Source organism: Saccharospirillum sp. MSK14-1, from assembly GCF_003054965.1.
Taxonomy (GTDB): domain Bacteria; phylum Pseudomonadota; class Gammaproteobacteria; order Pseudomonadales; family Natronospirillaceae; genus Saccharospirillum.
The window spans coordinates 568,355-626,025 of sequence record NZ_MIES01000026.1; the positions used below are offsets into that span (position 1 = coordinate 568,355).

Annotated in this window: 50 protein-coding genes (2 of these 50 running past the window's edge); 25 read left to right on the top strand and 25 right to left on the bottom strand. The window is 57.1% G+C overall.

Translation table 11 applies throughout. The annotated features are described in order from the left end of the window. Both BGP77_RS06620 and BGP77_RS06625 read left to right on the top strand, forming a co-directional pair. Positions 1–6: the end of an AzlD domain-containing protein gene (locus BGP77_RS06620; RefSeq protein WP_108163924.1), read on the top strand. The gene continues 318 nt to the left of window position 1, outside the view; the window shows 6 of its 324 coding nt (coding positions 319–324); its start codon lies beyond the left edge, outside the window; it ends in the stop codon at positions 4–6. A 52-nt stretch (positions 7–58) separates the two neighbouring features. Beyond that, on the top strand, positions 59–529 hold the full coding sequence (locus BGP77_RS06625) for an ion channel (RefSeq protein WP_158269295.1): 471 nt from the start codon (positions 59–61) through the stop codon (positions 527–529). A gap of 37 nt (positions 530–566) precedes the next feature. Here BGP77_RS06625 and BGP77_RS06630 read toward each other — a convergent pair whose 3' ends face one another. From BGP77_RS06630 to BGP77_RS06650, 5 genes are all read right to left on the bottom strand, one after another. Beyond that, complete coding sequence (locus BGP77_RS06630; protein WP_108163926.1) at positions 567–1,145, bottom strand: NnrU family protein; 579 nt, start codon at positions 1,143–1,145, stop codon at positions 567–569. Positions 1,146–1,245: 100 nt separating this feature from the next. Continuing rightward, a complete protein-coding gene (locus tag BGP77_RS06635; protein WP_108163927.1) occupies positions 1,246–1,695 on the bottom strand; it encodes a MarR family winged helix-turn-helix transcriptional regulator in 450 nt (149 codons plus the stop codon). An 88-nt stretch (positions 1,696–1,783) separates the two neighbouring features. Then, on the bottom strand, positions 1,784–3,079 hold the full coding sequence (locus BGP77_RS06640; protein ID WP_108163928.1) for a TRAP transporter large permease: 1,296 nt from the start codon (positions 3,077–3,079) through the stop codon (positions 1,784–1,786). A gap of 8 nt (positions 3,080–3,087) precedes the next feature. Then, positions 3,088–3,594: a TRAP transporter small permease gene (locus BGP77_RS06645; protein ID WP_108163929.1), complete on the bottom strand. Its 507-nt coding sequence runs from the start codon at positions 3,592–3,594 to the stop codon at positions 3,088–3,090. A 64-nt stretch (positions 3,595–3,658) separates the two neighbouring features. Then, positions 3,659–4,789, bottom strand: a complete 1,131-nt coding sequence (locus tag BGP77_RS06650) for a C4-dicarboxylate TRAP transporter substrate-binding protein (RefSeq protein ID WP_108163930.1) — start codon at positions 4,787–4,789, stop codon at positions 3,659–3,661. 435 nt (positions 4,790–5,224) lie between these two features. Here BGP77_RS06650 and BGP77_RS06655 point away from each other — a divergent pair, with 435 nt between their 5' ends. From BGP77_RS06655 to BGP77_RS06685, 7 genes are all read left to right on the top strand, one after another. After that, complete coding sequence (locus BGP77_RS06655) at positions 5,225–5,983, top strand: crotonase/enoyl-CoA hydratase family protein (RefSeq protein WP_108163931.1); 759 nt, start codon at positions 5,225–5,227, stop codon at positions 5,981–5,983. A 1-nt stretch (position 5,984) separates the two neighbouring features. Continuing rightward, complete coding sequence (locus BGP77_RS06660; RefSeq protein ID WP_108163932.1) at positions 5,985–7,241, top strand: thiolase family protein; 1,257 nt, start codon at positions 5,985–5,987, stop codon at positions 7,239–7,241. A 24-nt stretch (positions 7,242–7,265) separates the two neighbouring features. After that, positions 7,266–8,033 (top strand): 3-hydroxyacyl-CoA dehydrogenase, encoded by a 768-nt coding sequence (locus BGP77_RS06665; protein WP_108163933.1) that lies wholly within the window; start codon positions 7,266–7,268, stop codon positions 8,031–8,033. A gap of 6 nt (positions 8,034–8,039) precedes the next feature. Further along, a complete protein-coding gene (locus BGP77_RS06670; protein ID WP_108163934.1) occupies positions 8,040–9,722 on the top strand; it encodes an acyl-CoA dehydrogenase family protein in 1,683 nt (560 codons plus the stop codon). Positions 9,723–9,793: 71 nt separating this feature from the next. After that, the gene (locus BGP77_RS06675) at positions 9,794–11,626 is read left to right on the top strand and encodes a feruloyl-CoA synthase (protein WP_108163935.1); all 1,833 of its coding nucleotides are present in this window, start codon (positions 9,794–9,796) and stop codon (positions 11,624–11,626) included. 13 nt (positions 11,627–11,639) lie between these two features. Further along, positions 11,640–12,059 carry a thioesterase family protein gene (locus tag BGP77_RS06680; protein ID WP_108163936.1) on the top strand — a complete coding sequence of 140 codons (420 nt, stop codon included), beginning with the start codon at positions 11,640–11,642 and terminating at the stop codon, positions 12,057–12,059. Positions 12,060–12,106: 47 nt separating this feature from the next. Continuing rightward, on the top strand, positions 12,107–13,771 hold the full coding sequence (locus tag BGP77_RS06685; RefSeq protein WP_108163937.1) for a tannase/feruloyl esterase family alpha/beta hydrolase: 1,665 nt from the start codon (positions 12,107–12,109) through the stop codon (positions 13,769–13,771). Between the two features lie 20 nt (positions 13,772–13,791). On the opposite strand, the gene BGP77_RS06690 is transcribed toward BGP77_RS06685, so the two are convergent. Further along, positions 13,792–14,289: a MarR family winged helix-turn-helix transcriptional regulator gene (locus tag BGP77_RS06690; RefSeq protein ID WP_108163938.1), complete on the bottom strand. Its 498-nt coding sequence runs from the start codon at positions 14,287–14,289 to the stop codon at positions 13,792–13,794. 91 nt (positions 14,290–14,380) lie between these two features. Here BGP77_RS06690 and BGP77_RS06695 point away from each other — a divergent pair, with 91 nt between their 5' ends. Together BGP77_RS06695 and BGP77_RS06700 are read left to right on the top strand one after the other, a co-directional pair. Then, complete coding sequence (locus tag BGP77_RS06695) at positions 14,381–15,286, top strand: EamA family transporter (protein ID WP_199224208.1); 906 nt, start codon at positions 14,381–14,383, stop codon at positions 15,284–15,286. A gap of 298 nt (positions 15,287–15,584) precedes the next feature. Then, positions 15,585–16,979, top strand: a complete 1,395-nt coding sequence (locus BGP77_RS06700) for a DEAD/DEAH box helicase (protein WP_108163940.1) — start codon at positions 15,585–15,587, stop codon at positions 16,977–16,979. Positions 16,980–17,040: 61 nt separating this feature from the next. On the opposite strand, the gene gph is transcribed toward BGP77_RS06700, so the two are convergent. The 3 genes from gph to rpe are packed head-to-tail and all read right to left on the bottom strand — an operon-like array spanning position 17,041 to position 19,224. Then, on the bottom strand, positions 17,041–17,694 hold the full coding sequence (gph, locus tag BGP77_RS06705; RefSeq protein WP_158269296.1) for a phosphoglycolate phosphatase: 654 nt from the start codon (positions 17,692–17,694) through the stop codon (positions 17,041–17,043). Next, positions 17,691–18,521 carry an HAD-IIB family hydrolase gene (locus BGP77_RS06710; protein ID WP_158269297.1) on the bottom strand — a complete coding sequence of 277 codons (831 nt, stop codon included), beginning with the start codon at positions 18,519–18,521 and terminating at the stop codon, positions 17,691–17,693. The genes gph and BGP77_RS06710 overlap by 4 nt, the downstream gene beginning before the upstream one ends. A 25-nt stretch (positions 18,522–18,546) precedes the next feature. Next, complete coding sequence (rpe, locus tag BGP77_RS06715) at positions 18,547–19,224, bottom strand: ribulose-phosphate 3-epimerase (RefSeq protein ID WP_108164385.1); 678 nt, start codon at positions 19,222–19,224, stop codon at positions 18,547–18,549. Here rpe and BGP77_RS06720 point away from each other — a divergent pair. Continuing rightward, positions 19,208–20,083 (top strand): DUF3530 family protein, encoded by an 876-nt coding sequence (locus BGP77_RS06720; RefSeq protein WP_158269298.1) that lies wholly within the window; start codon positions 19,208–19,210, stop codon positions 20,081–20,083. The genes rpe and BGP77_RS06720 overlap by 17 nt on opposite strands. 116 nt (positions 20,084–20,199) lie before the next feature. Beyond that, a complete protein-coding gene (locus BGP77_RS06725; protein ID WP_108163944.1) occupies positions 20,200–21,780 on the top strand; it encodes an HD-GYP domain-containing protein in 1,581 nt (526 codons plus the stop codon). 97 nt (positions 21,781–21,877) lie between these two features. On the opposite strand, the gene BGP77_RS06730 is transcribed toward BGP77_RS06725, so the two are convergent. The 6 genes from BGP77_RS06730 to BGP77_RS06755 form a co-directional block, all read right to left on the bottom strand. Further along, positions 21,878–22,876, bottom strand: coding sequence for a cytochrome d ubiquinol oxidase subunit II (locus tag BGP77_RS06730; protein ID WP_108163945.1), 999 nt, complete (start codon positions 22,874–22,876; stop codon positions 21,878–21,880). Further along, complete coding sequence (locus tag BGP77_RS06735) at positions 22,873–24,255, bottom strand: cytochrome ubiquinol oxidase subunit I (RefSeq protein ID WP_108163946.1); 1,383 nt, start codon at positions 24,253–24,255, stop codon at positions 22,873–22,875. The genes BGP77_RS06730 and BGP77_RS06735 overlap by 4 nt, the downstream gene beginning before the upstream one ends. Positions 24,256–24,266: 11 nt before the next feature. After that, on the bottom strand, positions 24,267–24,806 hold the full coding sequence (locus BGP77_RS06740) for a GbsR/MarR family transcriptional regulator (RefSeq protein ID WP_233252317.1): 540 nt from the start codon (positions 24,804–24,806) through the stop codon (positions 24,267–24,269). Between the two features lie 90 nt (positions 24,807–24,896). After that, positions 24,897–26,639, bottom strand: a complete 1,743-nt coding sequence (locus BGP77_RS06745; RefSeq protein WP_108163947.1) for an ABC transporter ATP-binding protein — start codon at positions 26,637–26,639, stop codon at positions 24,897–24,899. Further along, positions 26,636–28,381 (bottom strand): ABC transporter transmembrane domain-containing protein, encoded by a 1,746-nt coding sequence (locus BGP77_RS06750; RefSeq protein ID WP_108163948.1) that lies wholly within the window; start codon positions 28,379–28,381, stop codon positions 26,636–26,638. Before BGP77_RS06750 ends, BGP77_RS06745 begins: the two co-directional genes overlap by 4 nt. 90 nt (positions 28,382–28,471) lie before the next feature. Further along, the gene (locus BGP77_RS06755) at positions 28,472–29,326 is read right to left on the bottom strand and encodes an AraC family transcriptional regulator (protein WP_108163949.1); all 855 of its coding nucleotides are present in this window, start codon (positions 29,324–29,326) and stop codon (positions 28,472–28,474) included. A 131-nt stretch (positions 29,327–29,457) separates the two neighbouring features. Between BGP77_RS06755 and BGP77_RS06760 the strand changes: the two genes are divergently transcribed. Then, a complete protein-coding gene (locus tag BGP77_RS06760) occupies positions 29,458–30,438 on the top strand; it encodes a phytanoyl-CoA dioxygenase family protein (RefSeq protein WP_108163950.1) in 981 nt (326 codons plus the stop codon). Positions 30,439–30,509: 71 nt separating this feature from the next. On the opposite strand, the gene BGP77_RS06765 is transcribed toward BGP77_RS06760, so the two are convergent. Next, entirely contained in the window at positions 30,510–35,189 is a 4,680-nt protein-coding gene (locus BGP77_RS06765; RefSeq protein WP_108163951.1) for a translocation/assembly module TamB domain-containing protein, read from the bottom strand. After that, the gene (locus tag BGP77_RS06770) at positions 35,189–36,901 is read right to left on the bottom strand and encodes an autotransporter assembly complex family protein (RefSeq protein WP_158269299.1); all 1,713 of its coding nucleotides are present in this window, start codon (positions 36,899–36,901) and stop codon (positions 35,189–35,191) included. The genes BGP77_RS06765 and BGP77_RS06770 overlap by 1 nt, the downstream gene beginning before the upstream one ends. Before the next feature lie 264 nt (positions 36,902–37,165). Between BGP77_RS06770 and BGP77_RS06775 the strand changes: the two genes are divergently transcribed. Further along, on the top strand, positions 37,166–37,456 hold the full coding sequence (locus BGP77_RS06775; RefSeq protein WP_108163953.1) for a PA4642 family protein: 291 nt from the start codon (positions 37,166–37,168) through the stop codon (positions 37,454–37,456). Here the strand turns inward: BGP77_RS06775 and radA are convergent. Next, positions 37,453–38,835, bottom strand: coding sequence for a DNA repair protein RadA (gene radA, locus BGP77_RS06780; protein WP_108164387.1), 1,383 nt, complete (start codon positions 38,833–38,835; stop codon positions 37,453–37,455). The genes BGP77_RS06775 and radA overlap by 4 nt on opposite strands. Before the next feature lie 132 nt (positions 38,836–38,967). Between radA and BGP77_RS06785 the strand changes: the two genes are divergently transcribed. From BGP77_RS06785 to BGP77_RS06810, 6 genes are all read left to right on the top strand, one after another. After that, the gene (locus BGP77_RS06785; RefSeq protein WP_108163954.1) at positions 38,968–40,299 is read left to right on the top strand and encodes a deoxyguanosinetriphosphate triphosphohydrolase; all 1,332 of its coding nucleotides are present in this window, start codon (positions 38,968–38,970) and stop codon (positions 40,297–40,299) included. Between the two features lie 137 nt (positions 40,300–40,436). Next, on the top strand, positions 40,437–41,429 hold the full coding sequence (locus BGP77_RS06790; protein ID WP_108163955.1) for an iron-siderophore ABC transporter substrate-binding protein: 993 nt from the start codon (positions 40,437–40,439) through the stop codon (positions 41,427–41,429). Continuing rightward, on the top strand, positions 41,426–42,466 hold the full coding sequence (locus tag BGP77_RS06795) for an iron ABC transporter permease (protein ID WP_108163956.1): 1,041 nt from the start codon (positions 41,426–41,428) through the stop codon (positions 42,464–42,466). Before BGP77_RS06790 ends, BGP77_RS06795 begins: the two co-directional genes overlap by 4 nt. Further along, complete coding sequence (locus BGP77_RS06800) at positions 42,463–43,506, top strand: iron chelate uptake ABC transporter family permease subunit (RefSeq protein WP_108163957.1); 1,044 nt, start codon at positions 42,463–42,465, stop codon at positions 43,504–43,506. Before BGP77_RS06795 ends, BGP77_RS06800 begins: the two co-directional genes overlap by 4 nt. Continuing rightward, the gene (locus tag BGP77_RS06805; RefSeq protein WP_108163958.1) at positions 43,503–44,315 is read left to right on the top strand and encodes an ABC transporter ATP-binding protein; all 813 of its coding nucleotides are present in this window, start codon (positions 43,503–43,505) and stop codon (positions 44,313–44,315) included. The genes BGP77_RS06800 and BGP77_RS06805 overlap by 4 nt, the downstream gene beginning before the upstream one ends. A gap of 143 nt (positions 44,316–44,458) precedes the next feature. Further along, on the top strand, positions 44,459–46,591 hold the full coding sequence (locus tag BGP77_RS06810; RefSeq protein WP_108163959.1) for a TonB-dependent siderophore receptor: 2,133 nt from the start codon (positions 44,459–44,461) through the stop codon (positions 46,589–46,591). An 85-nt stretch (positions 46,592–46,676) separates the two neighbouring features. On the opposite strand, the gene BGP77_RS06815 is transcribed toward BGP77_RS06810, so the two are convergent. The 5 genes from BGP77_RS06815 to carA form a co-directional block, all read right to left on the bottom strand. Further along, positions 46,677–47,609, bottom strand: a complete 933-nt coding sequence (locus BGP77_RS06815; protein ID WP_108163960.1) for a stomatin-like protein — start codon at positions 47,607–47,609, stop codon at positions 46,677–46,679. Positions 47,610–47,638: 29 nt separating this feature from the next. Then, positions 47,639–48,082 (bottom strand): NfeD family protein, encoded by a 444-nt coding sequence (locus BGP77_RS06820; RefSeq protein ID WP_108163961.1) that lies wholly within the window; start codon positions 48,080–48,082, stop codon positions 47,639–47,641. A gap of 73 nt (positions 48,083–48,155) precedes the next feature. Beyond that, positions 48,156–48,632: a transcription elongation factor GreA gene (greA, locus tag BGP77_RS06825; RefSeq protein WP_108163962.1), complete on the bottom strand. Its 477-nt coding sequence runs from the start codon at positions 48,630–48,632 to the stop codon at positions 48,156–48,158. A 123-nt stretch (positions 48,633–48,755) separates the two neighbouring features. After that, positions 48,756–51,977: a carbamoyl-phosphate synthase large subunit gene (gene carB / locus BGP77_RS06830; protein WP_108163963.1), complete on the bottom strand. Its 3,222-nt coding sequence runs from the start codon at positions 51,975–51,977 to the stop codon at positions 48,756–48,758. 78 nt (positions 51,978–52,055) lie between these two features. Beyond that, positions 52,056–53,192 (bottom strand): glutamine-hydrolyzing carbamoyl-phosphate synthase small subunit, encoded by a 1,137-nt coding sequence (gene carA / locus BGP77_RS06835; RefSeq protein WP_108163964.1) that lies wholly within the window; start codon positions 53,190–53,192, stop codon positions 52,056–52,058. 311 nt (positions 53,193–53,503) lie between these two features. Between carA and BGP77_RS06840 the strand changes: the two genes are divergently transcribed. Together BGP77_RS06840 and BGP77_RS06845 are read left to right on the top strand one after the other, a co-directional pair. After that, on the top strand, positions 53,504–54,307 hold the full coding sequence (locus BGP77_RS06840; RefSeq protein WP_108163965.1) for an inositol monophosphatase family protein: 804 nt from the start codon (positions 53,504–53,506) through the stop codon (positions 54,305–54,307). A gap of 91 nt (positions 54,308–54,398) precedes the next feature. Beyond that, positions 54,399–55,154 (top strand): helix-turn-helix transcriptional regulator, encoded by a 756-nt coding sequence (locus BGP77_RS06845; protein ID WP_108163966.1) that lies wholly within the window; start codon positions 54,399–54,401, stop codon positions 55,152–55,154. Positions 55,155–55,197: 43 nt separating this feature from the next. Here BGP77_RS06845 and BGP77_RS06850 read toward each other — a convergent pair whose 3' ends face one another. Beyond that, complete coding sequence (locus tag BGP77_RS06850) at positions 55,198–56,121, bottom strand: putative metalloprotease CJM1_0395 family protein (protein WP_108163967.1); 924 nt, start codon at positions 56,119–56,121, stop codon at positions 55,198–55,200. Positions 56,122–56,133: 12 nt separating this feature from the next. After that, on the bottom strand, positions 56,134–56,370 hold the full coding sequence (locus BGP77_RS06855) for a hypothetical protein (protein ID WP_108163968.1): 237 nt from the start codon (positions 56,368–56,370) through the stop codon (positions 56,134–56,136). 282 nt (positions 56,371–56,652) lie between these two features. Between BGP77_RS06855 and BGP77_RS06860 the strand changes: the two genes are divergently transcribed. Further along, complete coding sequence (locus BGP77_RS06860) at positions 56,653–57,378, top strand: ComF family protein (RefSeq protein WP_108163969.1); 726 nt, start codon at positions 56,653–56,655, stop codon at positions 57,376–57,378. Positions 57,379–57,437: 59 nt separating this feature from the next. Then, positions 57,438–57,671 carry the beginning of a serine/threonine protein kinase gene (locus BGP77_RS06865; protein WP_108163970.1) on the top strand. It continues 741 nt past the right edge of the window, so the window shows 234 of its 975 coding nt (coding positions 1–234); its start codon is at positions 57,438–57,440; its stop codon lies beyond the right edge, outside the window.

Consider the following 57,671-nt stretch of genomic DNA (forward strand, 5'->3'; position numbering starts at 1 on the left):
GCTTGACCGCAGCACCCCATCGGAGCAAGTTGATGGTGGCTCAGTTAAAGAGGTAACGGTGTTGTTGGATTCGTGGATTTATGTCGTGGATCAGTACGGTGTACGAAATTATCGTCTGACATTTTTATCCTTACTGGCCGTGTTTATTTTGTACGGTTCCATCGCGCTATTGTCGCCGGTGTTGTTGTGGTTCGAACTGGCCGCGGCCAATGCCAATATTCACACCTACGCCGATGCTTTCTGGACCTTACAGATGGCGGCATCGACCATCGGTTTTGGTGATTATTATCCGGTCTCGTTCGGTGGTCGTTTAATCGTGGCTCTGATGTTTTATCTGGGTGTCGGGCTGGTGGGTTTTATCGGCGCTTTAGTGGCCGATAAGTTGCTCGGCTTTGCCGATACCAATGTGAAGAACTGGGAATTGCGGGAACAGAATGCGGTGTTGCTGGCGCACAATCGCGAGTTGGGACGTAAGATCGACAAACTGTTGGATCGATTCGAGGCCGACATTGAGCAGGAAAACAGCTAGCGGCCATCTCTTTTAGGGCGTGGCCGCTTCCGGTGAATCAGCCGAGCGGGCGCACGCCGATCAACAGGCCATGCAGCCAGAAGGCGAACACCAGGTAGCCCACCAGGCCGGCAATCAAAACGGCCATATCACGACCAAGGCCAAGAACGGGATAGGTCACGCCCTCAGCGCGATCACGACGACGCGACACCGCAAAGTCAGCAATGGCCCACACCAAGAAACCGCCAAACAGCAACAGATCGGCCAGCGTCCCGTTGGCGATTAAATGCGCCAGCGCCCAGACCTTGGTGGCCAGTAACATGGGGTGGCCCATGCGTGCCTTGATGCGGTTGCCCGGAACGTAGGCCGCCGCCAGCAGGACGAAAGCGAACAACATCAGCAAAGCCGCCAGATGGTAGGTCCATATCGGGCTGACCCACAGCCAGACTGGCGCCATGCGTGCCTGGCCGTAGCCCCAGACAATGAGTGCCAGGCCGATCAACGAAACCAATGCGAACAGGCCTTTCCAGGCCAGCTCACCGAGTTTTTCGATCAGCGCTGTCCGAACGTCGGGAATAAAGATGCGCACGGAGTGCGCGCCCAGAAATAACAGCAGGCCCAGAATTAACGCCGCCATCGTCTTGCCTCCATAAAAGGTCGTTGTTTGAGTCGAGCACGGTGGAGCCAGAGTAGAGGGCTTGGGCGAGGCTGTACAGATGCGATGCGATGAGCGGTATTTAACGTTCCAGATCAATGACGCGGGTCAGAATACTGAGCAACCATTCTTTTTCGCCGGAGTTCATAACCTGTTCAAAATGCGCCTCGTGAGCCAGCACTTTTTTGTGCAACTCATCGGTGAAGCGAATGCCATGATCGGTGAGATAGAGTGCGTATGAGCGACGGTCATTTTCCGACGGGCGGCGTTCGATTACGCCCAGTTTTTCCAACTTGTCGACGGCCGCCACCATGGCGGAGCGATCGGTCTCAATGGCCTGGGCCACAGCGGTTTGAGTAAGGCCAGGGTTATTGCGCACGATCGCCAGAATACCGAACAGGCCTGGCGTGATACCGGAGTCGGCACAGGTGGCGGTGAAGTTCTCAAAGTAGGCGAGCTGCGCCCGGCGCAGTCGATAGCCGACCAGTGAATTCAGCAGGGTGTAGTCGATGCTGGTTTTGGTCTCGCTCATAAAAATCTCATCGCCTAATTAGAGGAAGCCGCAAGCGCGGTTGCGTGATGGCGTGCAGTCTATCACCGACGGCACAAACCGGCGCCCGTCAGCCGGTCATAAAGAGCACCAGTTCCGGCCACAGAATCACCAGCGTGACCACCACCAGATCGGCGATCAGAAAATACGCCACGCCTTTGAAAATATCGACCAGGCTGGCGTATTGCGAGGCCACCGAGCGAATGACAAAGATGTTCATGCCAACCGGAGGCGTGATCATGCCAATTTCCAGCAGTTTGACCAACAGGACGCCAAACCAGATCAGACTGATGTCGTACTGTTCAAACACCGGCAACAAAATGGGCAGTGTGACCAGCATGGCCCCGAATGGGTCCATAAACAGGCCAAGAAAGAGGTAAATCAGCACCACCACCAGCATCAATTGCAGAAAGCTGAGTTCCCAGCCGGTCACCGCCATGCTGATAAATCCAGCCAGACCCGACAGGCTTAAAAAGACGGTGAACATGGTGGCACCCACACCAATGATCAGCAGGGATGCCGTGGTCGACAGGGTTTCCAGCAGGGCGGTTTTCAGTTGCCCGAGCGTCAGTTTGCCGAGCGCAAAACTGATCAGTAGCGCGCCGGCGGCGCCGACAGCACCGGCTTCTGTGGCGGTAAAAAAGCCGCTGAACAAACCGCCGAACACCAACGCGCCCAGCGCCAGCACGGGCCAGATTTCCAGCACGGCTTGGCGCACCGAATAACCTTCTACGCCCTCGGCCACGCGTGGTGCGATATCCGGCCGAAGCCAACTGACGATCAGAATCACCAGGCTGTAACTGAGCGCTGTCAGCAAACCAATGGTGATGCCGCCGAGAAACACCTGAGTGATGGATGTCTGCGCAAAGACGCCGTAGATGATCATTAAAATAGACGGTGGAATCAGCGCGCCAATGGTGCCGCCGGCGGCGATGGTGCCGCAGGCAAAGCTGGGTTTGTAGCCCGAGCGCACCATTTCCGGAATGGCGATACGACCCATGGCTGCGGCACACGCCAGGCTGGAACCGCTGACGGCGGCAAAGCCGGAGGCTGCAAAAATACTGGAGATGGCCAGGCCGCCCGGCAGCCAGCGAAACACCACTTTGGCAGCGTTGAACAGGCCGGCGGTTAGGCCAGCGTGGTAGCTGACAAAACCCATCAGCAAAAACATCGGCACCGCACTTAAAGTCCACTTAGCGATAAAGTCGTAGGGTGTGGACGCCAGCAAACTCAGCGCTGTTTCCCAGCCCAGCATCAGGCTGAGCCCACCGAGGGAGACCACCATCAACGCTAAGGCTACCGGCACGCGTAATGCGAGCAGCAGCATCAGCACCAGCAAGCCATAAAAACCGGTTTCAATTGACATGCGTTTGCCTACTGCGAAGCCATCGCAGTGCCGGTGTGATGCAGTCGCACTATGCGGATCAGACACACCAGCCCCGCGAGGGCAAAAGAAAGCGGCAGTACGAAATAGGTCGGCCAGACCGGGACTGCCAGATCGAGCGCCATCACATAGGCGCCCAGTTCAAATTGTTCGACCGCCTTGTCCCAGGTAGCCAGCGTAAAAACGCCATAGAGTCCGGCGGCAAGCAGGGCGACCAGACTGTCGAGCCAGCGCACGCCAGCGTCACCGAGAATGGCGGAAAAGGCTTCGACGGTAATCATCTGCTGTTTCCACTCCACCCAACCAAGCGGCAGTAACACCAGGGTGATCATGTAATAGCGGGTGACCAGTTCGATGGTCGCCGGTACCGAAACAGACAGGGTTGAGCGCAGCACCACATCGAGGGTGACGTGCACCATCATGGCGAGAATGCCCAGCGTGCCAAGCAACGCCAGACCGGCAACCAGACGATCGGAAAGGTGATACAGCCAACGCATCAGCAGTGTTCTCCGGGCAGAAATCAGCCGGCCCGACAAGCGCCGGGCCGGTACAACTGAGAGATTAGAGACCGTAGGTCGAGAAATCGACCTGATCCCACACCTGACGGTTCACTTCATCGGCAATCCGCTGAGGGTCGTTGTCGACCGATTCGGCGAAGTCGGTCCATTTATCGACCAACGCTTCAAAGCGTTCAACTTTGGCCGCGGCATCGGCAATGCCGTCGCGGTCCTGTGCCAGTTCAATGGCTTTTTGCAGGTCTTCGCGTTGGTAAGCGTTGGAGGCTTCCAGCAGATCAGCGCTGGGCTCAATGAACTCGATACCGGCATCGCGCGCAGCCGCTTCCGCGGCAGAAGGCATTTCATAGCCCCAGCGTTGCGTCGCCAGCGCACTCGCATAGCTGGACGTTTCGGCCAGCACACGACGATCTTCAGCGCTCATGCCATCCCAGGTGCGGGCGTTAATGGCGTGCGAGATGGTGGAGTGATAGGTGCCCATCGGCAATACCGTAATGTGCGTGACCACATCATCCAGGCGGAAGGAAATCAGGTCGGCGGTGGAGGCAATGGTGCCATCGAGCACACCCTGAGAGATGGCTTCGAAGGTTTCGCCGACGGATACATTAGCGCCATCAGCGCCCATCTCTTCGGCCCAGCGCGCAAAGTGCGGGCCGCCAACGCGCAGTCGCAAACCCTGCAGGTCGCCAAGATCACGCACCGGCTTGGTGGTCAGCAAGACGTAGATGTCGGAGGAATGACTGGAGCCATAGACCACACCCAGCTGCTTCAGTTCCGCCTGACAGTCGGCGCAGGTGACAATGTATTCGGTCATGGCCGCCGCCATCGCCTGAGCGTTGCTGCCGAGGAACGACAGGTTACCCACCAGGTTGATCTCGGAGAGATCGGCCGGGAAATAGGCGGGCAGGAACATGCCGGCATCGGACAAGCCTGAGCGAATGGCGGTACGCATGTTGCCCAGATTGGCGACTTCGGTGCCGAGAATCATGCCAGTCAGGTCGCCATCAGTGCGCGCATCAATTTGCTCAGCAAAGGCAGTAAACAGCGGCGTATGGCCGGGGTGGGCCGGTGGCGTTCCGGGCGTCAGTCGCAGCGTTTGGGCACTGGTCTGAGCGCCGAGCAAACCGCACGCCAGCAGCAAAGCCGCCACAGCGGCGGGAAGTTTCTTGGTCAGCATCGTTCGAACCTCTAGTTTTTGTTGGACTTGTTCTTAGAGCCGGGCGGTGCCCGCAACGATCGTTTTGTCAGGCCGAAGAGCCTGGTCGCCAACGAATTCGGTATCGGCGTACGCTGAAGTTTATGGCATAGATTGTTGTATTCATCAACAAAAAATCAGCGAGTGGCTACTAGAGGGGGGTTCCGGTGAAACGTAGTAGCATCCCTGAAACCCCCATTTTATATGGGCTTAGCGCTTATCAATCTGAGAGCGTCTGTACTTAGCTTGAAATGTGATAAAAATAAATTGTTTACAAATACAACAATCAAGGCTAGTTTTTTTTAGCCACAACAGCGGACCCCCTTAGGGCCAGGTAATAACAACGACTGAATAACCTGATCCGCTGTCCGACGATTCATCAGCCGCCGCTGCGCGGTGTTGCATACGGGTTCGAGCATGACACAGACGCCTTTGGTGAACTTCGACTTGAGCGAAGGTATTGCCCATATCCGCCTTAATCGGCCAGACAAACACAACGCCATTAATGACGCATTGCTGCTGGAACTGGAAGCCTGTTTCGACCCGGTGCCTAAAGGTGTGCGAGTGGTTGTTCTCAGTGGCGCGGGCGATAACTTTTGTGCCGGTCTGGATCTGGCAGAGCATCAGGCGCGTGAGCCATTCGAGGTGGTCAAGCATTCGCACAGTTGGCATCGCGTCTTTGGCAAAATCCAACAAGCCGGTGTGCCGGTGATTGCCGCACTGAAAGGTGCGGTGATCGGCGGCGGGCTGGAACTGGCAGCGGCGGCGCACATTCGCGTTGCCGAGCCCACCACCTATTTCCGGTTGCCCGAAGGTCGTCATGGCATTTTTGTCGGCGGCGGCGCTTCGGTGCGGGTGGCCCGATTAATTGGCACGGGTCGTATGACCGACATGATGCTGACCGGCCGAACCCTCGATGCCGATGAAGCCGAACGCTTTGGGCTGGTCCAGTATTGCGTTGGCAACAACGACGGCGATGCACACGCCCTAGAACTTGCACGCACCATTGCAACCAATTCTGAGCTGTCGAACTGGGCCATGGTGTCAGCGCTGTCGCGCATTGAAAACATGAGTTCCGACGACGGTTTGTATACCGAATCGTTGGTCGCGGGCATCACTCAGACCAGCCCGGAAGTACAAGCCCGCATCGGTCAGTTTTTGAATAGGAAAAAATAAGATGAACGCCTATGCCGATTCCGAAAACAGCGCGCTGAAATCCCGTTACGACGACGTTTATTTAATCGATGGTCGGCGTACGCCTTTTGCCGATTACTGCGGTGTGCTGCGCGATATTTCACCCACCGATCTGGGCATTTATGCCGCCCGTGCTTTGTTTGAAAAAACCGGCATTCCGGCGACAGAGGTCGACGCCATTGTCGCCGGTAATGTGGCGCAGTCGAGTTTCGATGCCTATCTGTTGCCGCGCCATATCGGTTTGTATTCCGGTATGCGTCAGGCAGCGCCAGCACTGTTGGTGCACCGGTTATGCGGCACTGGTTTCGAAGCGATTTTAACCGCCGCCGATCAGATTCAGCTGGGTAAAGCGCAGCTGGTGTTGTGCGCTGGGGCTGAGTCGATGTCACGTAATCCGGTGGCGTCATACACCCACCGCGCTGGCTTCCGCATGGGCCAGGTGGAGTTCAAGGATTTTCTCTGGGAAGCGACCATCGATACCGCGCCAGAAGTGTCCATGGGCGGCACCGCCGAAAACCTCGCCAGCCGTTACGGCATCAGTCGGGATCAAGCCGATGAGTTTGCTGCCCGCAGTTTTGCCAGCGCCGAACAGGCCTGGCAAAACGGTTGGTACGACGATGAAGTGGTGGCCGTCGAAAACGCTCATTGGACGCTCGATGGTTACGCCGATCGCGGCCTGAAACTGGCCGATAAAACGCAGCGTTTTGATAAAGACGGTCACATTCGGCATTCGCCGTTTGAGGTGCTGAATAAATTACGCCCGGCCTTTGGCGGCGTGCAAACCGGGGGTAATTCGTCCGGCATTGTGGATGGCGCCGCGGCGGTATTGGTCGCCTCGGGCGATTACGTTCGTGCCCACGGTTTGAAACCGCTGGCGCGTATCGTCGGTGGTTCGGTGGTTGGCGTACCGCCGGAAATTATGGGCATCGGTCCGGCACCGGCGATTCGTTCTTTGCTGGCCGATCAAACAATGTCGCTCACTGACATCGGCCGCATCGAAATTAACGAAGCTTTTGCAGCGCAATATTTAGCCTGCGAACAGGAACTCGGTCTGGATCGCGACAAGGTAAACCGTCATGGCGGCTCCATTGCTATTGGTCATCCATTGGGTGTTTCCGGCGTGCGCCTGACGCATACCGTGGCGCGTCAGATGAACGCCGACGATCAGCAGTTTGGCATTTCGTCCGCCTGTGCCGGTGGTGGTCAGGGTGTGGCTGTGTTGCTGGAAAACGTCTCTTAACGAAACCGGGGTGGACGTGTCGTTATGGAATTGAATTCTGCCAACATTCTGGTAACCGGTGCAGCGTCCGGTTTGGGTGAAGCGGTGGCGCGTTATCTGGTAACGCGTGGCGCGCGGGTTTTACTGGCCGATCTGAACAGCGACGCCGGCCATGCGCTGGCGCAAGAACTGGGTGAGTCGGCTTTTTTTGTGACCACCGATATCACCCGCGAAGACGAAGCGCGCCATGCCATTGAAACGCTGCGCGAGCGCTGGGGCGATTTACACGGCCTGGTGAATTGCGCAGGCATTCCTGGTGCGGCTCGCGTGTTAGGGCGCGAAGGCGTGCACGATTTAGAGCGTTTTTCGCGCGCCATCGGCGTCAATTTGATCGGCACGTTTAACATGATTCGACTGGCTGCCGAGGCCATGCAGCATACCCAGCCAAACGATCAGTTAGAGCAAGGCGTGATCATAAATACCGCTTCGGTCGCGGCGTACGATGGGCAAATTGGTCAGGCGGCTTATGCAGCCTCCAAAGGCGGCATTGTGTCGATGACGCTGCCGATTGCGCGTGAGCTGGCCAACTTCGGCATTCGGGTGATGACCATTGCTCCGGGTCTGTTCAAAACACCGATGATGGGAGCCTTGCCGGAAGAGGTGCAGCAGTCTTTGGGTGAGTCGGTGCCTTTCCCGGCGCGGTTGGGTGAACCGTCCGAATTCGCGTTACTGGTCGGTCAAATTTTCGATAATCCCATGCTCAATGGTGAGGTTATCCGGCTTGACGGTGCCTTACGCATGGCGGCGCGGTAACGGGTTATGACAGCGTATCGTGCTCCGATGGAAGATTACCGCTTTATCATCGAGCGGCTGTTATCCGATAACGAGCGGATGGCGGTCAGTCGTGATGATTTAGACGACGAGCTGCTGTTTGCCATTCTCGATGAAGCCGCACGCTTTGCCGAAGACCGAATGGCCTCGGCCTATCGCAGCGGCGATCAACAAGGTTGCACACTCGATCAAGGTCAGGTGAAAACCCCGGACGGCTGGCGTCAGTTGTATGCGGAATTTCGTGAGGCAGGCTGGACTGGATTGGCGCTTCCCGAAGCCATGGGCGGGCAGGGTTTACCGCGTTGGCTAGCGACACCGGTAACCGAATTCTGGCAGGGCGCAAACCTGGCATTTTCCATGTTTCAGCCGCTGACGGAAGGCGCGTTGGAAGCGCTCGAAACCAGTGGCGATAAAGCCTTGATGGATCGTTATGGCCCGGCGCTGGCCGCCGGAGACATGACCGCCACCATGGCGTTGACGGAAGCCGGTGCGGGCTCTGATTTAGGCTTGTTAAAAACGCGCGCCGAACCGGCCAGCAACGGAACGTATCGGCTCAATGGCAGCAAACAATTCATCACCTTCGGCAGCCACGATTTTTGCGATCGAATTCTGCATCTGGTGTTAGCACGATTACCCGATGCACCCGCTGGCAGCAAAGGCATTTCGCTGTTTGCCGTGCCCAGTCATTTAGACAACGGTCAAGCCAATGGTGTGCTGTGCACCGGCGTCGAAGAAAAACTGGGTTTACACGGCAGCCCCACCTGTTCGTTATCGTTCGACGATGCCCAAGCGCAGTTAGTCGGAGAGGCCGGTAACGGTCTGGCCATTATGTTTGTGATGATGAACGAAGCGCGTTTGTCGGTGGGCTTGCAGGGTGTGGCCGTCGCTGAACGCGCTTATCAAACCGCTTTGGAATGGGCGCATGAGCGTCGCCAGGGACGGCACCCAATCACCGGCGAAGCACCCAGCGCCATCATCGAGCATCCGGATGTCCGGCGGTTGTTGATGCGCCAGCGCTCGCAGACATTGGCGTCGCGGTTGCTGGCCAGTCATTTGGCGTTGCGTCTCGATCAGTCGCGGTTGCGCAGTCATCCAGAACGGGAATGGGCGCAACGTGAGGTGGAATTGCTGACGCCGGTGTTTAAAGCCTATTCAACCGAAATTGCCAATCGTCTGGTGGGCGATGCGATTCAGGTGTTAGGCGGCATGGGGTTTGTTGAAGAAACCGGTGTGGCGCAGTGCTACCGCGATTTGCGGGTGTCGACCATTTATGAAGGTACGACCGCGATCCAAGCGCAGGATTTTTTGCTGCGAAAAGTCGCCACCGATGGCGGTCAGTCACTGTTCCAATGGTTGAGCCGAGTTGATCAACAAGCGCCGACGCTGGTCGAAAGCACCCACGCCATTCGCACGACGGTGCAACAGTTACTGGCGGATGATACCGAGTTGTATCAACGCCTGGCTGGGTCAACTGCGTTGCTTGAAGCGGTCGGTATTCTGGCCAGCGCCTGGCAATTAAATCGTGCGCTCGCCTGTGCTCAGGATGATCATTACGGGCGCAACCTGCACGCGATCTGGGCGTTTTATCGAGCGCATTTTGTGGTCGAGATCGACGCGCAATTACGCCGTGCAGCGCAGGCAGTCGACGGTTTGAATTATCAGTTTGGTTAATGCTGTAGACGTTTAACGACAGACGTCAAAAAATAACAAACACCACAATAAAAACAATCTTAGGTGACACCATGAATGGCGCATTTCGCGATGTTCGCATCGGCCGCACCACGGCTGATTTGCAAGCTCAACCGGACGGCAGCCAAGTGCTGCGAGTACGCGAACCACTGGGCACGTATCCCGATACATTAATGGAACGACTGGACCATTGGGCCGAGGTCGCGCCCGATCGTCTCTTTGTCGCGCAACGAGATGCCACAGGCCAGTGGCGGCGTTTCAGCTATCGGCAAACACGGGAGGTGGTGCGCAAACTCGCGCAAGCGCTACTCGACCGGGGCTTATCGAGCGAACGGCCGGTGGCAATTTTAAGTGGTAATTCCATCGAGCATTTGCTGCTCGGCTTGGCAGCGATGTATGTGGGTATTCCTTACGCGCCGATTTCGCCAGCCTATTCGTTGATCAGTACGGACTACGGCAAACTGCGCCACATCATTGAGCTGTTAACGCCGGGTTTGTTGCTGGTGGAAAAAGGTGATGATTTTGCCGCCGCGGTAAATGCAGTGGCACCATCCGTTGAAACCTGGGCGATGGATCCCGGCCAGCAGTCGATGACCGCTTTTGACGCCTTGTTGGCAACCACCGTTACCGAAGCGGTCGACGAGGCTCACGCTCAGGTAACGCCCGATACCATTGCTAAGTTTTTGTTTACCTCCGGTTCAACCGGCATGCCTAAAGGCGTCATCAACACCAACCGCATGTTGTGTTCCAACCAGGAAATGCTGGTCAGTCTGATGGAATTTATGCGCGACGAGCCGCCGGTTCTGGTGGATTGGCTGCCGTGGAACCATACCTTTGGCGGCAATCACAACGTCGGTATCGTGCTTTATAACGGCGGTTCGCTCTACATCGATGATGGTAAGCCCGTGCCCGGGCAGATCGAAAAAACCCTGGCCAATTTACGCGAAATTGCGCCGACGGTTTACTTCAATGTGCCCAAAGGGTTTGAGTTATTGGCGGCAGAATTAGACGCTGATGAATCCTTGCGTCGCTTCTTTTTCAGCAAACTCAAACTGATGTTTTTTGCCGGTGCGGGGCTCGCGCAGCACGTCTGGGATAAGTTGGATGAACTGGCGCAAGAAACCATTGGCTCGAAAGTGGGAATGCTGACAGGGCTGGGCGCAACTGAAACGGCACCCTCGGCTTTATTCGCATCGCTGGAAGAATCGCAGTCGGGCGTTATCGGTCTGCCCGCTCACGGTGTTGACATAAAGTTGGTGCCCAACGGCGGCAAGTTGGAGTGTCGGGTTCGCGGGCCGAACGTGATGCCCGGTTACTGGCGTCAGCCGGACATTACCGCTCGGTGTTTTGATGAAGACGGTTTTTATTGCCTGGGTGATGCGGCCAAGTTTATCGATCCGGAAAACCCTCAGCGTGGCCTGCGTTTTGATGGTCGTATTTCCGAAGATTTTAAACTGGACACCGGTACCTGGGTCAGCGTTGGGCCGTTGCGCGCAAAAATTATTGCCGAAGGTGCACCCTTGGTGCAGGACGTTGTGATTGCCGGCCTGGACCGGCCCTTTGTCAGCGTGCTGATTTTCCCGGACCGGGAACAATGTCGCCAACTGGCCGGTTTGGGCAAAGACGCAGCGTTGACGGAGGTGCTTGACAGTGAACCGGTACGTTCGCGAGTTCGCGCCTTATTGCAGCAATTAGTCGATACCAGTACCGGCAGTTCCAACTGCGTGCGCCGCGCTATCTTGTTGGCCGAACCGCCGAAGCTGGATGCCCACGAAATTACCGACAAGGGATCGATCAACCAGCGTGCTGTGCTGGAAAACCGTGCTGAGCGGGTGGCCGATCTGTACAGCAAAACCCCAACCGATGCCGTTATCCGGCTGGACTGAGCAAGGACTCTTTATGCTGAAAAATACTCACACCCAGACCATCGAATGGGGCGATTGCGACCCGGCCGGTATCGTTTTTTATCCGCGTTATTTTGCGTATTTTGATGCCTGTACGGGCAAGCTTTTTGCTCGCGCTGGTTTCGATAAATTCGCCATGCTCAAGCAATTCAATATCGTTGGTTTTCCCATGGTGGATACGCGATCCAAGTTTTATATCCCCTCGCATTTTGGCGAAGAGGTGATCATCGAATCGACCGTCACTGAATTCCGTCGTTCCAGTTTTGATGTCCATCATCGATTGATGAAAGGCGATGATTTGGCCGTGGAAGGCTTCGAAACCCGGGTCTGGGTGGGTCAGGATCCAGACAACCTCGATGGCATCAAATCGCAGCCAATTCCGCAGGAGGTCATCGACGCTTTTCAGCGCGGTTGAGTGGAAGCTGGCACAGGCTGTTAACAATAATAACAAGGAGCTAAGCCATGAAATCCAGAACAAAGTTGATGGTTATTTTGACCACCTTGGGCACCGGTATAAGTTCCGCTGCCCTAGCGGAACAGCTCGAGTGTTCGCAACAAACGACGGCGCGTTTGGGGGTGTCCGATGTCCAGATCGATGTCGTCGAAAGCATCGCCGCCGGAGGCGAGGTGGCCGTCGGCCATTGCCGCCTAGCCGGGATAACTGGAGCGCATCGCGGCATGGATGGCAACGACTACGCCATTGGTTTTGAACTGCGCTTACCCGATGACTGGAATGGTCGTTTTGTGCATCAGTTTAATGGCGGCAATGACGGCGCGGTGGTGTCGGCGGTGGGTCCGCTGCTCGGTGGCGATGACAGCGATACGGCGTTATCGCGAGGCTATGCGGTGGTGTCGAGCAACGCGGGTCATCGTGGCGATGCTCATCCGGATGCCGGTCTGGCCGGTGGTGCACGCTTTGGTTTCGATGCCCAGGCTCGACGCGATTACGGCTATCAGGCAGTGGCCACGTTAAACCCACTGGCCGAGGCTATGGTCGAAGCCTATTACGATGCGCCCATTGAATATTCTTATGGTGTGGGAGGTTCCAATGGCGGACGTCATGCCATGGTTGCAGCCAGCCGACTGCCCGATGCCTTCGATGGTTTGCTGGCTGGATATCCGGGGTTTAATTTGCCCAAGGCGGCGATTCAACACGCCTGGGACGTGCAGGCATTTAAGGCGGTAACCGGTGATGTTCGCACCGCCTTCAGTCGCGACGATCTCGATCGAGTGGCCCGCAATATCTTAGCGCAGTGCGACAACCTCGACGGGCTGACCGATAACTGGGTCGCCGATGTCGATGCCTGTCAGCAAAAATACAACCCGGACTGGCTGCAATGCTCTCCCGGGCAGACTCAGGGGTGTTTGAGCGCGGCTCAGGTAACGGCACTGAAAACCGTACATCGTGGCCCACACAACAGTGCGGGCGAAGCGTTGTACAGTGACTGGGCGTGGGACAGCGGTATCGGTTCCGGTGATTGGCGGTTTTGGAAACTGGAATCGCCGATACCGCCCTGGGGGAATAATTCGCTGATCGCCGTTATGGGCTCGTCTTCGTTGGCGCAGCTGTTTACGACGCCGCCAACGCGTGTGGCCGGCTCGCCGCAGGCGCTGGAAGCCTATTTGCTGGCGTTCGATTTTGATCGCGATGCGCCGCTGATTAATAACAGCACTGCGCAATTTCCGGAGTCAGCGATGGACTTTATGACCCCGCCAGGAGCAGAGAATCCTGAGTTGGCAGATTTCCGTGATGCCGGTGGCAAGTTGATCGTCTTCCACGGCGTCAGTGATCCGGTATTTTCGGTGCGAGATACCACGCGTTGGTATCAAAAGCTGGATGCCAATAACGGTGCTAACGCAGCGGCTTTTGCCCGTTATTATCGCGTGCCCGGTATGCCGCATGGTGCGGGTGGTCCGGCGCCGGATGACTTCGATGTCTTCTCGGTCTTGGTCGATTGGGTCGAGCACGGTCGTGAACCCGGTGCGGTCACGGCCAGTGTGAGCGATGCTAATGAGGCTGGGCAGGCGATGCTGGGCGATGTCAGCCGGTTGCTGTGCCCTTACCCGCAGGTCGCGCGCTATGGGTCCGGCGAGCCGCATCGTGCCAGCAGTTTTAGCTGTCGATAAGCGGGGCGGGCGGTGAGCTGTCAGATCGGTTCATCGCCCAGACTGACTAAGAGGGTCCGCAGTAAGTGCGCCAGCTCAGCTTGTTGCGGTTCACTGAGCCCGGCGAGTAATTCGGCCTCGCGGGCAGCGTGTCGTTCCAGCACCCTATCCACTTTATCCAGGCCGGCTTTGCTGAGGGTGATGCGGACCGAGCGTCGGTTGTTGGGATCGGTCTCACGCGTCACCCAACCTTTATCAACCAGTCGGTCGATGCGGTTGGTGATGGCGCCCGAGGTGACCATCGCAGCGTCCGTTAACTGACCAGCCGTCAACCGGTAAGGCGCGCCGGAACGACGCAGTGTGGCCAGAATGTCGAACTCGTGGGACTGCAAACCATGCTCGGCGAAGTGCTTGCTCAAGCTGCTGGAGAGTCGGCGTTCTAAGCGCGCCAGTCGTCCGATGACGCCCATGGGCGAGGTATCGACATCCGGTCGTTCGCGTTGCCATTGCTCAAGAATGGAATCGACACCGTCCTTCATCGTGAATTCCTTAACGTTAAACTGTTTGACGGCAGTCTAACACCGAGATTAATATTTCAACATTAAAATGTTTAATGTTGAGGTTATTGCCATGTCAGCCATCAAAAGCAGCAGCCCGATCTGGCTGACCACCTTGATCACCGCCTACGCCCCCATGATTTGGGGTACGACCTATTTAACTACCACCGAATTCCTGCCGCCGGATCGACCCTTTCTGGCCGGCGCCGTGCGTTCTTTGCCGGCCGGTCTGGCGTTGCTGTTGTTAGTACGGCGTCTGCCGCAAGGTGCCTGGTGGTGGCGTTCGGCGGTGCTGGGCGTACTCAACATCGGTGTTTTTTTCGCACTGTTGTTTGTTGCCGCCTACCGGTTACCCGGCGGCGTCGCAGCCACCTTGGGTGCGGTACAGCCGCTCTGGGTTGCCGTGTTGGCCTGGCTGGTGCTTGCAGAAAAACCGGGGCTTTGGCGACTGGGCTGGGGGCTGGCCGGTGTGGTCGGTGTGGCCTTACTGGTGCTGAAAGGTGAGCTTTGGCTCGATCCGGTTGGTTTGATGGCCGGTCTGGTGGCCATGGGCTCTATGGGCCTGGGTGTGGTGCTGACGCGCCACTGGGGTCGGCCAACCAGCATGCTGGCACTGACCGCCTGGCAGTTGATCGCTGGCGGACTCTTGCTGATGCCATTGGCGCTGTGGGTGGAAGGCCTGCCGCCGATGCTTGATGCTCGCGCCGTAGCGGGTTATCTGTGGTTGTCGATTCCCGGCTCTATTGTGGCGTATTGGTTGTGGTTTCGCGGCATTAACCAACTGCCGGTCTCGGCGGTGTCGTTTCTCGGTTTGCTGTCACCGGTGGTGGCAACCTTGTTGGGTTGGTGGGTACTGGGTCAGGCGCTCTCGGCCTGGCAATGGCTCGGCTTTCTGTTGGCGTTGGCCGCCATGCTGGCGGCGCAGTTCCAACCGAAATGGGGCCTGGGCCGGTTTAGCCCAGGTAGAGCGGGTGTTTAAGCAACACCGCGTAGGTTTGCCAAAAGCCGGGCTTGGTCGGTGTGCGTGGCGATGGGTTCATCATGGCTCCCTCTGTCGTGGAGTGTCGGTCTGGCTGTGACTATGAAAGCAGGTTAGTTGAGCCTGAATGTTAGGTAAAATATATTGCTGTTAATTAAATGATAGCTATTGACTAATATGTGACAGGCTTTACACCTTGCCCATGGCACCGCGCCCCGCCTTGGGGTAAAGTGCACGCCCCCGCTGACCGGCGGGCTTTTTTCTCACTGCCCGATTCCACAAGAGACACCTCCTCACGATGAGTTTTGCCCCTTTGGGCCTTGCCACCCCCTTATTGAAAGCCGTGGCCGATCAAGGTTACGAGACGCCTTCCCCCATTCAAGCCCAAGCCATTCCCGCCGTCCTCCAGGGCCGCGATGTGATGGCGGCTGCCCAGACGGGCACAGGCAAGACGGCCGGTTTTACGCTGCCGTTGTTGCATCGTCTGAGTGAAGGGCAACGCGCTGGCAGCAACCGCGCCCGCGCCCTGATTTTAACGCCAACGCGCGAACTGGCCGCTCAGATCGGCGAAAATGTCACCGCTTACAGCAAATACCTGTCGATGCGTTCGGCCGTGGTATTCGGCGGCGTCAGCATCAACCCGCAGATGAAAGCGCTGCGTCAGGGTGTGGATGTGCTGGTGGCAACACCGGGTCGTCTGCTCGATCTGTACAACCAGAACGCGGTGCGGTTTAGCGATCTGGAAGTGCTGGTGCTGGATGAAGCCGACCGTATGCTCGACATGGGCTTTATTAACGACATTAAGAAGATTCTTAAAGTGTTGCCGGCCAAGCGTCAGAACCTGTTGTTCTCGGCGACCTTCTCCGACGACATTCGCAAGCTGGCTAAAGGTCTGGTTAACGACCCGGTCGAAATTGACGTCAGCCCGCGTAATTCGACCGTTAAAACCGTCACGCAGACGGTTTACACCGTCGATAAAAAGCGCAAACCGGCGCTGCTGACGCAACTGATTCAGGACGGTAACTGGCGTCAGGCGCTGGTGTTTACCAAGACCAAGCACGGCGCTAATCGCCTGAGCGAACACCTGGAAAAGAACGGCATTCGCTCGGCGGCCATTCACGGCAACAAAAGCCAGGGTGCGCGCACCAAGGCGCTGTCCGGTTTTAAAGCGGGCAAGATTAATATTCTGGTCGCGACCGACATTGCGGCGCGTGGTCTGGATATCGATCAACTGCCGCAGGTGGTGAACTTCGATCTGCCCAACGTGCCGGAAGATTACGTGCACCGCATTGGCCGCACCGGTCGTGCGGGCGCTAAAGGCCAAGCGTATTCACTGGTCAGTGCCGATGAAGCCAAGTTGTTGGCGGCCATCGAACGCTTGACCAAGCAGACCATCACCCGCACCACGCTCGATGGTTTTGAGCCGGACCAGAACGTGCCTCATGCGCGCCCTGACGACAAACCGCGTGCGCGTCGTCCGGGTAACGGCAGTGGTGGTCGCGGTAATGCTAATGGCGGCGGACGTGGCAATGGCGGTGGCAATCGCAGCCAGGGTAACCGTAGCCAGCGTTCGAATGGCAATGGCCAGAGCCAGGGTCGTGATGGGCAAAGTCGCGATGGTCAGCCAGCACGGCGTCGACCACGCAGCGGTAACCGCTCTGGTAACCGCACGCCAAATGGCAATCGCGCTTGATCGTTCAAGCCTAAAAAAAAGAGCGCTTTGGCGCTCTTTTTTTATCGCTGAAATAAACCCATCAGTGTGCCAAACAGCAAGCGACCACCTCGTTAAAATGATCGGTTAACAAGAGGGGTTGATGCACATCCAGCGGCTTATTCTGATGGTAACCATAGCTGACCGCGATGCGTGGCATACCAATGGTTTCCGCCGGTATTAAATCGTTGACTGAGTCGCCAACCATCATCGCTTCGCGGGTACTAATACCAAAACGATCACACAGAATTTGCAGACTTTGCGGGTCGGGTTTGGGACGGTCAACTTCATCGCCACACAGCACTTCGTCGAAGGCGTCGGCCAGTTCCAGTTGGCGTAAAAAAGGTTCGGTGTAGTGCGACGATTTGTTGGTCACGCAGGCGAGTTTTAAACCGGCCTTTCTTAATGCAGCCAGGCCTGTTCGCACGCCTGGATAACACACCGCATTACCCAACGTTTGTTCGTAGTAATGGCGAAACCGTTCGAGTGCCTGCTCGGATGGCAGATCCATAGCGCGAAATGCCAGCGCGCGTTCGATCAGTTTTTGCGGGCCGTTACCGACCCAGACACGCACCTGATCGTCGTTGCAAACCTCGCCACCCAGTTCCGCCAAAACGCCGTTCACTGCTTCGGTCAAACCCGGCACGCTGTCGACCAGCGTACCGTCCAGGTCGAACAAAACGGCCTTTAATGTCACAGCGAAAATCCGTAGCGATCCGCGAGGAAATAAGCGATGGCGTGGTCGGTGTTTTTGCCGATGGTTTGGGTCGCCATGGCTTTCAATTCGGGCAAACCATTTTCCATGGCGTAAGCTTCGTCGGCGCGTTCAAACATGGCGATGTCATTGTCGGAATCGCCAAAACAAATCAGCTTTTTAGCGCCGGTTTGCTCTTGTAAATATTTGACTGCGTCGCCTTTGGTGCCTTCGACATGATGAATATCGAGCCAGTAATAGCCGTCGTGATACATGTCCGAACCGGCATAGACTTGTACCCCGGGAATGTCGGCCAGTTCTTCAGCCATATAGAGCACGCGGGCGTTTTCGGTGAGTGCGAAAATGTTAAACACCGTGCCTTCAATGACGTTGAAATCGTTGTGGCGTTGGATGCTGATGGCCTGACTTTCCATATAACGCACCCAGCGTTGTTCGCGCTCATTATTGGAATCGCGTACCGCTGCGCCGATGCGGTTTTCGTCATTCAAAACATTGGCCATGGCGTTGATGCCGTGGGCGTCCAAACGTTTGCACACTTCGAGAAATTCGCTGCGATCGAGCGGGCGAGTATGAATAGAACGATCGTCGTTTAAGTCCCAGATCAATACGCCGTTTTTATACGCCTGCGGATGTTTAAAGCGCATGTCTGGCAGTGCTTCGCGGGCGCCCTGTGGCAGTCGACCCGTGGCGACGGTCCAGGCAATGCCCCGTTGATCGAGTTCGTGCAAGGCACGGCGGGTGACATCAGAAATACGTTCGTCGGCATCAATCAACGTACCGTCGAGATCAAACACCAATAATTCGTCCACGGAGGCTCCGTTCGTCAGTAAAAAGTTAACCGCACTGGGCGGCAGCAAGTTCGGCGCGCATTGCGCGGATCGGGTCGGCGTAGTCGTCGGCGCCGAAAATGGCACTGCCGGCAACAAAGGTATCGGCGCCGGCTTCGGCGATGGCGCGGATGTTGTCGACCTTGACGCCGCCGTCGACTTCCAGGCGAATATTGCGTTCGCTGGCGTCGATGAGCTCTCGGGCGTCGCGCAGTTTATCAAGCGCAGTGGGAATAAAGCTCTGGCCACCAAAGCCCGGGTTCACCGACATGATCAGCACCTGATCGATTTTATCCATTACGTAGTCGAGGTAGGTCAGCGGTGTGGCCGGGTTGAACACCAGGCCGGCGCGGCAGCCACCATCGCGTATCAGTTGCAGTGTGCGGTCGATGTGATCGCTGGCTTCCGGGTGGAACTGAATGGTGGTGGCACCCGCCTCAATAAAGTCGCCAATCAGCCGATCAACCGGAGACACCATCAGATGCACATCCAGCGGTGCCGTGACACCATAGTCACGCAACGCCCGGCAGAACATCGGGCCCATGGTCAGGTTGGGTACGTAATGGTTATCCATCACATCGAAATGTACCCAGTCGGCACCCGCGGCCAGAACGGCGGCGGTGTCCTCGCCCAGGCGAGCAAAATCGGCGGAGAGTATGGACGGCGCTATGACAAAATCTGACATCGGCAGGCGGTCTCTAGGCAGGCGGATTGCCCATTGTAGTGACGGCCGGGGGCAGGTCAAACGACGTCTGCTCGCCGGGCTGCTATTCACCCTGATTCCATGGCTGGCGGCCGCCGAAGCGCTGGATCAGGCTCGTCAGAATCACATGAATGATCTGGCCACCTATTACCGCAACGCTCTGCGCGGTGAGGAAGTGGTTGAACTGAGCGCCAGCGGCGAAACCTTCCTAGGCCTGTGGTTGGAGCAACGCACCGGTACGCCACAGGGTGGTATCTTGCTGTTGCACGATCAGGGTCATCAGGCCGATTGGGCGTTTCGTTTGCAACAGACGCGGTCTTATTTACCCGACGTGGGCTGGAATACGCTGTCGATCACGCTGCCAAGAACGCCGGATGATTTAACCGATGCCGATTACGATCGCCTGACCATGGCGCGGGTCAATGCAGGCGTACAGCGATTGATACAGGAAGGACAGTTTAACCTGGTGCTGCTGGGCTATGGCGAAGGGGCATACTGGGCCGCTCGTTACCTAGCCATGACCGGCGCGCCGCCAGAAAACTTTGGGTATGCCTTAATGATGGTGGATGCCACGCCCGACCGGGCCGACCTGCCGGATTTGATCGGCCAACTGGAGGTCCCGGTGCTCGACCTGATGTTCAACCGCGACAACTGGGCTAAGCGCAATGCCCGCGAACGCAAAGCCGAAGCCGCCCGCAACCAGCTGGAAAACTACCTGCTGATCGAAGACGCCCCAGATGGAACCTTTCTCGGTGAACCCAACCCCAGCCGGACCACCCGGCGTTTGTGGGGATGGCTGCGTTCCAACGCAGCCGGTCAGGAAGTCGATGTTAAGCAATAGAGCTGTGATATAGTTCACACACGAAAATGCGACTGATTGCTAACTTCAAAGCCAGGGTCGGTTGTTGAAATATTAGCCAAGCCGACATTGATGGCCGCGATGGCAGGAGACTCGGGATGAAACCCTCCGAAGCTGTAGTTCCGGAAACAGTTCCCGTTGGCGCCGAATGGAGCGCCGACAACACCAGCGATCTGCTGGTTCGGTTGGCCCAGGAAAAAGGACTGGGCAACCTGATGCAGCGCATTCTGCGCGAAGCGCGTGGTTTGACCGGTGCTGAGGGCGGCACCTTCTACCGCTTTATCGACGATGGCGACAACTCCCGTCTGGCGTTCTCCGTGGTTCACAATACCGTGCTCGGCATTGAGGCCATGATCAACGAAGGACAGGATCAAGGCTGGCCGCCGATTCAGTTGTACAAAGACGGCGAACCCAATCACCGCAATGTGGCTTCCCACGTTGGTCTGACCCGTCAGGCCGTGAACATTCCCGATGTCTACGACGCCGAGATGTTCGACTTTACCGGCACCCGCCATTTTGACGCGGCGCACGACTACCGTTCCCAGTCCATGCTGACGCTGCCGCTGCTCAACCATGAAGATGAAATCATCGGCGTGATGCAGCTGATCAACGCCCGCGACGCCGACGGCATCACCCGTCCGTTCTCGCCGGAAGATCAGGCCACCGTTCAGGCCATGGCCAAGTTTGCGGCCATCACGCTCGATAATCAGCTGCTGGTACAGAGCCACAAAGACTTGCTCGATGCCTTTATTCAGGCGTTGGCGCGCATCATTGACGTGCGTTCGGCACACACCTCGGCGCACTGTCAGCGCATTCCGGTACTCACCGAACTGATCGCTCAGGCGGCCTGCGAAGACACCGATGGCGTCTTCGCTGACTTCAACCTCAACGATGATGAATGGTACGAGCTGCACGTCGCGGCCTGGTTGCACGATTGCGGTAAGCTGGCGACCTCGGAAAACGTGCTGAACAAAGGTCGCAAACTGCAAAAACTGCACGACGGTTTTGAGTCGGTGCGTGCCCGCTTTGCCTCCGCCGTTGCTGTAGCGCAAAGCGACGACGAAAAAGCCGCGCTGCGCGACGATATGGAGTTCGTTGAACAGGTCAACCGTGGCGGTGAATTTATGTCCGACGAATACAAAGCCCGCATCGAACGCATCGCCACCGGCACCTGGCCGGATGCCTACGGCGAGCCGCGACCGCTGCTGACGGAAGACGAGGTGTACAACCTCAACATCACCCGCGGCACCATCAACAACGAAGAACGCGCCGAGATTAACCGTCATATCGACATCACCATCGACATTCTCGAAGGCCTGCCGTTCCCGCCGAAATTGCGCCGGGTACCGGAATACGCCGGTGGTCACCACGAACGCATGGATGGCAAAGGCTACCCGCGCGGCTTAACGCGCGACCAGCTGTCCATTCCTGCGAGAATGATGGGCGTCGCTGACATCTTCGAAGCCCTGACCGCCAAAGAGCGTCCCTACAAACCGCCGATGCCATTGAGCCAGGCGTTTACCATCCTGCGTCGCATGCGCGACGACAACCACATCGACGGCGACGTCTTTGAACTGTTCCTGCGCAGTGGTAAGTGGCGCAAGTATGCGCAAGATCATCTGCTGCCGGAGCAGGATGATATTGAAGATGTGGAGCCGTTCATAACGGGAGACGCCTGACGCTCAACGGAAGACGCTGGATAGCAAAAAGGCACCCAAGGGTGCCTTTTTTTTGTAGCGTGCGTTTAGCGTCTCCCGTCAAGCGTCTCCTGCCACCTCAGTGATAACGCAAGGTGGTGGATTTCCCCCAAAACACCCGATACGCATACACCGTATACGCCAGAATCAGCGGCAGTACGATGGCGACGCCGACGCCGATAAAGCGCAGTGAGGCTTCGGCGCTGGCGGCGTCGGTGGCGGTGATGCGGCCAGGGACGACCTCCGGGAAGAAGCTGTAAGCCAAGCCAAAGAAGCTCAGTACAAACAGGAAGGCCGTGGCGGCAAACGGCAGCCAGCAGCCGACGTCGCCACGCGTTGGCACCTGACGCAGATACTGGTCGGCTACGACAATCAGCACCAGACACATCAATGGAATCGGTACCAGCAGAATGACCGCCGGCAGCGTAAACCAGCGCTCGGCGACGGCCGGGCTGAGCAACGGATTCACAATGCTGATGGCGGCCAGACCAATGGCTGCCAGCCAACCGCAATAGCGCGACCAGCGCGCCGCCCGCACTTGCAGTTCACCTTCGGTTTTCATCACCAGCCAGGCGCCGCCGATGTAGGCGAAGGCGGCGGTGACGCACACCGCGCTCAAGGCGGCAAAACCGTAAGCGGTCGGACTGTCATCAAAACCGAGCACGTAGCGGCCGAGCATATAGCCTTGAGTTGCCGCGGAAATGATCGAGCCGGCTTTGAAGGCGTAGTCCCAAAAACGCCGGTGCCCGGTCACTGCCTTGGCACGAAAGTCGAAAGAGACGCCGCGCAGAATCAAACCCAGCATTAAAATGGCGGCGGGCAGATAGAGTTCGCGCAACACCAGCGAATGCGCTTCGGGAAAGGCGATCAGCAGAATGCCAACGGCCAGCACCAGCCAGGTTTCGTTGGCATCCCAGAACGGGCCAATGGAGGCAATCATGCCGTCGCGCTGGGTTTCGTTATCGAGCGGTAGCAAGACGCCAACGCCCAGGTCGTAGCCGTCGAGTACGGCATAAACCAGCACCGCCAGACCCATCAAAAACAAAAAGATATAGGGCAACCAGTCACCGGGAATCATGCGTTGGTCTCCTTGGTGTGATGGGTGTTGAGGTAATTAAAGTCGGTGGACATTTCATACTCTTCCACCTTGACCGATTTGCGCGCCATGTAGAACAGCGTCTGGATATAGGCGAACAGCAGGCCGGCATAGAGCAGCAGATACATGGTCAGCGACAGTCCGACCTGGCTGCCGGGCACCGTGGTTACAGCTTGGTCGGTGGTCAGGACGCCGGTTACCAGCCAGGGCTGGCGACCAATTTCAGTGACGTACCAGCCTGCCAGTGTGGCAATCCAGCCCGAGAAGGTCATGCCAATCAGCACACGTTGCAACCAGCGCGGTGGATCGGTGCGGTGGCTGGCTAAATGCCAGAAGGTGGTCCAGCTGACCAGCAACATCAAAATGCCCATGCCGACCATCACCCGGAACCCGAAGAACACGGGTTTAACCGGTGGGTGCATGCCTTCGAATTCGTTCAGGCCCGGAATTTCGCCGTCGGTCTGGTGCGTCAGAATCAGGCTGGCCATGTTGGGAATGCCGATCTCGAAATGGTTTTCCCGGTCTTCTTCATCCGGCCAGGCAAACAGCAACAGCGGTGCGCCGTGCTCGGTATCCCAAACGGCTTCCATCGCGGCCACTTTTTGTGGCTGATGCTCGAATGTGTTCAGGCCGTGCATATCGCCAACCACTATCTGCACCGGAATCAGCAGGGCGGCGACGGTCATTGAGGTTTTCAATGCGACGCGCGGTGCGTGTTTCACGTCGCCTTTAAAGATGCGGTAGGCGGAAATACCGGCGACCAGGAACGATGCGGTCAGACCGGAGGCGATCAGCATATGCGCCAGGCGATAGGGCATTGAGGGGTTAAAGATGATGGCAAGCCAGTCCAGCGGCATGGCCACACCGTCGATCATTTCGAAACCGTCGGGTGTGTGCATCCAGGAATTGAGCGCCAGAATCCAGAACGCGGACAGCGTGGTGCCGATGGCGACCAGGAACGTCGCCAGTGTATGCACCCAGTTCGGCACACGATGAATGCCGAACAACATGACACCCAGAAAGGTGGCTTCCATAAAGAAGGCGGTGAGCACTTCGTAACCGAGCAACGGCCCGGCGATGTTGCCGACGGTTTCCATGTAGCCCGGCCAGTTGGTGCCAAACTGAAAGCTCATAGTGATGCCAGACACCACGCCCAGGGCGAACGTCAGCGCGAAAATTTTCACCCAGAAGCGATAGACGCGCATCCACACTGGATGACTGGAAATATTGGAGCGGACTTTAAAATAGAACAGCAGCCAGGCCAGCGCGATGGTGATGGTGGGGAAGAGAATGTGAAAGCTGATGTTGGCGGCGAACTGGATGCGCGACAACATCAGAGTCTGGGCTAGATCGGCTTCCATGGAAGTCTCCGTCAGTCTTTACGGCCACCCGGACGAATCCGGTCCGTGAATTTGAGGACTCCGGTGCCCAGCGTCAGCAAACGCTTTAACTGGTCCGGGGTCAGGGTCTGTACTTCGTCGAACCCACGATTGAGCAACTCCAGCAGGTCATGCATTTCCTGCAACTGCTGGCGGGCATGAGTGGGCGGATCGTCTTCGTTACCATCGAGCAACTGGCTGCGTAACAAAGACAGAGTGGGGTCCATCTCGCGTTTTTTGCGTTCCGTCAGCACCTGCTGTGCCAGCTCCCAGATGTTGCCCGCGGCGACCAGATAATCCTTGCGGTCGCCCGGCTCGCGGTGGGTGCGCACCAGATGCCAGGCGTGCAGCTCTTTCGCTGCCATACTGACATTGCCGCGTGAAACTTTGAGCTCAGCGGCGATTTCGTCGGCCGCCAGTGGCCGATCGCTTAACACGATCAAAGCCAGCATCTGGCCGACGGTCCGGTTGAAGCCCCAGCGGCTGCCCATCTCGCCGAAATGAACGACGATGTTTTCCAGTTCGGGCGTCAAGTCAGCCTCGGTAGTTTCAGAAATTTCTGAAAGTTTAAAAACTTATGCCAAGAACGCCAAGTTTTTTGATGTAAATCAATGCATTCAGCGTCAGCCCGCGGTGGGGTCGGCGCGCATCTGCAATTCATAGAGGTGCTTATACAGGCCGTCTTCAGCGACCAGTTCGGTGTGGCTGCCCAGTTGTTGAATCTGTCCCTGATGCAGCACCACCAACTGGTCGGCGTCTTTTACCGTGCTCAGCCGATGCGCAATGGCGATGAGTGTAACCCGGCCGCGCAAGGTCATCAGTGACCGCTGTATCAATGCTTCGGTATGACTGTCGATGTTGGCGGTGGCTTCATCGAGAATCAGCACACTCGGTTTGCGCGCCAGCGTTCGCGCCAGGCTCAGCAGTTGGCGCTGGCCGCTGCTGAGGTTGCTGCCGCGTTCGGTGAGCATCGTCTGGTAGCCACCGGGCATGCGCATAATGCTGTCGTGCAACTGCGCCTGTTGAGCAGCATCGATGATGTCGCTGTCACTGAGCGGCAGTTCCAGGCGGATGTTGTCGGCGATGGTGCCGGCAAAAATAAACGGATCCTGCTGCACCAGACCTAAGCGTCGGCTGCGCTCGGCGGGGTCGAGCCGTTCCAATGGCACACCACCCACCAACACCTGACCGAATTGCAGCGGATAAAACCCCATCAGCAACGACATCAAGGTGCTCTTGCCCGAACCGGTGTGGCCGACAATGCCGATAAAATCGCCGGGGTTGATGCGCAGGTCGATGTCGCGCAGCACGGTATGACGACCGTCGTAGCTGAACACCTCGATATCGAACTGCACCGACGCGTTGTTGGGCACTTCCGGGTGTTTGGGCGCGCTTTCGATGGGTTCGTCGAGCAGTTGAAATACCCGATCGGCCGAGACCAGCGCCTGCTGGAACAGATTCAACCGAGAAATCATATCGACCATGGGTTCGGTCAGGTTGCCCAGATAATTCAGGAAGGCGTAGATCACCCCGACCTGAATGGCGCCGGTCGGGCTCAGGGCGTCCATACCGAAGGCATAGAGCAGCGCGGCGAGCACCGCCATATACAGCAAGTCGACCAGAGCTCTGAGCATGACGCCATCAATGACGATATTACGGATTTTGGCGCGGTAATGATCGGTCGAGGTTTTGCCAAAAGCCTTGCTGAACGCCGCCTGCTGATTCATCAGTTGAATGACGCTCATGCCCTGAATGCTTTCGCTGAGCCGGGCGTTGATGTCGCTGAGCAGAGTACGCACGCGCTGGAACACCGGCGTCGATAATTTGCTGTAGGCGAGCATGGCGATCACGATGCCGGGCACTAACGCTGCGCTGATCAACATCAGGTGCCAGTCGAGCAACGCCATGGCGATGAGAATGCCGACCATGCGAATGGCGTTTTGCACCACCACCGAGATGACGTTGACGTAGAGGTCTTTGATGGTCTCGGTATCGTTGGTGATGCGGCTGACCAGACTGCCCGTTGGCGTGCGATCGAAGAACGCCATCGGCAAACGAATCACCCGCGCGAACACTTGCTCACGAAGGGTCTGCACCACGTTCAGCGCGATTTCGTTAAAGCGAATCGCCTGTTGAAAAAAGGTCGCGGCCGACACCAGTTGAGCGGTGATGTAGGCCAGGACCAGCGCGACAATCGGACCGACCGTCCAATCGCGCGGTGTTAAATGCTGGTCGATAAACACCTTGATTAAATAAGGCCCGAGCACGTTGCCGGCGGTGGCGATCATCAACAACAGCACCGCTTGGGTCAGCAAGCGCCGGTAGGCCAGCCCGTATTTCAACAAGCGCAGGAAGGGACGGTTCATCGGCCATCCTCCACGGTGCGTTCAAGCTGTTGGTAATCGTAGGTGCGTTTGTACCAGCCGTTTTCTGCCAGTAATTGAGCGTGAGTACCGCGCTCCAGAACCCGTCCCTGATCGAGCACCAGAATCTCGTCGGCCTGTTCGACGGCGCTTAAGCGGTGGCAGGCAATCAAGGTGGTACGACCAGCGCGCGCTTGTTTTAAGTGCGCCAGGATGTGTTTTTCGGTGCCCAGATCGACCGCCGACAGCGCATCGTCGAGCACCAGAACCGGCGCATCGAGCAATAGCGCACGCGCCAGGGCGAGGCGTTGCTTCTGACCGCCGGACAGCGTCACACCCCGTTCGCCGACGCGGGTGGCGTACCCATCGGCAAAGCGTTGGATATCGTCGTGCACCTGCGCCAGTTTGGCGGCGGTTTCGATGTCGTCGACCGTCGCATCCGGTTTCGCCAGCGCGATGTTTTCAGCGACACTGGCGGAAAACAAAAACGGCGATTGCGGCACCACCGCCAGATGCCGACGCAGATTGGCGAGGCTGAATTCAGCCAACGGTTTGCCACCGAGTGTTAACGGCGCATCGGGGCTTTCTGACAATCGTAAGATCAGATCGATCAGCGAGGTTTTTCCGGAACCGGTGGCGCCGACCAGTCCGATTAACTGGCCCGGTTCGACGGTCAGTTTGATATTGCTCAGCACCGGAGGCAGATCTGGGGCGTGACGGAATTCGCGGATGGCAATGTCCAATGCTGGCGCAACTTGTTCGTCGAAGGTGCCGCTGTCTTTGATCGCCGGCTCAGTATCAAAAATTTCCTGGATGCGTTGGTACGCCGCTTGACCGCGCTCAACCAGATTGAGCATCCAGCCGACGGCGAACATCGGCCAGATCATAAAACCCAGATAGAGCGTGAAACTGGTCAGCTCACCAAGCGTCATTGAATCGTGCGCGATCAGCCAGGCGCCCCCGGCAACGCTTAAGAAAAACGAGGAACCAATGGCCAGCGAAATGGCCGGATCGTATTTGGAATCGGTGCGCGCCACGGCCTGGTTGGCTTCATTCGCTTCACGGGCGATAGCGTTAAAACCGGCGTCTTCAACATGTTCACGGCCGAAGGCACGAATCAATCGAATGCCCGCCAGGCTTTCCTGAACGCGGTCGTTCAAGTCGCTGAAACGCGCCTGAGCAATGTGGAAAGACGCCTGCATTTCCTGACCAAAACGCCACATAAAATAACCGACAATTGGCCAGGGCAGCAGCGCCACCAGCGTCAGTTGCCAACTGATTTGGGTGGTCAAAACGATGAGCACGAGCAAGCCGGTGAGCGCGCCATCGAACAACGCCAGCACGGCTTCGCCAGCGGTCATTTCCACGGCTTGGATATCGTTGGTGGCGCGCGCCATCAGATCGCCGGTTTTGTGTTCGGCAAAGAACGACGGCGGTTGCAACGTCAGGTGTTGATAGAGGTCCTGGCGCAGTCGGTTGGCGAGTGCAAAGCTGGCACCAAAGAGCGCCACGCGCCAAACCACACGCAGCGTATAACTGACCAACGCGACAGCGAGCACGATGCCAACATTCATTAATAGCTGGCTGCGCGTCAGGCTGCCATCGGCAATGGCATCGACTACCCGGCCGGTGATCCAGGGCGGCACCAGGACCGCCAGACCAACGATGATCAGCGCCAGCACCGCTATTCCATAACGACGCCATTCTTCGCGGAAAAACCAACGTAAATGCCAGAAGACCGACACCCTGCCTCCCTTGAGCGAGCCGACCAAACAGAAGGCGGGCAGCATAGTGAAGGCCGGGCGAAAACACCAGACGGGTGACGTCGAGGGATGTCAGCGAAAGCGGCGGCGTAATTGGCCCGGCGTTTCACCGCGATATTTGCGAAACAGCCGATTGAAGTTGGCCAGGTTGGTAAAGCCGGCCTGTTCGGCGACCAGGGCAATTGGTTGGGTATGGCTGATCAGTTCTGCGCAGGCATGGCCGAGCCGGACCTGGGTCAGATAGTGATGCACGCTCTGTTTCATATGGCGGCGGAAAAACCGGCTCAGCGTCGCCGGGCTCATATGGGCGAAGCTGGCCAGTTCGGCCAAGGATAACGGCTCGGCAAAACGCTGGTGAATCCGCTCAAGCAGAGCGCTGAGCTGTTGCTGGTCTGACGGGGTCGGGCGATTGGCCGCGAAGTTGGGTGAGGCCAGCGTATGACTTGGCGCCTCCAGTAATTGATCCAGAATGCTGAGCAAACCGGCCAACCGTTCGCGCGGTGTGGCGTCGATGAGGGTTTCGAATTGTGGCAACAGTCGGTCACTTAAAGCGGCATCAAAAACCAGGCCCTGGCGTGCCCGCTTCAGTAACTCGGGCAATGGCCGGTATTCGGCAAAACCGTCACTGAGCGTTTGCACCCAATCCTGACTGAACCAGAGCACAAAGGCGGTGTGCGGTTGGTTTGCATCGGGCCGCGCCAATGACTGCCAGGAATGCGGCAGGTTGGGGCCGATCAAGGCCAGATCGCCAGACTGATAGTCACTCAGATGATCGCCAACAAAACGCTTGCCGGTACTGTTCAACGTCAGCGTCAGTTCGTATTCGGGATGGAAGTGCCACTCGAACGGCAACGCATCCAGCTGGCGATAAAAGAATCGCCAGGACGCGTCAGCCGGCGGTTCAATGTGTTCATGAAAGGCGCGCATGACGATGCATATAAACCTAACTGAAGCTCAATAATGATCGGAAAGTATCATTTTTTGCGTGTTTTGGATAACACCGCGGTTGTCAGCCGACCAGAATAGTCACTCCAACAAAAACAAGACGAGGAGACGGCATGAGTTCACAAGCCTCCACATCGGGTCAGCCGCAGAACCGCTACGGCTTTGGCGACAACGCACCGGGCAACAATTCCATTGCCAACACCGGTGACGTCCCGTTGCGCGAACTGCAAAAACAGAAGCCGCTGCGCGTGCTCAGCGAAGCCGATTTTGCGCACTGGCAGACTTACGGTTACGTCATTGTGCCGAACGCCATTGACGACGATGCCATTGAACGCACGCGCCAGCTGCTGTGGGAATTCCAGGAAATGGATCCGAACGACCGTCGCACCTGGTACCAGGATCAGCGTCGCGATCACGCCATGATCGAACTGAATAATTCCGGCATGGTGGAGTGTTACAACCACCCGCAGCTTTGGGCCAACCGTCAGTCGCCGCGCATCTACGATGCCTTTGTGGATATCTGGGATCGCGAGGATCTGTGGGTCACCATCGACCGCGCTAACCTCAATCCGCCGAATACCCAACAGCGCGCCTTCAGCGGTTTTATTCACTGGGACGCCAACACCACGCTCGACCCCTTGCCGATCAATGTACAGGGCGTGCTGGCGCTGAGTGATACCGATGACGATACCGGTGGCTTCCAGTGTGTGCCGGAATTGTTCCGCGATTTCGATGACTGGCGCGCCCGCCAACCGGCCGATCGTGATCCGTACCAGCCGGAACTGGCTGACTTGAAACCGAGGTCGATTCCACTGCGCGCGGGCGATTTATTGATCTTCAACTCACTGCTGGCGCACGGCATTCGACCGAATCATTCCGACCGCGTACGGATGGCGCAATACATCGCCATGGTGCCGGCCGATGAAGACAACACTGAAATCCGCGACTGGCGCATCCGCTCCTGGCGCGACCGCGAACCGCCACAGGGTTATGCCTTTCCGGGTGATCCACGCGAGTGGGAAAAGAAGCGTTACGGTCGGGCGGAGTTGACCGAGTTGGGGTCGAGGTTGCTTGGGCTTAGTAACTGGCGGTGATGGGGGGACGCAACGACAAAAACCAGCCGGTCGCTGCTATCCAGCGTTTTCCGGGCGCCGCCAACGGCGCCCTAATAATCCTCACTCCAGTTCAACTCCAGCCCACCCGAGCCATACTGGCCATTGGTATACAACTCCAGACTGACCTGGGGCGTGACCTGGAATTGCAGTCGGCCAGAAAAGCTTTGCTCGGTGCGCACGCCCGACTCGACCTGCAAATAGAGTTGGTCTGACAGGTACTTGCCCGCCTGCACGTTGACCGCCGTTTCGCCGGCTTCATTGGTGTTGCTGTCGAGTGACAGCGAATCCAGACCGAGCAGTTCGCGGGTGGTGCCGAACAGGTCCAGACCGGAATTCGGATCGCGCAAACTGTTCAAGGCCGTGGCCAGCTGGAAGGCTTGAACCGCGGTCATTTCGTTCAGCGTGGTGCCGAACAAGAGCCGGGCCAGCAATTCGTCGTTCGCCAGCGGTGGCGACGAGGTCAGTGTCAGGTTCAGTTTGTCCTGGGTGCCGGTGATGTGCAGTTCCACGTCCAGCTCTGGGTTGGAATAGGTGGCGGTGATATCGAGAAAAATCTGACTGCCCTGAACCTGAATCGTACCGTCGGTGATTTGGAAGATTTTGCCGAAGGCGGTGTAGGTTCCGCGAATGACTTCGAAACGACCGCCCACACTCGGGCTGGCTAATTCATCGGTCAGATCCAGTTCACCGGACAGTTCGGCTTCCAGTCCCTGACCGTAAATCTGCGCACGGCGATCGGCCCGCAGGCGTACCTGCCATTGACCTTGAGGTGCCAGCAAACGAGGTTCGGCATCGTCCTCTTCGTCGTCCGCCTCACTGTCGCCATTGCTGCGTACCACGTTCAGGCTGGGCGCGCCGCTTTGCAGCAGTGAATTCAGCTGAATGGTCAATGGCGAGACTTCGACGTTGCCCGCAGCGGTCAGATCGCGCCAGGGGCCGGTCACACTGACTTCGCCGCTGACACTGGCGTCCATATCGGCGCGGCGCAGCAAGTGCGCGTTGCGGGTGTTCATCGCCAGGTCGAGTTCGGGCATCCACCACACAGCGCGGTCTTCCGGCCACACTACCGTTCCACCGAGTTCCACCCGGCCGCCGCCGTCATCGGACGCGTTCAGCTCCAGTTGCAAGGTGCGGTTGTTGGCGCTGAGGTTGCCGTTCATGTCCGACAGCACAGCGCCGTAAGTGGCGTTTTCGTAACGACCGTCCGCCAAGCTGACTTCGCCGCTCCATTGCGGCCGGGACAGGCTGCCTTCAATGCTCAACCGGCCTTCGAGGTCGCCGGTGAAATCCTGATCGGGGCGTCCCTGGAAGAAGGGGTCGAAAACCGTGGAGTCGGTATCAAAATGCAGTTCGGCATTGAACGGACGGTCGGTCGGTTCGCCTTGCCAGTCGCTCAGCGCGGTTTGGGCGGTCTGTACAGAGACGCTTAAACGTTGGGTATCTTCTTCGCTCAGCTGAGCGCTGAGCCGGTGTTCGCCGTCTTCGGTGCTCAGATTAAGATTCATCGTCAGCGGCCAACGATCGGAGCGCCAATCGAAACGGGCGCTGACCATCGGCTCTTCGGCGGTGCCACTTACTTCGAAGCCGCCTTCTAACTCGCCGCTCCACTCCGGTCGATTGGCCAGCCAGTAGCGGCTGTCGGTGATGTTCACCTCGCCGTTCAGAGTCAGCTCTTCCATCGAGCCCGACCCGCTGATCATTAATCGACCGGCGCTGCCCAGATCGGCTTCGGCCTGCTGCAGTTGCCAGTCGTCGCGGCGGCCCTGGCCATTCAGATTGATGCGCCAGTCGGTGGGGTTGGTCAGCCCAATGCTGGCAGGTTGCCAGCGGCCGGCGCCCTGCAATTGCAGGTCGAGTTCCGGGTCTTCCAGTGTGCCAGTGACGCCCAGGTCGGCGTTGAGCTGACCCGTCACGCCGGCTTCCAATGGCACACCCAAGGCGCGCAATTGTGCGATGCTGAGATTGGCCACACTCAGTTCACCATCCATCTCATCGCCGCGGCTGTTCAATAGCCCGTCCAGGTGGGTATCACCCCAGTTCAGACTGAGGCTGTGGCCGAGTTCGTTGGCCCATTCACCCTGGCCGCGCCAGTTCAGTTGAAAGCCTTCATTGCGATAGCGACCACCGGCGGTTAATTCGCCATCGAGCGTTAACTGTGGCCAGCGACCCTGGGCGTTGAGCTGGCCGGAGGCTTCACCGGTCAGGGTTGAAAACGACTGACTGATGCCCTCGGGCATCCAGGGTTCAACGCGTGCCCAATCGAGATTGTTCAGCTCCGCTTGCAGGTCGATGGCTTTATCGGTCCAGTCTAACCGGCCCGCGAGCGTGAGCCGGGCGTTGCCGGAGCGCAACTGAAACTGTTCGATGTCTGCTGCTGCAACACGGGCTTGTGTCAGGTCGGCATCCAGTTGCAAAGGCGTGCGGTCGATGGCGCCGTCAAAGCTCACTCGGGTATTGGATAACTGCGGCCGCAACAGGTCGCCGCTGATTTGCCCCTGGGCGTTGGCGGTGCCGCTGAGCTGCTCCCAGGGGTCGGGCAGCGACAGGGGCAGCGATTGCAGTTGTGCCATCGTCAACTGGCTGACGTCGAACGCGCCTTCGAGTGCTGGCGTGAAGGGTTCCACCCAGCCTTTGTAGTGCACTTCGGCGTCGCCCCAGTGCAGACCGGCGTGATTGATCTGCCAGCGGTCGCGTTGCTGGGCCTGAACATCAAGATCGGCGCTGAGCGGCAAATCCTGCCAGTCGCCCGTTAACACCAGGTCAGACACCAGTCGCGGATGCGTCCAAGGCCCGATCAGTCTGAGCTGACCGTCAATCTGTCCGCTTAATTCATCCAGCAGCGTCGGCCACGGCGGTGTGAAGGGGCGAATGCTCGCCAGTCTAATGCCTTGCGGAGTGGCGTTCAGATCCAGAGTGCGTTGTTGCCAATGAACCTGGCCGGATAAACCGGTCTGGGCGTCGCCCAGGGACAGCCGACTGTCAGCCAGTGTGACTTGATGCAGGTTCAACCGTTCAACCGCGATGTCGCCGTTCAGCGACTGATCTTGCCATTGGCCATTCAGTTCCACCGTGCCGGTGGCGTCGGGGTTTCGCAACGCACCACTCCAGCTGAGCTGACCGTTTACCTGCCAGTCGTGATCGCCGGGTAAGGCGGCGCCGAAGACGGGCAACCAGTCGGAGTGGACATCGGTGAAGCGGCTGTCGGCGCGCAAAGTCGCATCGCGAAAGTTGATGTTCAGGTCGCCGGTCACGCCGCCCAGATCGGAATCGAGCTGGACATCGGCCAGGGTCAGTTGCGTGCGCGTTAACCGGACGGGCGTCTGTAATTGCAGGCCTTGGTCTTTGTAGGCGCCGTCGGCGCTGACCTCAGCGGTCAATACCGGCTGGCGCAGCGGGCCATTGATGCTGCCATTCACCTCCGCGTCGGTAATGTGAATGTTGCTGGGCCAGGCTGGGACCCAGTAACGCCAATGACGATCGGCGAGGCCTTCGCCTTCAAAGGTAAGATCGAGGCGTTGGCCAACCCAGTCGACGCGACCCATTACGCTTAACTCGGCTGGCCCCCATTGGGCGTCAAATTCATCGAGGGTGATGGCGTTGCGGGTGGCGCTGGAACGGGTGTTGATGTGCAGGGTTTCGTCTTGCCACTGACCGTCGAATGCCGCATTGCCGGCAAAACGCGGTGCGCGCCAACCGCCGGTTAAGCGGCCGTCTATCGACAGGGCGCCATCCAGACCGGTTATGGGTAACCAGGGTTGCACCAGCGCCAGCGGTAAGGCGTCGGCATTCAGGTTGAGGTCGGCGCGGTCGGCCTGGACGAAACCGTGCAGCCGCGCCGGCTGGCCGTCAGCGCTGAGTTCGAATTCCGAGAAAAACAGCCGGCCGTTGTTTGGATTCAGACTGATGCCGCCTTCGGCGCGCAGTGATTGTTCGCGCCAGGGCAACGACAGGGTGTCGATGCGAGCCTGGAGCTGGCCTTGGTTCTGGCTCAGTTCCAGGTCCCAGTGACCGATTAAATCTTGTTCCAGTGGCCATTCGAAAGCTTGCGCCCAGGCGCTGTCAGCCGGCGCGTTTAAGCGGCCCTGGATGCGCAGGGCATCGACGGCATCCACATTCACATCGACGATGAGCGCGCTCTGGCTGCCCTCGCTGAGTATTAATTCCAGGCGGGCAGGCCAGCTGCCCCAGTTGATGGCCAGCTCGCCAACCGCCGTGGCTTGCAGCGCGGGCAGGCTGGGGTGTTCAACGCTCAGGCCTTGAATGACTAACTGATCCAGTCGTGCGGAGGGCAGTTGCGACCAAAGCGCGGAGACATCCGGGATGCCGCCACTCGATTCGTCGGGTTCGGATGCCTCGGTCTGGGGAATTGTCACGTCGAGACGATCAGCCGTGAGTTCGTCAATCCACAGTCGCCGTTGCCACAGATAACGAGGCCGCCATTGCAGGCTCAGGTTTTCGGCGTCCACCGCCACACCATCGCTGCCGGTTTGCCAACTCAGTTGCTCAAACCGCCAATCGCCAATCTCCGGTGCACGCGCGCCTTCGGTTTGCAGACTGAACGGCGTGACGCGAGGCAGCCAGTGCTCAACCTGACCGAGCAACGTCAATCGGCCACTTTCGCTGGCCAGCAGCCAGGCGATGACGAGAATCAACGTCAGCAACAGGCCCAGCAGGCTGCCCAGGCCAATCATCCAGGCGCGCGCCGCGCCTTTGCGCAATCGCCAGGCCATCAGAACGATTGCCCCAGGCTGATGTAGAGCTGGTAATTTGGATCGTCTTCACGCTGATCCAACGGCATGGCGACATCGATGCGAATGGGCGCGAATCGGGTGAAATAGCGCACACCAATGCCCGCGCCGCTGAACCACTGTTGGCTGTTATCGGTCGGGTCCCAGCTTTCACTGACGCTGGCGGTATCGGCGAACAGCACCAACCCCCAGTTGTCGCTCAGGTTGCCGCGCAGCTCCAGGCTGCCTTGCCATTGTTGAGTGCCACTGTTTTCGCTGCCGTTGAGACCGATGGAGCGGTAGGGATAGCCGCGCACCGAGCCGCCGCCGCCAGCCAATAGGCGATCCGAGGGTGGTGCGGTGTCGAGATCAGCGCTGTCACGCAGCGGCCATAACGAGGTCCACTCTATGCGGGTGGCAATTACCAGATCGTCGCCAGCCGGGGTAAAGCCTGACCAGCCCAGCGTACCGATCCAGAACGGGTCGCTTGAGCCCGACAGACTCCACACCTGTTCGGCGCCGACGTTATAGCGCATGCCGTCAACGGGGTTGAGGCTGCCGGCTGAACCGTCGTATTCGTACGCCAGCGGTACCCGCGCCAGGCTGAAGGTTTCCCAATCATCGCCCACCCGTTCGTCACTGTGGCGGTAGGCTAAGCCGTAGCTGTAGGTGTCACGGCTGGAGGCCTGGCGGTCGATGGTGGCGCGGCTTTCGTAGATGTAATACTCCTCGTTGTCGGGCGTCTCATGCGTCACGGTGTTGTTAACCGTGAGGGTGTTCCGGGCTTCGAGAAAGCCCGGCAGCGTCAGTTTCACATTGGCGCTTTGCCGCTCTTCTTGCAGGCTGGTGCCCAGTTCCAGCCATTGAGCGCGATGCGCCAGGTTGCGGTGTTCCCAACCCAGTGTCAGACCGAAGCCTTGATCGGTATCCCAACCGACACCGGCACGAATGGTCCGTGGAGAGCGCTTGATCACCTCAAAGGTGACATTGACCTGGCCCGCATCATCGCGCGTCAGTGAGCGGCGCACGGTGGCAAAGAGTTGAGTCTGGTAGAGGTTGATGACGGCTTGGTCGATGTCGGCGCGGCGGAAGCAGGCACCGGTATCCAGATCGGTTTGCCGACGCAGATACGCCTGGCTGATGTCGTCTGCACCTTTAAATTGAATGTCGCCGATGCGCGATGGCTGACTGGCGTTCACCCGATAACGCACCCGTCCACCGGATTCGCCGGGCACCAGGCGCACCTCGTGACTGACCGATAACTGAAAGTAACAGCCCTGATCATCGACAATGGATTGCAGGCTGGATTGATCCGACAGAATGGTTTCAGCATCCAGCGGTTCGCCTTCGCGGGCTTGTGGCCAGTCGTTGGGCGGTTCGACGGTCACGCCCTGGATATCGACCGATAAGACTTCATAGCGCGGTCCGGTATCAATGCGATAGCTGAGCCGTTCACCGCTGTCGGTCTCTTCCACTCGATGCAAAATTTCGGCGTCGTAGTAACCGCGTGAATCGAGCCATTGAATCATACGCTGGCGTTCGCCTTGGGCCAGACGGTTGGAGCGCGGGGCCAGGTTGATGGCGCGCAGGGAATCGCGATACTGGCGCAGCTGATCGAGCAATTCGCCTTCCAGGCTGCGGTTTTTCGGAGACAGAGTCAGATCGGAGCGACCGATACGCGGTAACTCTTCTGCGTCGGCCAGACTGGCCATCATTAGCAGCGCGACGCCGAGAACGGTCGCCAGGAAACGTAAGGCTGTAATGATTGACCCCTTTTGCGGTAACAATGTGTGGTGCTCTGTCGTGTTGCCAGCTTGCCTGAACCCGGCCTGAAGACAACGTATATAGCGCTGGCGGGTGTATTTATTCCAATAGAGCATTTCACCCAACCTAACTATAACTTTAGAATGCCCGGCTTTGGTCAGCTTTCACTGACTGCCATGGATAAATAGTATCCGCCGACGCGATAGAGGCACCCCATGAAACGAGATAAGCAACGTGTTGAAGGCGAAACCTGGAGCGAGGAGCATCTGGCGGAATATTTGGGTTTCAAAACATACGACGGCACCGACCCGGATTTCCATTGCCTTTACCGCGCTTATACCCGCATGAACGAAACAACGTTTGAACGGTTCGTTCAGTTGTTTCGCGATCAGGGCCGTAACCTTCAGGCCACGAACCTGGAAGGCAAAACACTGACCGACATCATCCAACAGCATCGCCAGTCCGAAGACTACGTGAAAGTGCTGCGCGGCGAAGCGATTCGCTAAAGATCCTGCAAGGCGGCCAGCACTTCATCCAAACGCTGGGCGCCGATCACCGTCATACCCTCAATCGATTTTTTCGGCATGTTGGCCTTGGGCATGATGGCCTTCTTAAAGCCATGCTTGGCCGCTTCCGATAAGCGCTCCTGACCGTTAGGTACCGGTCGCAATTCGCCATTCAAACCCAGCTCACCGAACACCACCCAATCTCTCGGTAAGGGTTTATCGCGCAAGCTCGACAGCACCGCCAGCAGCGTGGCCAGGTCGGCGCTGGTTTCGGTGACGCGCACGCCGCCCACCACGTTCAAAAACACATCCTGATCGCCGGTGAAGACGCCCCCGTGACGATTCAATATTGCCAGAATCAAACTCAGTCGGTTGGTATCCAGACCCACCGCAATGCGCCGCGGATGGCCCATGCTGGTGCCGTCGACCAACGCCTGCAGTTCAATGAGCAGCGGCCGGGTGCCTTCCCAAACCACCGTAACCACGGAACCCGGCGCTTCTTCGCTGCCTTGATTCAAAAAGATCGACGAGGGGTTTTTCACCTCTTTCAAACCGGAATCGAGCATCGCAAAAACGCCCAGTTCGTTGACCGCGCCGAACCGGTTTTTAATGGCGCGCAAGGTGCGGAAACGACTGTCGCCCGAGCTTTCCAGCATCACCGACGCATCGATCATATGCTCCAGCACTTTCGGCCCGGCCAGGCTGCCATCTTTCGTCACGTGTCCGACGATGATCAGTATTGTACCGGTCTGTTTGGCAAAGCGTGTCAGCCAGGCAGCCGACTCGCGCACCTGCGACACTGAACCGGGTGCCGATTCGACATCCGGCGCGTGCATCACCTGAATGGAGTCGATGACCAGAATTTTCGGCGCGACCTCTTTGGCCGTTTCAGTGATGCTCGCTACAGAGGTTTCGGCCAGAATCGACAGGTCATCCATCGGCAAGTTCAGGCGTTTGGCACGCAGCGCAATCTGTTGCACCGACTCTTCGCCCGAAACATAAAGCACCGGCAACTGCCGCGCCAGGTGACACAGCGTCTGCAGCAGCAACGTCGATTTGCCGGCGCCGGGATGCCCCCCGATCAACACCGCGCTGCCACCCACCAGACCACCACCGAGCACGCGATCAAATTCGCTCATGCCGGTGGCGATGCGCGCCTGTTCGGCCAGATCGACATCGGACAGTTTCTGAATGCGCGAACGCGAACCGGCAAAGCCATCGCGGTTATCGGTGAAGTTGGGTTGGCGCGCTGCTGCGCCGGTGGCCTCACGAAATTCTTTGAGCGTGTTCCAGGCTTTGCATTCAGTGCACTGGCCCTGCCATTTGGAATAGTCGGCGCCGCATTCGCTGCAGACGAATTGAACTTTGCTTTTGGCCAAGAAAGGATGCCTCTGACGGTGCTGCGAAAAAGGAAACAGTTTGACACAGCCCATGGCGCTCATAAACGTTGATGGCTTGCCAGCGCATCCGCGCTGCTGGATCATTCCCTTTTATTTGAACGAGATATCATCATGGATTGGACGCAACTGCTGACCACTGAACGCTACGGCCATCAGGCCATCGACGCCGAAGAGCTGGGTCGCAGCCATTTCCATAAAGACCACGATCGCATCGTCTTCTCCAGCGCCTTTCGCAAACTTGGCGGCAAGACGCAGGTGCATCCGCTGGCAAAGAACGATCATGTGCATAATCGCCTGATCCACAGCCTGGAAGTGGGCAGCGTTGGTCGCAGCCTGGGCATTCGGGTGGGTGAGCGCATTCGCGATCAATTACCCGCTTTTATCGAACCGGATGATCTGGGCGTGATCGTACAAAGCGCCTGTCTGGCGCACGACATTGGCAACCCGCCCTTTGGTCACGCCGGCGAATACGCCATTCAGGATTGGTTTAAACAACCGGAAAATGACTATTTATTAGCACCGCTGTCCGATGCGACACGCCGCGATTTAACCCATTTTGAAGGCAACGCTCAGGGTTTTCGCATCGTCGCCCAGGTGGAATACCACCTCGGTCGCGGCGGCTTGCGGCTGACCTATCCAACGCTCGGCGCCTCGATCAAATATCCCTGGACGGCCGCAGGCGCAAACGCCAAAGGCAAGTTCAGTTGCTTTGAGCCGGAGCGGCCCATTCTGCACAAACTGGCGGCGCAATTGGGGCTGGTACCGCGCGGAGAGTACGGTTTTGCGCGTCACCCGCTGAGTTATCTGATGGAGGCGGCTGACGATATCTGTTACGCCTTAATCGATCTGGAAGACGCTGTTGAATTGCACATCCTCGATTTCGAAGAGGTGCGCGATGTATTTCAGAGCATTCAAGGCAGTGCCGATCTGGATTTGGATGGCGGCGACAACGGCGTCTCATCCGGCCGTCAATTGGCAGCGCTGCGTGGCAAAACCATCGGTGTGATTGTCGATGCGGTGGTCGATGCCTTTATCCAACAACAGGACGCCATTCTCGCCGGCACCTTCGAAGGTGACCTCATTGCCAGTTGCCCGCCGCGTATTCAAGAAGGCATTCAGCGCGCCAAGACGCTGGCCTACACCAAGGTCTTTCTCGACACCCAGAAAACAGAAACCGAGATTGGCGCCTACGCTGTGTTGAGCACCTTGTTGCAGGCCTTTATCACCGCCGGTTTCGAGTTGCACAACAAAGGCGACCACGGCCAACTCAGTTACCGGGCCAAACGCGTTTTCGACTTGATGGGCGATGAAGCACCGACTGCGCAAAGCTCGCTGGAGACGATATATCACCGCGTGATTGATCACATCGCCGGTATGACCGACAACTACGCCAGTTACCTGGCGCGGCAGATTGGTGGACCGTCGCAGCCGCATTTTGTGTGAGTTGCTCTAAAGGGGGAATGCCGCGTTCGATGCGGTGTAAGCCGTATTGAAAGTAATTATCATTATTGACTCTTGACGGTGAGGCGTTAGAGTTGCTGCGGTTATCGCACTCACACTCATTCGATAGAAGTCATCTTATGCGTCTGCAACTACCCAACCCTGTCCTGATTCTGTGTTTTGCCGTCACCCTACTGGTTTCCTGGTCGGTAGCGGCGGAACAAAGCTTTCCCATTGAAATTGAGCACGCCTTCGGCACCACCACCTTGGATGAAAAACCCGAGCGTGTGGCTACCGTTGCCTGGGCCAACCACGAAGTTCCTTTGGCGTTGGGCGTGGTGCCGGTCGGTTTTGCGGCGGCCAATTTTGGTGATGACGATGGCGACGGTTTGCTGCCTTGGGTGAAGGCGCGTCTGAACGAGCTCGGAGCCGCCACGCCCGTGTTGTTTGATGAAGGCGACGGCATCGATTTCGAGGCCGTGGCAATGACTCAGCCGGATGTCATTCTGGCGGCCTATTCCGGCCTCAGCCAGGCCGACTACGACACCCTCAGTCTGATTGCGCCGGTAGTGCCTTTTCCGGAATCGCCCTGGTCAACCGACTGGCGCGAGATGATCCGCTTCAACAGCGCCGGCATGGGTATGGCCGCTGAAGGGGACGTCTTGATCGAGCAACTGGAACAACAGATTGCCGATACCGTAGCGGGCTACCCGGAACTCGACGACAAGTCGGCCATGTTTATTACTCATCTGGATGCGACCGATTTAAGCCTGGTGCGTTTTTATACCGCCAACGATACCCGGGTGAAATTCTTTGCCGACCTGGGTTTGCGCACACCACAAAGTGTTGAGCAAGCCAGTCGCGATGGACAGTTCTCTGGCGAAGTCAGCGCTGAACAAATCGACCGCTTTAACGACGTCGATATCTTTGTGACTTACGGTGATGAAAGTCTGCTGGCACCGCTGCAGGCGAATCCGTTGACGGCGAGAATGCGCGCCATCGCCAACGAATCCGTCGTGATGTTAGGCAACGGTCCGATTGGTACCGCTGCCAATCCGACACCCTTGTCGATTGGCTGGGTGCTGGATGATTACGTTGCCATGCTGGCCGAAGCCGCACGCAAAGCGCAATGACATCGCCTGCTGGTTTGAAGGACGCAACGCCGTCTTTTAAACAGAATATTTTATTGCGATCGGCCGGTTTACTGGCGCTGCTTTTAGTCTTGCTGGCGCTGTGTTTTTTATCGATAGCGGTCGGCACGCGCGACGTTAGTTGGCCGGAAATTATGGCCGCTTTGCAGGGCCAGATTGATAGCGTCGGTGACGCCGCCGTCGCCACCCGTATTCCTCGTACTTTATTAGCCGTCATTGCGGGCAGTGCGCTGGGATTGGCCGGTGCCATTATGCAGGGGGTGACTCGTAACCCGCTTGCCGATCCGGGCATTCTTGGCATCAACACCGGCGCTTCCCTAGCGGTGGTTATTGGGCTGGCCTGGTTTGGTATGAGCCTGGCACATACTTATGTCTGGGTAGCAATTTTCGGCGCCGGCATCACCGCAGTTTTTGTTTATGCCATCGGCTCGCTCGGTCTGGGTGGTGCAACGCCACTCAAATTAGCCCTGGCCGGAGCCGCGACTTCCATTGCCTTATCCAGCTTCACCATCGCTGTGGTTTTACCGCGTAATGATATCGCCGGCGGCGTGCGTTCCTGGCAGATGGGCGGCGTTGGTGGCGCTACCTTCGATACCCTCCTCTTAGTGCTGCCATTTCTGATCGTTGGCTTTGTGATCAGCCTGTTATCGGCGCGCAAATTAAACACCCTGGCGCTGGGTGATGAGCTGGCTGCGGGTCTGGGTGAAAACGTCATGCTGGCGCGTTTAAGTGCTGGCCTGGGTGCCATCCTGCTGTGCGGTGCAACCACTGCTGCCTGCGGACCGATCGGTTTTGTCGGTTTGGTGGTGCCGCACCTTTGCCGGTTATTGGTCGGTGTTGATCATCGTTGGTTATTGCCGTTCTCCGCGCTCAGTGGTTCGGGTTTATTGTTGCTGGCCGATGTGGTGGGGCGACTGGTGGCCCGACCGAGTGAACTGGCAGTCGGAATCGTCACTGCCTTTATCGGTGCGCCATTTTTCATCTGGATCGTGCGTCGTCAGCGAGTGCGTGATTTATGACAATTACTCAGACAGATGTGCTTGAGCGTGTTGTTACGCAGCGACATAAACGTCGCCAGGGCTGGCGTTCTATCGCGCTGATTTTTATGCTGATTTTACTGGTTGGTTTCACGCTGACGTTGCTGTTGGGGCAATCTTTTACACCGCCTTTGGATGTGCTGCGGGTGTTGTTGGGAGAACCGGTTCCCGGTGCCAGCTTTACCGTTGGTCATCTACGTTTGCCGCGTGCAGTGTTATCCATTCTGGTGGGTGTGAGTTTCGGTCTGGGCGGTGTCGCCTTTCAGATTATGTTGCGCAATCCACTGGCCAGTCCGGACATTATTGGCGTCAGTTCAGGCGCCAGTGCCGCAGCGGTTTTTGCCATCGTCGTGCTGCAATGGGATGGCACTGTGGTGACCGTTTTCTCGGTGTTGGCCGGCCTTGGTGTGGCGTTACTGGTTTATGCGTTATCGTTTAAAAACGGCGCCGCCGGCAGCCGCTTGATTCTGATTGGTATTGGCGTGGCGGCGATGATCGAGAGTTTTATCGGCTATGTTTTGCTGCGCGCCCCCGCCTGGGATTTGCAGGAAGCCATGCGCTGGCTGACCGGCAGTGTGAATGCGGCGCAATTGAGTCAGGCCTGGCCGGTGTTGGTTTCTTTGCTGGTTTTTGGTGGCCTTCTGCTCAGCCGGCGGCGCGATCTGGATGCGTTACGCATGGGTGATGATACCGCTGCAGCGCTTGGTGTGAAGGTGGGAGTCACCCGGGTTATGGTCATTGTTAGTGCGGTTGGCATGATCGCCGTGGCAACGGCCGTTACCGGCCCCATTGCCTTTGTTGCTTTTTTGTCTGGGCCTATCGCGGCACGCATTGTCGGCAGTAAAGGATCGTTGTTAATTCCATCGGCTTTGGTCGGCGCTTGCCTGGTATTGATGGGCGATTATGTCGGACAATTTTTATTGCCCAGCCGTTATCCGGTCGGCGTCATTACCGGTGCGTTGGGTGCGCCCTATCTGATTTATCTGATCATTCGCGTGAACCGCGCGGGAGGTTCGTTGTGACGCTGGATCATCGTTTGGTGGTTGAGAATTTATCGGCCGGTTATGGCGAACGGACCATTTTGGATGGTCTCAATCTCGATGTTATTCCCGGTCGCATTACCTCCATTGTGGGTGCCAATGCCTGCGGTAAATCGACGCTGTTGCGCACCATGTCGCGGTTGTTGAAACCCACGCATGGACAGGTGTTGCTCGATGGTAAGTCGGTGCATCAACGACCTAGTCGTGAACTCGCCCAGACGCTGGGTCTACTGCCGCAATCACCGATCGCGCCGGAAGGCATTACCGTGGCTGATCTGGTCAGCCGGGGGCGTCATCCTCATCACGGTTTGATGTCGCGTTGGGGCGCTCGTGATGACGAAGCGGTTGCCCAGGCGTTGCAGGTGACCAAGACCGCTGAGCTAATGGATCGCGATGTCGACGAACTGTCTGGTGGTCAGCGCCAGCGCGTTTGGATCGCCATGGCGCTGGCGCAGGAAACAGCGTTGCTGCTGTTGGACGAACCGACCACCTTTTTGGATGTCAGCCATCAGGTGGAAGTGTTGGATTTGCTGGTCGATCTGAATCAAAGCCGGGGTACCACCATCGTTATGGTGCTGCACGACCTGAACCTGGCGGCGCGATATTCCGATCAGTTAGTGGCGGTGCAGGGCGGGCAACTGTACGCACACGGCGAGCCTGAGGCGATATTGAATGAAGCGATGATCGAATCGGTATTCGGGCTGCGCAGCCAGGTGATGATCGATCCGGTTTCTGGCAAACCGATGGTGTTACCGATCGGTCGGCACCGTTTGTCGCTCGGCACTAGTTGAGATAAAAAGTCAATGCTAATGAAAATGAGCATAATTCCCATTAGCATTGACTAAGTAAGCCCCTCCTTACACACTATGACACCCCTGATAACCAACAGGCCGCAGGCATCCCTCTGATGCTCGGCCTACTGAGGATGTCTATCATGTTCCAACCCAAACCCCGGATGATTTCAGCATGGACTCGCTGTCAACGTTCCACCTCTGTCCTGCTGTATTGTACTCCGTTGGTGTTTGCGCCGCTGAGTGCTCAGGCCGAGCAGGCTGAGAACGAAACTGAAGAAGAAACCTTCCGTCTTGCACCCATCATTGTTAACGCCCAGGTGCAGGCCGACGACGATGCCGAATCCACCGTCGCTCAGGAACTCTGGATCGGCGGCAAAGTCGCTACTAGTATTCTTGATACCCCGGCTTCAGTGTCGGTGATTACGCAAAAAGAAATTGAGCAGCGTGATGCCAATACGACTGAGGAAGTTTTGCAGTATACGGCGGGAGCCATTTCTGACTATTGGGGTACCGACGATCGCAATGATTACTTCCAGATTCGCGGCTACAAAGCGACAACATACCGTGATGGTTTAACGCTGGGTTCTATGCGTGGCGTTCGTGAAGAACCTTATGCTTTCGAACGCGTTGAAGTATTGCGTGGTGCCAATTCAACCTTATTTGGACCAGCCGATCCTGGCGGTTCAATTAATTTCGTCAGCAAACAACCCCGGTTTGAGCGATTCAGTGATACGTATCTGACGCTGGGGTCGTTTAGTCATGTGGAAGCGGGTGTCGACGTTGGAAACGTCCTAAACGAAGATGAAACACTGGCTTATCGACTGACGGGTAAAGTTAAAGACAGTGAACGCGAATATGACCATTCGCGCGATAACACTGGATTTGTAATGGGTGGTTTAACCTGGGATGCCACCGACAACACAAGTGCGACTGTGATCGTTGATTACCTGAATACTGACAGTACGCCGAACAGTGGTGGCTATGGATTTGATAAAGAATACGACCGTAGCGATTTTTATGGGGAGCCGGATTACAACTTCCATGATGTAGAACGTATAACGGTATCGGGTCAGGTTAGTCATGATTTTGAAAATGGTTTTACGCTCAGAAGCAATATTCGCTATAGCGATCTAACCGATGATTTTGGCTATGTCTATATCACCGATAGTGACAGTCGAGTAGGTTCTGTCGTTGATCGTGACTATTTTGGAAGTGATACGGAAGCCCAAGAGCTGATCGGTAACATTATTACCCAATATAGCGCGCAGTTTAATCGCTTCGATAGTAATACGACCGCTGGTATTGAGTACCGCAATGCGTCAAGCAGCAGTACCTCAGTATACGGTGACACAACCTCAATTGATCTGAATAACCCCAGTTACTCTGGCGCGCCATCCAGTTTGTCGGTTTATCAAGAACAGTCGCTGGACTACTCTTCCTTGGCCGTTTTTGTTCAGCAAGACATCGCCATCAATGATCAATACATTGTGACTGCTGGTTTACGTAACGACCTGCTGGATATATCACGAGAAGGCGAAAGCGCTTATACCGGTTCCTTAGATGCCGAAGATAATTTCTCGGAATTCTCTTTTCGAGGCGCTTTGACTTATATCGTTAACGATTCAGTATCCACCTACGTCAGTATGGTTGAGTCTGTTGAGCCACCAGAAGTGGGCTCCGAGCCTGAACGGGGAGAACAGTATGAGTTGGGTGCTAAGTATTCGCCGGCTGACATAAATGCGGTGTTCTCTGCTGCTGTCTATCAGTTGACCATAGGTAATGACAGCATCGCTATTGTTGGTGGCGATGGCAGCATTACACGTGAAAGTATCGATGAATCCCAGGTCCATGGTCTTGATCTAGAAGCCAGAGCTGAAGTTACTGCCAACCTGAGCATAACAGCAGCCTACTCTTATATGATGTCTGAGATCGAACGTCGTGAAGGCTCTGAAGAAAAAGAAGGTAATGAGTTACCGACAGCACCGAATCACACTGCTTCGGTTTGGGGTTTCTATGAAATGCCGGAATTGGACCTTGGTGTTGGTTTGGGTGCTCGATATGTTGGCGCCTATTACTTTTCAGAAGACAACGATGTAAAAAGCGATGAGGCGGTCATCTTTGATACCTCATTGAGTTATCGACCGATTGAAAATACCGATTTCTCAGTTCATGTTAGCAACTTGCTGGATGAGCAGCATGTTGCAAACAAAGGGTCCGCGATTTACTACAATCCCGGACGTGAAATCACTGCCACCGTTAGCTATAACTGGTAAATAAGTCGATTAACGGAACGCAATAAAAAACCGGAGTCGATCATTCGGCTCCGGTTTTTTTGTGTTGATAGGAAGTGCTAAAAACTCAGCTACCCGCCTTCTTCAACACTTCCGACAGACCTGCAACCGCACCGCCGATGTTGGACAGTTCAGCAGGCAGAATCAGGGTATTGTTGGTCTTGGCGAGCTTGCCGAATTCACCGACATACTGTTCGGCGATGCGCAGGCTGACGGCATCTTTGCCGCCGGGTTCCTGGATGGCGGAGGCGATTTTGCGCAGACCATCGGCGGTGGCAACCGCGATCAGTTCGATCTCTTTGGCACGACCTTCCGCTTCGTTGATCTGCTTGAGTTTCTCACCTTCAGACAGGTTGATGACTTCCTGTTTCTGACCTTCAGAAACGTTAATCATCGCCTGGCGTTCACCTTCGGATTTGGCGATGGCGGCGCGACGTTCACGCTCGGCGCGCATCTGTTGTTCCAGCGCATCTTTAATGCTTTCCGGCAAAGCGATGTCGGAAATTTCGTAACGCAGAACTTTGATGCCCCAGGGCGCAGCGGCTTCGTCCAAGGCTTGAACCACGACCTCGTTGATCTTGGCGCGTTCTTCGAACGTTTTATCAAGGTCGGTCTGGCCGATCACGGAACGCATGGTGGTTTGGGCCAACTGACTCGCGGCGTTGCGATAGTTATCGACACCATAACTGGCTTTGTGCGCGTCGATGACCTGAATGTAGAGCACGCCGTCGATGCCGACCTGGATGTTGTCTTTGGTGACACAATCCTGCTGGGCGACGTCGATCACTTCTTCTTTTAAGGTGTGTTGATAAGCAACCTTGTCGATGAAGGGAATCAGAATGTGAAAACCGGAGTCGAGGGTCTTGGAGTATTTACCCAGACGCTCGACGACGAAATTGGAACGCTGTGGAACGATGCGCGCCGTTTTGAGAATGACGACGATAACCGCGAGGGCAATACCCAGCGCCAGAATAGTGCCGATATCGAGAAAGCTGTTCATGGGATGTCCTTATTGTATGGGGAGGGGATTCAGTTCGGGCGCTGGCGACTGACAGTGAGCCGGATGCCTTCGTTGGCGACAACCCAGGCGACATCGCCTGCTTTGAGGTCGTCGTCGCTCAGAGCATCCCAGGCGACGCCATTGAGAATGACGCGGCCGGCGCCCTGGTTGAAATCGTGCTCTACGGTGACGCGTTCACCCAGGTCCTGGCGAAAAGCGCTGTGGCTTTCGCCTTGATCAGTGGTGAAGCCACCGAACCAGGCTTTAAGACGACGGCGGGCAACAACCAGCGAGCCGAGGCTGACAATACTGAAGGTTAATAACTGCCAGGTGAGACTGTCGATCCAACCCAGCCACAGCAAAATACCGGTCACCAAGGCACCGAGGCCGATAAACACAGCGACCACACTGGTGGCCAGTAATTCAGACAGAATCAGCAGGATGCCGACAACAATCCAGATGATGGCATTCATCCTGGTTTCCTTGTGTTAGGCGTCCGCATGGCCTTTGCGAACGCGCTGGTTATTGTTTTATTAAGGGGCTTGCTTATTTGTGTTCGACTTGTTCGATTTCGTATTCGACATCTCCGCCGGGCGTTTTTACCACGACTTCGTCGCCTTCTTCTTTGCCAATCAGCGCGCGGGCAATGGGTGAGCTGAAGGAGATTTTATTGACCTTCACATTGGCTTCATCTTCACCAACGATTTTGTAGGTCACGCCCTGATCGGTTTCCAGGTTAAGCAGGGTGACCGTGCAGCCAAAAATCACTTTGCCACTGTGCGGAATGTCGTGAATGTTGATCACTTGAGCGTTCGACAGCTTGCCTTCAATTTCCTGAATACGGCCTTCGATAAACCCTTGCTGTTCACGCGCGGCGTGATATTCGGCGTTTTCTTTTAAATCGCCGTGCTCACGGGCTTCAGCAATGGCTTTGATGACAGCGGGCCGTTTGTTTTGTTTCAGGTCTTTCAATTCGTTTTGTAAGGCGATTTCGCCTTCGAGTGTCATCGGATGGCGTTGCATCGGGATCGTCCTGTTTCGGGCCACACCGGTGGTGGGGCATGTATTCGGTTCGGGTTGGTGCCTGTTAAAGCACAAACAAAAAGGGCGCCGCAGCGCCCTTTTTCATTGTACGGGAGCCGGCGATCAGGCGATGTGCTTTTCGTGCAGTTGTTGCAGGCGGCGCACGGCGGTGTTCTGAGCGAACTTTAATGCCATGACCGAGGCCTCTGCACCGGCCATCGTCGTAGTGTAGTAAACCTTGTGTTGCAATGCACTACGGCGGATAGCGGAGCTGTCGATGATCGATTGACGCCCTTCGGTGGTGTTGATCATAAAGGCAATGTCACCGTTTTTGATCATATCCACCAGGTGCGGGCGGCCTTCTTTCACCTTGTTCACCACACTGACGCTTAAGCCTTCACCTTCCAGGAACTTGGCGGTGCCGCTGGTGGCGCACAATTCGAAGCCGAGTTCGACCAGAGCGCGTGCCGTCGGCAGGATGGTTTTCTTGTCGCGATCCTTAACCGAAACGATCACCTTGCCGGCTTCGGGCAGGCGGGTGCCGGCACCGAGCAATGCTTTGGCATAAGCCTCCGCGAAAGTTTCACCCACCCCCATGACTTCACCGGTGGATTTCATTTCCGGCGACAGAATCGGATCGACACCTGGGAACTTATTAAACGGCATCACCGCTTCTTTCACCGAGTAATAGGTCGGGATCAGTTCCTGAGTGAAGTTCAGTTCGGCGAGTGTTTTGCCGGTCATCACCTGAGCGGCAATTTTTGCCAGCGATACACCGATGGCTTTGGACACGAACGGGACGGTCCGTGACGCACGCGGGTTCACTTCGATGATGTACAGCTGCTCGTCCTGCCAGGCCATCTGCACGTTCATCAAGCCGATCACGTTCAGTTCCAGCGCCATAGCGGTCACCTGTTCGCGGATCAGGTCGAGCGCTTTTTGCGGCAGGCTGTAAGGCGGCAGCGAGCAGGCGGAATCACCCGAGTGCACGCCGGCTTGTTCGATATGCTGCATGATGCCGCCGATGACGACCTGCTTACCGTCGCTGACCGCATCGATGTCGACTTCAATGGCGGCATCCAAGAAGTAGTCGAGCAGGACCGGTGCGTCGTTGGAAACGCGCACCGCGTCTTTCATGTAGCGCTCGAGCTCGCTCTCTTCATAAACGATTTCCATGGCCCGGCCGCCCAGCACATAAGACGGACGTACCACCAGCGGATAGCCGATATTGGCAGCCACGGCCAGCGCCTGTTCGTGGCTGCGTGCCAAGCCGTTCTGAGGCTGCAACAGGCCGAGTTTGTCGGCCATGACCTGGAAGCGTTCGCGGTCTTCGGCGCGGTCGATGGCATCCGGTGCGGTACCGATGATCGGTGCGCCAGCGGCTTCTAGATCGCGTGCCAGTTTCAGCGGTGTCTGGCCGCCGAACTGAACGATTACGCCCTTGGGTTTTTCCAGCTCGATGATTTCCAGCACGTCTTCGAGTGTGATCGGTTCAAAGTACAAACGATCGGAGGTGTCGTAATCGGTCGAGACGGTTTCTGGGTTGCAGTTGACCATGATGGTTTCAAAACCATCTTCACGTGCCGCCAGCGATGCGTGCACGCAGCAGTAGTCAAACTCGATGCCCTGACCGATGCGATTCGGACCGCCACCGATCACCATGATCTTGTCGCGATCGCTCGGCGCGGCTTCGCATTCCTCGTCGTAACTGGAATACATATAGGCGGTGCTTGAGGCGAATTCAGCAGCGCAGGTATCGACGCGCTTGTAGACTGGGCGGACGCCCTGGGCCCAACGTTTTTTACGCACTTCCTGTTCGCTGACACCGACCAAACGCGCCAGGCGTTCGTCGCAGAAACCTTTGCGCTTCAGCTGGCGCATGCGGGTTTCGTCGAGGTCTTTCAGGCCCGATTCGGACAGCGTTTTTTCTTCGTTGATCAGGTCTTCGATCTGCACCAAAAACCACGGATCGATACCGGTTAAGCGCTGTACTTCTGCAACGCTGAAATCGGCACGGAAAGCATCGGCGATGTACCAGATGCGGTCGGCGCCGGGTTCTTTCAGTTCGCGTACGATGGTGTCGATGGCGCCCTCGGCGTTGAGGTCGACCTTGGCATCGAGACCGCCGACGTTCACTTCCAGACCGCGCAGCGCTTTTTGCAGCGATTCGGAGAAGTTGCGACCGATCGCCATGACTTCACCAACCGATTTCATCTGAGTCGTCAGCCGGTCGTTTGCCTGCGGGAATTTCTCGAAGGCGAAGCGCGGAATTTTGGTGACCACATAGTCGATGCTCGGTTCGAACGACGCCGGGGTGACACCGCCGGTGATTTCGTTGCGCAACTCGTCGAGCGTGTAACCGACAGCGAGTTTGGCGGCGACCTTGGCGATGGGAAAGCCGGTCGCTTTCGACGCCAACGCTGATGAGCGGCTGACGCGCGGGTTCATTTCGATGACCACCATGCGGCCGGTTTGCGGATCGACACCGAACTGAACGTTGGAGCCGCCGGTTTCCACGCCGATTTCACGCAGCACCGCCAAGGAGGCGTCGCGCATGATTTGGTATTCTTTGTCGGTCAGCGTTTGCGCGGGTGCGACGGTGATGGAATCGCCGGTGTGTACGCCCATGGCATCGAAGTTTTCGATGGCGCAAACGATGATGCAGTTGTCCGCTTTGTCGCGGACCACTTCCATTTCGTATTCTTTCCAGCCGATCAGGCTTTCGTCGATCAGCAGTTCGTTGGTCGGTGACAGATCTAATCCGCGTTCGCAGATTTCATCGAACTCTTCTTTGTTGTAAGCGATGCCGCCACCACTGCCGCCCATGGTGAAGGACGGACGAATGATGGCCGGGAAACCGATCCAGTCGAGGATGTCCCAGGCTTCCTGCATGGAGCGGGCGATGCCGGAGCGCGGCGTTTCCAAATTAATGGCTTTCATCGCTTTGTCGAAGCGCTCACGGTCTTCGGCTTTGTCGATGGTGTCGGCGTTGGCGCCGATCATCTGCACACCGAATTTGTCCAGTACCCCGTGTTTTTCCAGATCGAGTGCGCAGTTCAACGCGGTTTGGCCGCCCATGGTGGGCAGCAGGGCGTCGGGTTTTTCCTGCTCGATGATCTTGGCGACTTCGGTCCACACCACCGGTTCGATGTAGGTGGCGTCGGCCATGGCCGGGTCGGTCATGATGGTGGCCGGGTTGGAGTTCACCAGAATGACGCGGTAACCCTCTTCGCGCAGGGCTTTGCACGCCTGGGCACCGGAGTAGTCGAATTCGCAGGCCTGGCCGATGACAATGGGGCCAGCGCCGAGGATCAGAATGCTTTGTATGTCTGTGCGTTTGGGCATGGGTCAGTCGCTTCGCTTTGTGACGCTTGACGCTTGATGGGAGACGGGAGACGCAAGTTAGCGTCCAGCGTCTCCCATTCAGCGTTTTGCGTGATCCATCAATTCAATAAAGTGGTCGAACAAAGGCGCGCAGTCGTGCGGGCCCGGGCTGGCTTCCGGGTGACCCTGGAAACCGAACGCCGCCTTGTCGGTGCGGTGAATGCCCTGAACAGTGCCGTCGAATAACGAACGGTGTGTCAGTTCGACGTTGCCCGGCAGGCTGTCGCCATCGACCGCGAAACCGTGGTTTTGACTGGTGATCATCACCGTCTTATCAGCAATGGTTTCCACCGGGTGGTTGGCGCCATGATGGCCGGTTGCCATCTTCATTGTCTTACCACCGCTGGCCAGTCCCAGTAACTGGTGGCCGAGGCAGATGCCGAACACTGGAATGTCGGTTTCGAGGATCTGCTTAATGGCTTCAATGGCATAGTCGCAAGGCTCGGGGTCGCCCGGTCCGTTCGATAAGAAAACGCCATCCGGGTTCAGCGCCAGCACGTCTTTGGCGGGGGTTTGCGCCGGAACGACGGTCAGTTTGCAGCCGCGATCAACCAGCATGCGCAGGATGTTGCGCTTGGCGCCGAAGTCGTATGCGACCACATGATAGTTCAGGTCCGCCTCGGTTTTCTCGCTGTGACCGACACCCAGCTGCCAGCTGCCGGAGCGCCAGTCGTATGGCTTTTTAACACTGACTTCTTTGGCCAGGTCCATGCCTTTGAGGCCCGCGAATCCGCGTGCTTTGGCCAGTGCATCGGCCTCATCGATGTTGTCACCCGCGACGATGCAGGCGCCCTGAGCACCTTTGTCGCGCAGCAGACGGGTCAGGCGCCGGGTATCGATGTCGGCAATGGCAACGACGTTGTTGTCGATCAGGTATTCACCCAGCGAACCCTGGCTGCGGAAGTTTGAATGCAGCAAAGGCAGGTCGCGGATCACCAGGCCAGCGGCCCAAACGCGGTCGGACTCATTGTCTTCATCGTTGGTGCCGGTATTGCCGATATGCGGGTAGGTGAGGGTGACGATTTGTCGGGCGTAAGAAGGGTCGGTCAGGATTTCCTGGTAACCGGTCATGGCGGTATTGAACACCACCTCGCCGATCGATTCACCGGGAGCGCCAATACTGACCCCCCGGAATAGACTACCGTCGGCGAGAGCAAGTATGGCTGGCGTACTCAAGATCCGTTCCTCTATTCGATACGAATGGACTGACTGGGCAACGGGACCGATTTCGTTGCAGCATCCTGACCGGTCGGACGAAAGTCCTAGCCTCTTTCGCAAAAAAGCGAGATGAAGTAGCCTCCATCCCGCTCGGAATTCGTTTGCGATGTGCAAAGTCGCGACCTGTGCTCAGCAGCGTAGACGTAAACGTCTGATTTTGCTGTGCCGGCGATCCGGGTGCCGTGCCCAAATTTCGGGGATTCTACCCAAGAAACAGCCTGGCTGTCCACCGAACCGGGCCATGAATCACGCCTTTCAGAGGAACGACCATGTCGTTGAATGCTCGTCTGTCCTTTACTGAAGATTTGGCCGTTCAGGCCGGTCAATTAATCCGCAAGCGCCGCGAAGTGGGCAACCTGAATACCGATTTTAAAGGGGGGATTGAGTTGGTGACCGATGCCGATCTGGCGTCAGAGCAACTGATCACCAACGCCATCGCCGCCAGTTATCCGACCGACGCCATTCTGGCGGAAGAGAGCAATCAGTCACTGAGCGATGCGCAGTTAAACGGGCCGCTCTGGGTGATCGACCCAATCGATGGCACGGTTAATTACGCGCATGGTCATAACATGGTGGCGGTCTCCGTTGCCTGGTACGACCGGGGCGAGGCTCAGGTTGCCGTGGTGTACAACCCCTTTTTGAACGAGTGCTATACCGCCATTCGCGGCCAAGGTGCGTGGTTAAATGGTCAGCCGATTCGGGTGTCCGACAAGACCGACCTGTCGCGCGCCATTGTCGGCACCGGGTTTCCTTACGATCGCGCCGCCCGTGCTGAGTTACTGCCGCGTCTGAGCCGGGTTCTGGTCGAGTGCGCTGATGTGCGCCGTCTGGGTTCGGCCGCCATGGATATCTGTTGGGTCGCCACTGGCCGGTTGGACGCCTACTACGAATCGATCAGTCCGTGGGATGGCGCTGCCGGTCAGTTAGTCGCGCGCGAAGCCGGTGCGGCACTGAGTCATTTTTTGCCGATTGATGGTGACTTGCCGGAAGAGTTGGAAGGGCGTCATTGGTTAATCAGCACGCCCGGCATTCACGAGCCATTGAAGGCGATACTGGCGTCAGCAGACGTTTAATTCTGTGAATGAACGTTCTGTTCATTGTGCAAAAGACGATGGAGTGTGCGACGATTGGTAGCATCTAACGCTACCTCGTAACGCCTCCATCATGTCTCAAACTGCCCAACTTGTAGATACGCTCAAGCGAATTTTACGCGAGCGCAAAATCACCTACGCGGACGTCGCCGCTCATCTCGATCTTAGCGAAGCCAACGTTAAACGGATGTTCTCCAAGCGTCATTTTACGTTGTCGCGACTGGAAGAAGTCTGCGCACTGGCCGGTACCGATCTGAGTTATCTGATGACGCGGATGCACGAACGGGCGATGAACCTCGATGAATTGAGTGAGGCCAGTGAAGCCGAGCTGGTGTCGAACCCAAAGCTGTTGCTGATGGCGCAGCTGATGGTCAACCGTTGGCCCTATGAGGAAATCGTCAAGACCTATCGGATTGAAAACGACGAAGCCTGCGAGCTGTTGGCGCGATTGGATCTGATGGGTGTGGTTGAACGATTACCGGGCAATCAGATTCAAACCAAGATCTCACGTGATTTTCGTTGGATTCACAATGGTCCGGTCTACCAGTTCTTTCGCCAGCACATTTCCAGCGAGTTTTTTGACTGCAATTTCGACCCGCGTATGGGCGAAATATTGGTGTTTGTTGGCGGGATGCTGTCCCGGGAATCCAATCAACGCATGCAGGGCGCCATTCGACGCCTGGCGAAAGAATTCGATGAGTTGAGCCTGGAAGACTCGCAGTTGCCACAGCACGATATTTTCGGCACCGGGCTGGTGATGGCGATGCGTCCGTGGGAATTGAGTATTTTCACGCAGTTGCGGCGCGGGCCGATTACCAAGAAATTCTGAGGGTTAACCCGGCAACGGACGTGCCGGGAGGATGGTTAAGTCGTTAGACGATGAAGTCCAGGTTGCGGCCGACGGTTGCTTGCTGGTCTTTATATTGTTCGCGCACCAAGGCTTGTTCATTGACGTCACGGCTTTGCTCAAAGATGGTTTCAAAACGCTCTTGAGCGTTGTCGAACTCCTGCTCTTTGACGTCGTCGTTGCGGGCATCAGAGCGTTCGGTTCGGTTTTCCGATTCCTGCTCAATCGAGCGGGATTCTTCCACTTCGCGATCACTGTCTTCTGTCTCTGCGCGCTCTTGCTGACGCAATTCAACTTGAGCCTGAAGCGCCAGCTGAGTGGCCTGGGCTGCAACGGAACGGTCCTGACTGGACGGTTCTGCCGGGGCCAAGGCGGCCTGGCGAATCTGCTGAGCTTTTAAGCGGGTTGCTTCCGGGTTGCCGGGCACCGGTGACAGGTCAATGGGCACTTCACCAGACACTGCATAGCGACGACCATCCGGACCGGTGGTGTAGTCCAGTTTCATGGCACCTGCATATTGTCCGCCGACGGTTTGGTGAGCCTGTTCATGACTGCGCACTTCCCGGTCACGGCGTGCCAGGTCACGAATGGTTTCCAGCTGTTCTTTCTGCAAACGTTCTTCGTTGCGGCGCTCCGCCAGATTTTGCGATTGACTGCTGTCGTCTTCGGAAGTGTTTTGCTGCACCGGACGGCTGGCTTCAGCCGAATCGTTACGCTGCTGTGAAGCGGACGCAGATGCCGGATTGGCCCCCTGTGCGCTGGCTTGGCGTTGTTGTGCCGCGCCCTGTTCGGGGCGGTTTTGGCTCGCCGTTGTCGCTTCGCTTTCTTCGACCGGCGAAAACACCGCAGTTTCGTTGCGACGACGCAACTGCGCCTGCTGATCAGGATCGTTGACCGGCGCAATGCTCGGTGTTACTGACGTTGGGGTAAGACCACTGAGTGTCGACATCCTGTACCTCCCCTAAACTTCGATATCCAGCAAGGATCCCAATGTTGCGGAGCCTGCCTCGACAACACGAGCGCTAGCTTGAACCTGAGTTTTGCCTTCAATCTGTTCTACCAGAGGGGGAGCAAGGTCATCCGTTCCGCCTTCTTCAGCCGGAATATTGGCACGCGCAATCTCCTGGCCACTGCGAGCCAGAGAGTTCATGCCGGTATGGATACCGGAAATAGCGCTACTGAAGACTGAACCTATCATTTCATGCTCCGGGATAAGGTCCCTGAAGTGACTGCGAAAATCAGATGGATCACGAGCCCAAACGTTTGAAAATCCGTTTGAAACGTTTGAATTGCACACATTTTAACCAGCATTTGTCAGCTTGTTGTAACAAATTGTTATAAAACTTCAATTTCTTGGTTTTTTTGCCGACTTAATCACAGTTCAACCCTCAATCCGTGCATTTTCCCCACTCATCGTTGCTCCCTTGTTCAGCCACTCCTTACAGTGTTTGGTCGAATGACTCTGGATGGACGGGCACGGATGCCTGTGAAATTCCCCGCTTTTTATCGTCAAACCGCGTCGCTTCTCGCCCGCGGTGTGAATGGCCTTGTCGGGCTGGCCTGCCCATTGTGCGAACAATCGTCGTATAACGGCGAGCTGTGCGAGTTATGCCGCAGCTGGCTGCAACCCTTGGTGGATCCGTGCCCGGGTTGCGGTGCGCCCAATACGCTGGCGCCGCTGTGTGGCCGTTGTCAGCGCCAGCCGCCTGCCTGGCACCGGCTGAGCGTGGCCTGGCCTTTGGTCGGAGCCTGCCGGTTTATGATTCATCAAATGAAGTACCACCAGGATTACGCCAGTGCGCGGGCCTTGGCGGAACACTGGGTGCGGGTGGTTGATCCGGCTCCTGGCGCGGCGGAGGTCGCGCTGCTTCCGGTGCCTGTGCATCGCCGTAAACTGAATGAACGAGGCTTTAACCAGGCGCAGTGGTTAGCGGCGATCTGGTCGCGATCGCTGGGCATTCCGGTTTGGCAGGGTGTCAACAAAGTGCGGCCAACACCCGCTCTGGAAGGTTTGAACCGGCGGCAGCGTAAGGCAGCGCTGCAAGGTGTTTTTGAGGTGACGCAGCTAGCGCCTGCGCGACTGATCATTGTTGATGATGTGCTGACCACCGGCGCAACGGCAGCCGAACTGAGCCGCCAGCTGTTAACGCAGGGTGTGGGGCGAATAGAGGTGTGGACGCTGGCACGCACGCCGCTGGGTGACTAAGCCCACTTTGGCTCGGCTTTGCTCTACAATGCGCCGACATTTTCCCGCCAGGCTGTGATATGACCACAAGTGCTCATCCGTACGATGCTCTGAGTCAGGACCGGCTGATCGATTGGATCGAATCACTGGGCCTTTGGTCAGACTATCGACTCTATCCGCTCAACAGCTACGAAAACCGGGTTTATCGCGTGGGGATTGAAGACGCTGAGCCGATGGTCGTGAAGGTATACCGGCCCGGGCGCTGGAATGAGGCACAGATTCGCGAAGAACTTCAGTTTACCGATCAACTGGCC

Coding starts and splice junctions, on each gene's coding strand:
- BGP77_RS06630 (WP_108163926.1), bottom strand. CDS start 1,145: ATGGCGGCGTTAATTCTGGGCCTGCTGTTATTTCTGGGCGCGCACTCC.
- BGP77_RS06635 (WP_108163927.1), bottom strand. CDS start 1,695: ATGAGCGAGACCAAAACCAGCATCGACTACACCCTGCTGAATTCACTG.
- BGP77_RS06640 (WP_108163928.1), bottom strand. CDS start 3,079: ATGTCAATTGAAACCGGTTTTTATGGCTTGCTGGTGCTGATGCTGCTG.
- BGP77_RS06645 (WP_108163929.1), bottom strand. CDS start 3,594: ATGCGTTGGCTGTATCACCTTTCCGATCGTCTGGTTGCCGGTCTGGCG.
- BGP77_RS06650 (WP_108163930.1), bottom strand. CDS start 4,789: ATGCTGACCAAGAAACTTCCCGCCGCTGTGGCGGCTTTGCTGCTGGCG.
- BGP77_RS06655 (WP_108163931.1), top strand. CDS start 5,225: ATGACACAGACGCCTTTGGTGAACTTCGACTTGAGCGAAGGTATTGCC.
- BGP77_RS06660 (WP_108163932.1), top strand. CDS start 5,985: ATGAACGCCTATGCCGATTCCGAAAACAGCGCGCTGAAATCCCGTTAC.
- BGP77_RS06665 (WP_108163933.1), top strand. CDS start 7,266: ATGGAATTGAATTCTGCCAACATTCTGGTAACCGGTGCAGCGTCCGGT.
- BGP77_RS06670 (WP_108163934.1), top strand. CDS start 8,040: ATGACAGCGTATCGTGCTCCGATGGAAGATTACCGCTTTATCATCGAG.
- BGP77_RS06675 (WP_108163935.1), top strand. CDS start 9,794: ATGAATGGCGCATTTCGCGATGTTCGCATCGGCCGCACCACGGCTGAT.
- BGP77_RS06680 (WP_108163936.1), top strand. CDS start 11,640: ATGCTGAAAAATACTCACACCCAGACCATCGAATGGGGCGATTGCGAC.
- BGP77_RS06685 (WP_108163937.1), top strand. CDS start 12,107: ATGAAATCCAGAACAAAGTTGATGGTTATTTTGACCACCTTGGGCACC.
- BGP77_RS06690 (WP_108163938.1), bottom strand. CDS start 14,289: ATGAAGGACGGTGTCGATTCCATTCTTGAGCAATGGCAACGCGAACGA.
- BGP77_RS06695 (WP_199224208.1), top strand. CDS start 14,381: ATGTCAGCCATCAAAAGCAGCAGCCCGATCTGGCTGACCACCTTGATC.
- BGP77_RS06700 (WP_108163940.1), top strand. CDS start 15,585: ATGAGTTTTGCCCCTTTGGGCCTTGCCACCCCCTTATTGAAAGCCGTG.
- BGP77_RS06720 (WP_158269298.1), top strand. CDS start 19,208: ATGACAAAATCTGACATCGGCAGGCGGTCTCTAGGCAGGCGGATTGCC.
- rpe (WP_108164385.1), bottom strand. CDS start 19,224: ATGTCAGATTTTGTCATAGCGCCGTCCATACTCTCCGCCGATTTTGCT.
- BGP77_RS06725 (WP_108163944.1), top strand. CDS start 20,200: ATGAAACCCTCCGAAGCTGTAGTTCCGGAAACAGTTCCCGTTGGCGCC.
- BGP77_RS06730 (WP_108163945.1), bottom strand. CDS start 22,876: ATGATTCCCGGTGACTGGTTGCCCTATATCTTTTTGTTTTTGATGGGT.
- BGP77_RS06735 (WP_108163946.1), bottom strand. CDS start 24,255: ATGGAAGCCGATCTAGCCCAGACTCTGATGTTGTCGCGCATCCAGTTC.
- BGP77_RS06745 (WP_108163947.1), bottom strand. CDS start 26,639: ATGAACCGTCCCTTCCTGCGCTTGTTGAAATACGGGCTGGCCTACCGG.
- BGP77_RS06755 (WP_108163949.1), bottom strand. CDS start 29,326: ATGCGCGCCTTTCATGAACACATTGAACCGCCGGCTGACGCGTCCTGG.
- BGP77_RS06760 (WP_108163950.1), top strand. CDS start 29,458: ATGAGTTCACAAGCCTCCACATCGGGTCAGCCGCAGAACCGCTACGGC.
- BGP77_RS06765 (WP_108163951.1), bottom strand. CDS start 35,189: ATGGCCTGGCGATTGCGCAAAGGCGCGGCGCGCGCCTGGATGATTGGC.
- BGP77_RS06770 (WP_158269299.1), bottom strand. CDS start 36,901: ATGATGGCCAGTCTGGCCGACGCAGAAGAGTTACCGCGTATCGGTCGC.
- BGP77_RS06775 (WP_108163953.1), top strand. CDS start 37,166: ATGAAACGAGATAAGCAACGTGTTGAAGGCGAAACCTGGAGCGAGGAG.
- BGP77_RS06785 (WP_108163954.1), top strand. CDS start 38,968: ATGGATTGGACGCAACTGCTGACCACTGAACGCTACGGCCATCAGGCC.
- BGP77_RS06790 (WP_108163955.1), top strand. CDS start 40,437: ATGCGTCTGCAACTACCCAACCCTGTCCTGATTCTGTGTTTTGCCGTC.
- BGP77_RS06795 (WP_108163956.1), top strand. CDS start 41,426: ATGACATCGCCTGCTGGTTTGAAGGACGCAACGCCGTCTTTTAAACAG.
- BGP77_RS06800 (WP_108163957.1), top strand. CDS start 42,463: ATGACAATTACTCAGACAGATGTGCTTGAGCGTGTTGTTACGCAGCGA.
- BGP77_RS06810 (WP_108163959.1), top strand. CDS start 44,459: ATGTTCCAACCCAAACCCCGGATGATTTCAGCATGGACTCGCTGTCAA.
- BGP77_RS06815 (WP_108163960.1), bottom strand. CDS start 47,609: ATGAACAGCTTTCTCGATATCGGCACTATTCTGGCGCTGGGTATTGCC.
- BGP77_RS06820 (WP_108163961.1), bottom strand. CDS start 48,082: ATGAATGCCATCATCTGGATTGTTGTCGGCATCCTGCTGATTCTGTCT.
- greA (WP_108163962.1), bottom strand. CDS start 48,632: ATGCAACGCCATCCGATGACACTCGAAGGCGAAATCGCCTTACAAAAC.
- carB (WP_108163963.1), bottom strand. CDS start 51,977: ATGCCCAAACGCACAGACATACAAAGCATTCTGATCCTCGGCGCTGGC.
- BGP77_RS06840 (WP_108163965.1), top strand. CDS start 53,504: ATGTCGTTGAATGCTCGTCTGTCCTTTACTGAAGATTTGGCCGTTCAG.
- BGP77_RS06845 (WP_108163966.1), top strand. CDS start 54,399: ATGTCTCAAACTGCCCAACTTGTAGATACGCTCAAGCGAATTTTACGC.
- BGP77_RS06850 (WP_108163967.1), bottom strand. CDS start 56,121: ATGTCGACACTCAGTGGTCTTACCCCAACGTCAGTAACACCGAGCATT.
- BGP77_RS06855 (WP_108163968.1), bottom strand. CDS start 56,370: ATGATAGGTTCAGTCTTCAGTAGCGCTATTTCCGGTATCCATACCGGC.
- BGP77_RS06860 (WP_108163969.1), top strand. CDS start 56,653: ATGCCTGTGAAATTCCCCGCTTTTTATCGTCAAACCGCGTCGCTTCTC.